The sequence below is a fragment of the Clostridium pacaense genome (assembly GCF_020709765.2).
Lineage (GTDB): Bacteria > Bacillota > Clostridia > Lachnospirales > Lachnospiraceae > Enterocloster > Enterocloster hominis.
In genome coordinates this window covers 114,028-158,045 of sequence record NZ_JAJFEB020000013.1, presented here as the reverse complement: position 1 = coordinate 158,045, position 44,018 = coordinate 114,028, and the positions used below count along the sequence as shown (strand labels likewise).

General features: G+C 50.3%; 41 protein-coding genes, 2 tRNA genes and 1 pseudogene. 6 read left to right on the top strand and 38 right to left on the bottom strand.

Annotated elements, in window-relative coordinates; genetic code table 11:
* Nucleotides 1-161 precede the first annotated feature (161 nt).
* From LK536_RS49495 to LK536_RS49450, 10 genes are all read right to left on the bottom strand, one after another.
* Nucleotides 162-250: transfer RNA gene (locus LK536_RS49495), tRNA-Ser, on the bottom strand.
* A gap of 93 nt (nt 251-343) precedes the next feature.
* Nucleotides 344-429 (bottom strand) — tRNA-Ser (locus LK536_RS49490).
* 156 nt (nt 430-585) lie between these two features.
* Nucleotides 586-1,329: a 2-C-methyl-D-erythritol 4-phosphate cytidylyltransferase gene (gene ispD / locus LK536_RS49485; RefSeq protein ID WP_008726520.1), complete on the bottom strand. Its 744-nt coding sequence runs from the start codon at nt 1,327-1,329 to the stop codon at nt 586-588.
* A 14-nt stretch (nt 1,330-1,343) separates the two neighbouring features.
* Complete coding sequence (gene tsaD, locus LK536_RS49480) at nt 1,344-2,378, bottom strand: tRNA (adenosine(37)-N6)-threonylcarbamoyltransferase complex transferase subunit TsaD (protein WP_227796530.1); 1,035 nt, start codon at nt 2,376-2,378, stop codon at nt 1,344-1,346.
* 13 nt (nt 2,379-2,391) lie between these two features.
* A complete protein-coding gene (locus LK536_RS49475) occupies nt 2,392-3,303 on the bottom strand; it encodes a ribonuclease Z (protein WP_008726516.1) in 912 nt (303 codons plus the stop codon).
* 246 nt (nt 3,304-3,549) lie between these two features.
* Nucleotides 3,550-3,792, bottom strand: coding sequence for a hypothetical protein (locus tag LK536_RS49470; protein WP_008726514.1), 243 nt, complete (start codon nt 3,790-3,792; stop codon nt 3,550-3,552).
* Between the two features lie 144 nt (nt 3,793-3,936).
* Entirely contained in the window at nt 3,937-4,386 is a 450-nt protein-coding gene (rimI, locus tag LK536_RS49465) for a ribosomal protein S18-alanine N-acetyltransferase (protein WP_227796529.1), read from the bottom strand.
* 27 nt (nt 4,387-4,413) lie between these two features.
* The gene (gene tsaB / locus LK536_RS49460) at nt 4,414-5,238 is read right to left on the bottom strand and encodes a tRNA (adenosine(37)-N6)-threonylcarbamoyltransferase complex dimerization subunit type 1 TsaB (RefSeq protein WP_227796528.1); all 825 of its coding nucleotides are present in this window, start codon (nt 5,236-5,238) and stop codon (nt 4,414-4,416) included.
* The gene (gene tsaE / locus LK536_RS49455) at nt 5,238-5,666 is read right to left on the bottom strand and encodes a tRNA (adenosine(37)-N6)-threonylcarbamoyltransferase complex ATPase subunit type 1 TsaE (RefSeq protein ID WP_025483835.1); all 429 of its coding nucleotides are present in this window, start codon (nt 5,664-5,666) and stop codon (nt 5,238-5,240) included. Before tsaE ends, tsaB begins: the two co-directional genes overlap by 1 nt.
* A 2-nt stretch (nt 5,667-5,668) precedes the next feature.
* Nucleotides 5,669-7,813, bottom strand: a complete 2,145-nt coding sequence (locus LK536_RS49450) for a Tex family protein (RefSeq protein WP_120057964.1) — start codon at nt 7,811-7,813, stop codon at nt 5,669-5,671.
* A 186-nt stretch (nt 7,814-7,999) separates the two neighbouring features.
* On the opposite strand from LK536_RS49450, the gene LK536_RS49445 reads away from it, so the two are divergent.
* Entirely contained in the window at nt 8,000-8,446 is a 447-nt protein-coding gene (locus LK536_RS49445) for a DUF4190 domain-containing protein (RefSeq protein WP_227796527.1), read from the top strand.
* An 8-nt stretch (nt 8,447-8,454) separates the two neighbouring features.
* Here the strand turns inward: LK536_RS49445 and LK536_RS49440 are convergent, their stop codons facing one another.
* The 6 genes from LK536_RS49440 to LK536_RS49415 form a co-directional block, all read right to left on the bottom strand.
* Nucleotides 8,455-8,805 carry a DUF2752 domain-containing protein gene (locus LK536_RS49440; RefSeq protein WP_227796526.1) on the bottom strand — a complete coding sequence of 117 codons (351 nt, stop codon included), beginning with the start codon at nt 8,803-8,805 and terminating at the stop codon, nt 8,455-8,457.
* 15 nt (nt 8,806-8,820) lie between these two features.
* Nucleotides 8,821-10,062, bottom strand: a complete 1,242-nt coding sequence (locus LK536_RS49435) for a homoserine dehydrogenase (RefSeq protein ID WP_025483840.1) — start codon at nt 10,060-10,062, stop codon at nt 8,821-8,823.
* Between the two features lie 70 nt (nt 10,063-10,132).
* Nucleotides 10,133-10,576: an ACT domain-containing protein gene (locus tag LK536_RS49430; RefSeq protein ID WP_008726505.1), complete on the bottom strand. Its 444-nt coding sequence runs from the start codon at nt 10,574-10,576 to the stop codon at nt 10,133-10,135.
* 208 nt (nt 10,577-10,784) lie between these two features.
* Nucleotides 10,785-11,922, bottom strand: a protein-coding gene (gene prfB / locus LK536_RS49425; protein WP_120058048.1) for a peptide chain release factor 2 whose coding sequence is annotated in 2 segments (ribosomal slippage) — nt 10,785-11,846 and nt 11,848-11,922 — 1,137 coding nt in all. Because the reading frame shifts where the segments join, the coding sequence is not laid out codon by codon here.
* A 67-nt stretch (nt 11,923-11,989) separates the two neighbouring features.
* On the bottom strand, nt 11,990-14,563 hold the full coding sequence (gene secA, locus LK536_RS49420) for a preprotein translocase subunit SecA (RefSeq protein WP_008726484.1): 2,574 nt from the start codon (nt 14,561-14,563) through the stop codon (nt 11,990-11,992).
* Nucleotides 14,564-15,026: 463 nt separating this feature from the next.
* Entirely contained in the window at nt 15,027-15,626 is a 600-nt protein-coding gene (locus LK536_RS49415) for a biotin transporter BioY (RefSeq protein ID WP_085952124.1), read from the bottom strand.
* A gap of 550 nt (nt 15,627-16,176) precedes the next feature.
* Between LK536_RS49415 and hpf the strand changes: the two genes are divergently transcribed.
* Entirely contained in the window at nt 16,177-16,707 is a 531-nt protein-coding gene (hpf, locus tag LK536_RS49410) for a ribosome hibernation-promoting factor, HPF/YfiA family (RefSeq protein WP_025483857.1), read from the top strand.
* 257 nt (nt 16,708-16,964) lie between these two features.
* On the opposite strand, the gene LK536_RS49405 is transcribed toward hpf, so the two are convergent.
* Entirely contained in the window at nt 16,965-18,458 is a 1,494-nt protein-coding gene (locus LK536_RS49405; RefSeq protein WP_008726478.1) for a C40 family peptidase, read from the bottom strand.
* Nucleotides 18,459-18,473: 15 nt separating this feature from the next.
* Nucleotides 18,474-19,391 (bottom strand): thioredoxin-disulfide reductase, encoded by a 918-nt coding sequence (gene trxB / locus LK536_RS49400; protein ID WP_227796525.1) that lies wholly within the window; start codon nt 19,389-19,391, stop codon nt 18,474-18,476.
* Between the two features lie 164 nt (nt 19,392-19,555).
* Here trxB and ymfI point away from each other — a divergent pair, with 164 nt between their 5' ends.
* Both ymfI and LK536_RS49390 read left to right on the top strand, forming a co-directional pair.
* Nucleotides 19,556-20,287: an elongation factor P 5-aminopentanone reductase gene (gene ymfI, locus LK536_RS49395; RefSeq protein ID WP_025483859.1), complete on the top strand. Its 732-nt coding sequence runs from the start codon at nt 19,556-19,558 to the stop codon at nt 20,285-20,287.
* Nucleotides 20,288-20,435: 148 nt separating this feature from the next.
* Nucleotides 20,436-20,891, top strand: a complete 456-nt coding sequence (locus tag LK536_RS49390) for a hypothetical protein (protein WP_008726473.1) — start codon at nt 20,436-20,438, stop codon at nt 20,889-20,891.
* A 67-nt stretch (nt 20,892-20,958) separates the two neighbouring features.
* Here the strand turns inward: LK536_RS49390 and LK536_RS49385 are convergent, their stop codons facing one another.
* The 8 genes and pseudogenes from LK536_RS49385 to LK536_RS49350 all read right to left on the bottom strand — a co-directional run.
* Nucleotides 20,959-21,972, bottom strand: coding sequence for a DUF7309 domain-containing protein (locus LK536_RS49385; RefSeq protein ID WP_227796524.1), 1,014 nt, complete (start codon nt 21,970-21,972; stop codon nt 20,959-20,961).
* A 66-nt stretch (nt 21,973-22,038) separates the two neighbouring features.
* Nucleotides 22,039-22,698, bottom strand: a complete 660-nt coding sequence (locus LK536_RS49380) for an HNH endonuclease family protein (RefSeq protein ID WP_227796523.1) — start codon at nt 22,696-22,698, stop codon at nt 22,039-22,041.
* Nucleotides 22,698-23,951, bottom strand: a complete 1,254-nt coding sequence (locus LK536_RS49375; protein ID WP_227796522.1) for an AAA family ATPase — start codon at nt 23,949-23,951, stop codon at nt 22,698-22,700. Before LK536_RS49375 ends, LK536_RS49380 begins: the two co-directional genes overlap by 1 nt.
* A gap of 159 nt (nt 23,952-24,110) precedes the next feature.
* Nucleotides 24,111-24,503 (bottom strand): 30S ribosomal protein S9, encoded by a 393-nt coding sequence (gene rpsI, locus LK536_RS49370; protein ID WP_008726468.1) that lies wholly within the window; start codon nt 24,501-24,503, stop codon nt 24,111-24,113.
* 24 nt (nt 24,504-24,527) lie between these two features.
* Complete coding sequence (gene rplM, locus LK536_RS49365; RefSeq protein WP_008726467.1) at nt 24,528-24,956, bottom strand: 50S ribosomal protein L13; 429 nt, start codon at nt 24,954-24,956, stop codon at nt 24,528-24,530.
* A 216-nt stretch (nt 24,957-25,172) separates the two neighbouring features.
* Nucleotides 25,173-25,916 (bottom strand): tRNA pseudouridine(38-40) synthase TruA, encoded by a 744-nt coding sequence (truA, locus tag LK536_RS49360; protein ID WP_227796521.1) that lies wholly within the window; start codon nt 25,914-25,916, stop codon nt 25,173-25,175.
* A gap of 35 nt (nt 25,917-25,951) precedes the next feature.
* Nucleotides 25,952-26,752, bottom strand: a complete 801-nt coding sequence (locus tag LK536_RS49355) for an energy-coupling factor transporter transmembrane component T family protein (RefSeq protein WP_120057974.1) — start codon at nt 26,750-26,752, stop codon at nt 25,952-25,954.
* Nucleotides 26,745-27,782: pseudogene (locus tag LK536_RS49350) on the bottom strand (energy-coupling factor transporter ATPase); the annotation flags it as partial. The gene LK536_RS49355 and the pseudogene LK536_RS49350, both read right to left, overlap by 8 nt.
* On the opposite strand from LK536_RS49350, the gene LK536_RS49345 reads away from it, so the two are divergent.
* Entirely contained in the window at nt 27,693-27,878 is a 186-nt protein-coding gene (locus LK536_RS49345) for a DUF6783 domain-containing protein (protein WP_329602254.1), read from the top strand. The pseudogene LK536_RS49350 and the gene LK536_RS49345 overlap by 90 nt on opposite strands.
* Here the strand turns inward: LK536_RS49345 and LK536_RS49340 are convergent.
* The 6 genes from LK536_RS49340 to LK536_RS49315 form a co-directional block, all read right to left on the bottom strand.
* Nucleotides 27,875-28,735, bottom strand: a complete 861-nt coding sequence (locus LK536_RS49340; protein ID WP_025483868.1) for an energy-coupling factor transporter ATPase — start codon at nt 28,733-28,735, stop codon at nt 27,875-27,877. The genes LK536_RS49345 and LK536_RS49340 overlap by 4 nt on opposite strands.
* A gap of 212 nt (nt 28,736-28,947) precedes the next feature.
* Entirely contained in the window at nt 28,948-30,291 is a 1,344-nt protein-coding gene (locus LK536_RS49335) for an enolase C-terminal domain-like protein (protein ID WP_227796519.1), read from the bottom strand.
* A gap of 30 nt (nt 30,292-30,321) precedes the next feature.
* Nucleotides 30,322-31,803, bottom strand: a complete 1,482-nt coding sequence (locus LK536_RS49330) for a tripartite tricarboxylate transporter permease (RefSeq protein ID WP_227796518.1) — start codon at nt 31,801-31,803, stop codon at nt 30,322-30,324.
* A 15-nt stretch (nt 31,804-31,818) separates the two neighbouring features.
* Entirely contained in the window at nt 31,819-32,217 is a 399-nt protein-coding gene (locus LK536_RS49325) for a tripartite tricarboxylate transporter TctB family protein (protein WP_008726460.1), read from the bottom strand.
* A 65-nt stretch (nt 32,218-32,282) separates the two neighbouring features.
* On the bottom strand, nt 32,283-33,290 hold the full coding sequence (locus LK536_RS49320) for a type 2 periplasmic-binding domain-containing protein (RefSeq protein ID WP_008726459.1): 1,008 nt from the start codon (nt 33,288-33,290) through the stop codon (nt 32,283-32,285).
* Nucleotides 33,291-33,331: 41 nt separating this feature from the next.
* A complete protein-coding gene (locus LK536_RS49315; RefSeq protein ID WP_227796517.1) occupies nt 33,332-34,660 on the bottom strand; it encodes an enolase C-terminal domain-like protein in 1,329 nt (442 codons plus the stop codon).
* 207 nt (nt 34,661-34,867) lie between these two features.
* Here LK536_RS49315 and LK536_RS49310 point away from each other — a divergent pair, with 207 nt between their 5' ends.
* Nucleotides 34,868-35,800 (top strand): LysR family transcriptional regulator, encoded by a 933-nt coding sequence (locus tag LK536_RS49310; protein WP_227796516.1) that lies wholly within the window; start codon nt 34,868-34,870, stop codon nt 35,798-35,800.
* 141 nt (nt 35,801-35,941) lie between these two features.
* Here LK536_RS49310 and LK536_RS49305 read toward each other — a convergent pair whose 3' ends face one another.
* From LK536_RS49305 to LK536_RS49280, 6 genes are all read right to left on the bottom strand, one after another.
* On the bottom strand, nt 35,942-37,891 hold the full coding sequence (locus tag LK536_RS49305; RefSeq protein WP_227796515.1) for a diguanylate cyclase domain-containing protein: 1,950 nt from the start codon (nt 37,889-37,891) through the stop codon (nt 35,942-35,944).
* Nucleotides 37,884-39,308 (bottom strand): extracellular solute-binding protein, encoded by a 1,425-nt coding sequence (locus LK536_RS49300; RefSeq protein ID WP_227796514.1) that lies wholly within the window; start codon nt 39,306-39,308, stop codon nt 37,884-37,886. Before LK536_RS49300 ends, LK536_RS49305 begins: the two co-directional genes overlap by 8 nt.
* Nucleotides 39,309-39,635: 327 nt before the next feature.
* The gene (locus LK536_RS49295; protein WP_227796513.1) at nt 39,636-40,631 is read right to left on the bottom strand and encodes a hypothetical protein; all 996 of its coding nucleotides are present in this window, start codon (nt 40,629-40,631) and stop codon (nt 39,636-39,638) included.
* 114 nt (nt 40,632-40,745) lie between these two features.
* Nucleotides 40,746-41,990, bottom strand: a complete 1,245-nt coding sequence (locus tag LK536_RS49290) for an N-acetylmuramoyl-L-alanine amidase family protein (RefSeq protein WP_008726452.1) — start codon at nt 41,988-41,990, stop codon at nt 40,746-40,748.
* A 228-nt stretch (nt 41,991-42,218) separates the two neighbouring features.
* A complete protein-coding gene (locus tag LK536_RS49285) occupies nt 42,219-42,755 on the bottom strand; it encodes a bL17 family ribosomal protein (RefSeq protein WP_008726450.1) in 537 nt (178 codons plus the stop codon).
* Nucleotides 42,756-42,910: 155 nt separating this feature from the next.
* Nucleotides 42,911-43,873 (bottom strand): DNA-directed RNA polymerase subunit alpha, encoded by a 963-nt coding sequence (locus LK536_RS49280; RefSeq protein ID WP_007869282.1) that lies wholly within the window; start codon nt 43,871-43,873, stop codon nt 42,911-42,913.
* Between the last annotated feature and the right edge of the window lie 145 nt (nt 43,874-44,018).

Genomic DNA, 44,018 nt, shown 5'->3' with positions numbered 1-44,018 from the left:
TTACTTGGTTTTGTTCTGAATTTTCTCAAATCCAAAGGCCCAAACCAGGCCTTCTGTTTTTAGAATTTTCAGGGTTTGTGTATTATTCAGTCTTCAATTGTAAAGGTACGGGGCATTTCCACAAAGAACAAGCTGTCTTGTCCAAAATGTCATATGCCGAACGCAGAAGGAGGGATTTGAACCCTCGCGCCGCTACTAACGACCTACTCCCTTTCCAGGGGAGCCCCTTCAGCCGCTTGGGTACTTCTGCTTGGCTGATGCTTTTTGCCTACTCCCAAAGACCGGAAGCATGGCAATCATTATTTATTTAATTCCGCAGGCAAATCATAAAATCCGTCTGCAGCGGAGAGAGTGGGATTCGAACCCACGCGCCCTTGCGGACAAACGGTTTTCAAGACCGCCTCGTTATGACCACTTCGATATCTCTCCAAACGTGCTTTTCTATTTTACAGAAGATTAGCAGTTTTGTCAAGTGTTTTTTTAAATCTTTTTGAAAAACTTTTTTCTGACTGTTTTTCTGTGTTGCCCTGTTCAGCGGCAACTTGGATAGTCTATCATGTATTTCGACATAAGTCAACACCTTTTTTAACTTTTTTTATTTAACATGGTTTCGGCTATCAAAAGGTCTTCAGGGGTGGTGATTTTTATGTTCTCATAGCTGCCCTGGGTCATGTGGATCCTGACTCCCATCTGGGCTTCCACCACCATTGCGTCGTCTGTCACATGACTGCAGTCTTCCTTCATCTGACGTGTAAATGCCTCTGCAATCAAAGGCACCGAAAACACCTGGGGAGTCTGGGCCTGCCATACAAGGCTGCGTCTGGGGCTGTCCACAATACAGCTGTCCTCATCAACCAGTTTAATGGTGTCCTTTACAGGCATCCCCACCACACAGGCCTTCCACTTCACCACATCCTCATATGCCCTGGCTATGATTTCAGGGGTCACAAAGGGACGGGCGCCGTCATGGATGAATACATACCCTTCCCGTCTTGCCCTGGAAAGCGCCTCATCCTCCCACTCTTCCTTGTCCATCATGGTACAGAGCGCCTTCCATACGCTCTCGTACCGCTCCCTGCCGCCTGCTCCCACCGTGGATACCTTGTCCAGATGATAGGCATCCACGATTTCCTTTTTACAGTATTCAAGATGGCCTGCATCTGTCATCAGGATTATCTCGTCAATCAGGGAAGATTCCTGAAATGCCAGAAGTGCATGGGCTACCACCGGCATGTCTCCGATTTCCAGATACTGCTTTGCTGTCCGGGTGCCCATCCTGGCGCCTTTGCCCGCTGCCAGCACAACAGCCGTACAATATTGCTTTTCCATGGTACCTGCCCTCCTTACCGTTCGCCAAGTTTAAGGTTGGGGACAGCGTTCAAATCCCAGCCTGAGACATTTCCCTTCAAATACTCATAATAGGCAGCTGCGCCAATCATGGCCGCATTGTCCGTACAGAATATGGGCGAGGGATGATAGAACTTTACCCCCTCCTTTTTGCAGGCTTCCTCCATGGCGCTTCTGAGGGCTGTATTGCTGGCAACCCCTCCTGCAATGGCCAGCTTCTTATACCCAAACTCCCGGGCAGCCAGTATGGCCCGGCTTACCAGGGATTCCACGACTGAATTCTGGAATGAGGCCGCCAGGTCAGGCACATTTATCTCCTCGCCGATCATGCGGGCATGGTTGATGTGGTTCAGGACCGCCGACTTGAGTCCGCTGAAGCTGAAATCATAGGGCGAGCCATCCACCTTGCCCCTGGGGAATTCCATGGCATGGGGATTGCCCTCCCTGGCCGCTTTGTCAACCTTGGGTCCGCCCGGATATCCCAGGCCCACGGCCCTGGCCACCTTATCAAACGCCTCTCCTGCCGCATCGTCCCTGGTACGTCCGATGATTTCGAATTCACCATAATCCTTCACAATCACCAGGTGGGTATGGCCGCCGGATACGATCAGGCATACGAAGGGCGGCTCAAGGTCCGGGTTCTCAATAAAGTTAGCGGACACATGGCCTTCTATATGATGCACTCCAACCAGCGGTTTTTTTGCAGCATAGGCCAGGGCCTTGGCTTCCGCCACTCCCACCAGCAAAGCGCCTACCAGCCCCGGACCGTAGGTCACGCCGATGGCAGTGATGTCCTCCAGGCTTACCTGGGCCTCTGCCAGCGCCCGCTCTATCACGTAATTCACGGCCTTGATATGCTCCCTGGAAGCAATCTCCGGAACCACGCCCCCATATACAGTATGGGTCGCAATCTGGGAAGTAATCACATTGGACAGCACGGTCCTTCCGTTTTTCACCACGGAAGCGGCTGTCTCGTCACAGGAACTTTCTATTGCCAATATTAAAATATCCTCTGAAGTATTTCCAATCATAATCCCATCTCCACTAATCCTCATCAAATTCCAGTTCCATGGTCCAGCCATCCCTGGCAGCCTTTGCCCGCGGGAAAATGCTCCGTACCTCATCCATATATTCCTCAGGCCTTGTCAGGGAAGGGCTGTAATGGGTCAGCCACATCTGCGCCGGCTGTGCTTCCCTGGCCAGATAAGCTGCTTCGTAAAAGGTCATATGTTTGTATTCCTTTGCTTTGGCAGCCTTGTCCTTTTCACCGTACATGCCTTCGCAGATAAAGAGGTCCGCACCGGCCGCATATTCTGCAATCACAGGCACCGGTCTGGTATCCGTACAGTATGTCACTTTCAGGCCCCGCCTGTCAGGTCCCAGCACCATCCCCGGGGTCAGCAGCCTTCCCTCGTGTTCCATCTCCTCGCCTTTCTGAAGCCGGCTCCAGAACTTCTGGGGAATCGCCTCCGCCTTTGCCCTCTCCACGTCAAAGCGCCCGGTGCGGGGAATGGAAATGGAGTACCCGTAACAGATTACATTGTGGTTTACCCTGTAGGCATCAATCACATACGGCCCCAACTCCATATGTTCCCTGTTCTCTGTCAGCTCCACGAACTTCAGCTCAAAGGGAAGCTCCGGCGCAATGGTGCGCAGGGCGGAGACCACCCGCTCCAGCCCCTTGGGACCAACCAGCGTGAGGGGTTCCACCCGCTCCGCATTGCCCATGGTCAGAAGCAGTCCCGGAAGGCCGCTGATATGGTCTGCATGGTAATGGGTAAAGCAGATGACATCAATGGGTTTGGGACTCCATCCCTTCTCCTTTAACGCCACCTGGGTGCCCTCGCCGCAGTCAATCAGCAGGTTGCTTCCCCTGCATCTTGCCATCATGGAGGTGAGCCATCTGTATGGAAGAGGCATCATGCCCCCGGTTCCTAATAAACATATATCTAACATATCAGTTCCTCATCTTTTCTTGTTAACTTTGGAAATCATAACACAGATTGTATTGAATAATCAAGAGGAGGCAGGAAAAGTTCTGTGTGATATGGAGGAAAATGACGGTGTGCCCGGCAGACCTCCTATATCCACGGGTCATGGACAGCAAAAAACCAGGATGACCGGACCGCCCTTACATGGGAATGGTCACGGATATCCTGGTTCGATGTTTCCCGGTTCAATGTTTCCTGGTTCAATATAAGCCTATAATAATTCTATCTGTTCTTCTGTTTCCACAGGAAGCCGGAAACCGGAAATCCATTCGTCGTAACAGTCTTCACACAAGTCAAAATGATGGACCTGTCCGTCTTTTTCGGAAAAATAATCCCATGCATGGTCAATTCCGATGGAACCTTCACGGATGATTCCATGCTCCACAACCAGCTTCTTTCCGCAGCAGTTGCAAAGGACTGCCTCCAGCTGCCCGTTTCTATTGTACCTCTTCATATGAACCCTCGCCTTTCTCTTTCATCATGTCCTCTCATCCATTCCCTTTATCCTTCGAAACATGCTCCATGCAAAAATGAAGAGGAATGTCCGATTCCTCTCCATTATATACACAAAATATACATATTTTAAGTGGAAATTGTTTCATATTCCCCTGTTCCACATGATGACCGCGTCCTCGGGCGGATTATGATAATACCCCCTGCGCAGGGCCTCCTGCCTGAAACCGTAGGATTCATAAAGCTTTCTGGCTCCGGCGTTACTTTCACGGACCTCCAGGGCAATGGAGCGCACGCCCCTTCCTCTGGAAAAAGTGACCATGGCGTCCATGAGTTTCCTTGCGATTCCCTGCCTGCGGTAACCGGGCAGGACAGCAATCCGCTGTATCTCACCTTCATCTGCCAGTATCCTTATAATACTGTATCCAAGAATCTGGCCGTGGTCCTCGTACACAAAGTACGTGTCCAGCCTGCTGTCCAGGCCGGAACGCAGCAGGCTCTCAGACCATTTTTCCGAAAAGCATACCTGCTCCAGGCCGGTTACGGCCTCGATATCCCGGGCAGTCATGGGGCGCACCCCTCTGATTAACTCCATACACCAATCCTCACTGCATATTTTACATCAATAATCGCCCGGCAGCTTCGCAGCTGCCCCCTTGGCGGAAAGTTCCGCCTCACGCTGGCGTTCTGCCTGGGGCTTCCTCAGATAATCCGGGGCAAAGTCAGCCGCGCTCACAAGACGGGCTCCATGGTAGTCCCCGGCTCCGGTTACGGCTCCAGCTCCAGTCCCGGCTCCAATTACTGCCCCGGCTCCAGTCCCGACACCGCTACCTGCACCCAAAAGCGCCGTCATTCCCAGGACCGCCACACAGGACGCCCTCTGCCGGTTCATCTGGGCCGGTGCAAATCCATAGCTTACCTGCATTTCCTCTTCAATGATGCTTCTGTACACGGGCACGCCGTCCCCCAGGAATATGACCCGCTCCCCTCTTTCATTCAGAAGACGGGCCAGCTCCCTCATATCCATGGGACACTGTTCCATCAGCACCTTAAGGCCGTCCTCCACATGATAAAGCCCGGTATATACCTGGCTTCTCTTGGCATCCATGATCGGGCACACAAGGCCTGACGTCCCCCACATATTATATGCCATGGCATCCACGGTAGGAACATGTACCAAAGGCTTTTTAAGGGCCAGGCCCAGTCCCTTGGCAGTGGCTGCGCCGATGCGCAGGCCGGTGAAGGAACCGGGGCCTCCTGCCACGGCAATGGCGTCAATGGTATCAAGGTCCAGTTCCAGCAGCTTTACGATCTCATCCAGCATAGGTAAGAGCGTCTGGGAATGGGTCTTCTTAAAATCCACCGTGTATTCGGCCGTCATTATATCATCCGTCACCAAGGCCACGCTGGCAACCAGGGATGAACTTTCAATTCCTAATACCCTCATCACGTTTCCTCCACTGTAATCCGCCTGTAATCAAACCCTTGCTCCAGGTTCTTTTCAATGACCACCTTCACCACATGTTCTGGAAGTATCTCTTCAATCAGCCCGGACCACTCAATCAGGCACACGCCGTCCCCGAAAAAGCAGTCCTCATAACCGATTTCGTCCATCTCACTGACATCCCCAATGCGGTATACATCAAAATGATACAGGGGCAGCCTCCCCTCCTCATACTGCTGGACAATGGTGAAGGTAGGGCTGTTCACCGGACCCTCAATCCCAAGGCCGGCTGCAAATCCCTGGGTGAACACGGTCTTGCCCACGCCCAGGTCGCCGTTCAGGCAGACAATCTGCCCCGGCGCGGCTTCCTCCCCCATCTTCCTGCCCAGCTCATATGTTTCCTCCGGTTTCCATGTTTCAAACACTGTCATGACTAAATTCCTTTCATGGTAAGGGCAATCCTTTTCTTTGCCAGATCCACGCTGATGATCTTGACGTCCACAACATCCCCCACGCTCACCGCCTCCAGCGGATGCTTGATATACCTGTCGGTCAGCTGTGAGATATGTACCAGGCCGTCCTGGTGCACTCCGATGTCCACAAAGGCGCCAAAATCAATTACATTGCGCACCGTCCCCTTAAGGACCATGCCCGGCTTCAGGTCCTTCATCTCCAGGATATCGCTTCTGAGGATTGGCTTTGGCATCTCATCCCTTGGGTCCCTGGCAGGCTTTTCCAGTTCCCCTGCAATATCGCGCAGGGTAATCTCGCCCACCTCCAGCTCGGACGCCATTTTCCTGTAATCCACAATCTTCTTGCCGATTCCTTTGATGCCTCCCTGGTTCAGCTCAGACAGGTCATATCCCAGACGGTCCAGAAGCTTCCTGGCCGCCTCATAGCTCTCAGGATGCACGCTGGTGCCGTCCAGGGGATTCTCCCCGCCTGTAATCCGCATAAAGCCTGCGCACTGTTCGAACGCCTTGGGACCAAGCTTGGCAACCTTTAACAGCTGTTTCCTGTTCTTAAACGCCCCGTTCTCCTCCCTGTAGGCCACAATGTTCTTAGCCAGGGCCTTATTGATGCCGGACACGTACTCAAGCAGGGAAGCGGATGCCGTATTAAGGTCCACGCCCACCTTGTTCACGCAGTCCTCCACCACTCCTTCCAGTGTTTCGCCCAGATGCTTCTGGTTCATGTCATGCTGGTACTGTCCCACGCCAATGGACTTGGGGTCAATCTTCACCAGTTCTGACAGCGGGTCCTGAAGGCGCCTTGCAATGGATACGGCGCTGCGCTGTCCCACGTCAAAATTAGGGAATTCCTCCGTGGCAAGCTTGCTGGCGGAATATACGGATGCGCCCGCCTCATTGACAATCACATACTGCACCGGCTCCTTGATTTCTTTTAAAAGCTCCACGATAATCTGCTCGGATTCCCTGGACGCCGTTCCATTTCCAACGGAAATCAGGGAAATGTCATATTTTTTAATAAAATCCTTTACTATCTTCTTGGATTCCGCCACCTTGTTCTGGGGCGCCGTGGGATAAATCACCACTGTATCCAGCACTTTTCCCGTGCTGTCCACAACAGCCAGCTTACAGCCCGTACGGAAGGCCGGGTCCCATCCAAGGACAACCCGCCCCACAATGGGAGGCTGCATCAGAAGCTGTTCCAGGTTCTTTCCAAATACCTTGATGGCGCCTTCCTCTGCCCGTTCCGTCAGCTCGCTGCGGATTTCACGTTCGATGGATGGGCCTATGAGCCTTTGATAGCTGTCGGCCGCAACCTCCTTTAAAACAGGCGTGGTATGGGGGTTGTCCCTTACAATGGTCTGCTTCTCAAGGTACATGAGGATCTGGTCTTCCGGGGCCAGGACCTTAACCGTGAGTATCTTCTCGTTCTCCCCGCGGTTCAGGGCCAGGACCCTGTGTCCGGCACACTTTTTAACCGGCTCCTCGTAATTATAGTACATCTCATACACGGACTGGACCTTCTCATCCTTGGCCGAGGACTGGACCACACCCTTGTTCATGGTTGCATTCCTGATATAGGTGCGGTACTCCGCATTATCCGAGATGCGCTCCGCCAGGATATCCTTGGCCCCCTGGATGGCATCCTCCGCGGTTTCCACGCCCTTTTCCTGGGAAATGTAGGCGGCGGCAGCCTGGATCAACGGCTCCTTCACCATCTGCATGCTGATTAAATCCGCCAGGGGCTCCAGGCCCTTTTCCTTTGCAATCATGGCCCGGGTCCTGCGCTTTGGCTTATAGGGCCTGTATAAATCCTCCACAGCCACCAGGGTCTGTGCCTCCCTGATACTGCGTTCCAGCTCAGGGGTCAGCTTCTCCTGTTCTGCAATGGATGCGATGACCTGGTTCTTGCGGTCTTCCAGGTTGCGCAGATATTTTAACCGTTCGTCCAGATTGCGCAGTACCTCGTCGTCCAGGGAGCCTGTGGCTTCCTTGCGGTATCTGGCAATAAAGGGAATGGTGTTGCCTTCATCAATCAGCTTTACGGCTGCCTCTGCCTGGTGGCGGCCAATCTTCAGTTCTTCCGCCAGTTTCTTAATAATGTCCATGGGTAATCCTCACCTATCTGTAATCTAACTAACTTATATATTATAGTTCATCCCTTCTTCTTATGCAAGTTCTGTTACAATGGAATTGTCTTCATCTGGACACGGCGTGTAATTCGTGATAAAATAAGCAGGATAACTACAGAAAAACTACCGTAAGGACTTACAGAAAGGTATCTGTTCAGAATTATGAATGAAACTTATAATAGCCAAAACCCTAACACCGGCAAACAGCCAAGGAACCCAAAGGAATCCACTTCCTCAGAGCGCCTGGCAACCTGCTCCATGATAGCAGGGATTACCGGCATGATTTGCAGCTTCTTTTATTTTCCGGTATCCCTTGTCAGCGGCAGCAACACGCCTACCGGGATGATCTGCGGCATCATCGGCATTGTCCTTGCCATCATGTCAAGGAATGCGGATGTCAGCGGCAAGAAAAGCTTTAATGCCCGTGCAATCACAGGCATTGTGCTCAGCGGCCTTGCCATTGCGCTGACCTTCTTCTTTTTCTATCTGCTGGGCTGCTACTATGAAATCCTCAGCGACCCGGAGATGGGACCTAAGTTTAATGAGTACATCAACCGCATCCAGCAGCAGATGCACCTGTCCGGCGGTTCCTCCTGGATCCACCTCTGATTGGGACCTTATCCCCATGGCGGCAGCAGGTCCACGCCGAAGAATACCAGCAGCACATTCTTGCATATCCAGTTAACCACGACAATACCTGCCGCTATATACACAAACAGCGTCTCATGCCCCAGATACAATCTGGGGTTTTTTGCTGTCTTTGAGATGGCAAGGCTGACCAGCTCCAGGGTCAGCACCGCCGCCGTATAGAGGACCAGGGGATGGTACTGGAAACTCAGCCCCAGGTTCCCTGCCATCATGGCACGCACCGCCCTTGTACCGCCGCAGCCAGGGCAGTACAGTCCTGTTAAAAGATGAAACAGGCAGGGAAATCCCTGCCTTGTCATCCGTTCAATGATTCCTGTCATATAATCCCGTACCTTCTACAGCATTGCCCGGATCATCTGCTTGATTCCATAATCAGACCTGGCCTGCTCTGCGCTGTCATATGCGGTTGCCGCTGCCTTGAATTCCCCCTCTGACATCTCGGATGTAAGCACCGCGAACTCATCCATACCGTAAAGCTCCACGACCTCCACCTTACCAAAGGCCCTCTTCACATCCTGCTCCTTGTTGCGGTAGGAACCGGCCACACGGACAAAATAGCGGAACCTTGCCTGATCCATGGATTCGATGGCCTGCTTTTCACCGGACCATCCAATGTTCAGATTGTGGTCCAGGTTCTGGGCCGCCTCAATGATGTCCGCCACCACCGCGCTGGCAGTGGGAAGCTTTCCTGCTCCGCTTCCGTAGAACATGGAAACCCCCAGCATGTTCCCCTTAACCATGATTCCGTTAAACACATCATTGACAGAATACAGGGGATTATTCTTCTGGATCATCACAGGAGCCACAAATGCGTTCACCTTGCCGTCCTTGATGCGGCTGGTGCCAAAAAGCTTGACCGAGGTCCCCATCTTCTCCGCATACTTAAAGTCAATATCCGTAATCCTGGTAATCCCCTCTGTGTAGATATCCTCGTAATCCACTTCCCTGCCCGTTGCCATGGCAGTAAGGATAGCTATCTTGCGGCAGGTGTCATGGCCTTCCACGTCGGCCTCCGGGTTGCGCTCCGCATACCCCAGGTTCTGTGCTTCCTTCAGCGCATTCTCAAACGACTCTCCCTCTTTATCCATCTTGGTCAGGATAAAGTTGGTGGTGCCGTTGAGGATTCCCGTAATCTCTTCAATCCTCTCCCCCATCAGGCACCGGTACATGGGCCTGATAATCGGGATACCGCCGCCCACGCTGGCTTCAAACAGGAAATTCACGCCCTTTTCCCTGGCAATGGCTAAAAGCTCGGTTCCATAGGCAGCCACCAGGGCCTTGTTGGATGTGGCCACATGCTTTCCGGCCAGAAGGCAGGCCTTGACAAATGGATAGGCCGGGTTCAGTCCGCCCATGGCCTCCACCACGATCTGCACCTCTTCGTCCTGCTCAATCACCTTGAAATCATGGACAATCTTATCCGCCACCGGGCTGTCCGGAAATTCCCTCAGGTCCAGCACGTATTTCAACTCCACTTCCTGGCCCGCCTGCTTCGCTATCACGTCCTTATTCTGTTCCAAAACCTCTGCCACGCCGGAACCGATTGTCCCGTATCCCATTATTGCCGTCTTAATCATAATCCTTCCGCTCCCTGTGTTTTATTTTCAATGCTGTGCCACCGGCACCATATCTGTCTGTCAAAGCCGCCTATTCCCTGGCAAGGATCTTAACGTAATGGATTCCCTCCAGCTCCTCCAGCTCATCAATCATGCTGGACACATTGCCTGTGTCATCCCTGACTTCCACGCTCAGGGTGAGGGTAGCCACGCCGTTGACCGGAATACTCTGATGGATGGTAAGGATATTCGCCCTGTACACCGCCACCACGTGAAGCAGATCACTGAGAAGCCCCTGTTCATCATCCATCTGTACCACCAGGGTAATGGTCTTGCCTTTGGTATTGTCATAAAACGGGAAAATGTCATCCTTATATTTATAAAAGGAACTGCGGCTGATTCCCACCTTATCCGTTGCCTCCTGCACCGTAATGGCCCGCTCTGTCTCCAGAAGCTTCTTGGCCTCCACCACCTTTAGGAGGACCTCCGGCACCGCCTTCTGCTTAACCACAAAGTATTTGCTTTTGTCTTCCATTCTTTAATCCTTTCATAGGTCCGCATTCATGTCCGCATTAGGAATACATCTGTGCTCATGAGGAAGATATTAGCACAATTTTATTGAAAATGCAACCACTTTTTATGCCATACTTCCGGCGGCATTCTTAGGCATGCCGGATAAGTACAAAAAAAACAGGCCCGGATTCTTCCATATTCCAGGCCTGTTCATGTTTATTCCTAATCCATTAATCCTCTGTCGCCGCATTCTTATCCGGGCATCCCAAACTCATCCACCGCAGATATGCACTGATGAATGAATCAATATTTCCGTCCAACACCGCATCCACATTGCCGCTCTCCTCGCCGGTCCGGTGGTCTTTGACCATGGTATACGGCTGGAGCACATAGGAGCGGATCTGGCTTCCCCATCCATTGTCCTTTACATCTCCCCGGATACCGGCAGCCTTGGCAGCCTGCTCCTCCTGCTTAAGCAGGAACAGCTTGGACTTAAGCATCTGCATGGCCTTATCCTTGTTCTGGAACTGGGACCGCTCATTCTGGCAGGTAACCACGGTTCCGCTGGGGAAATGGGTGATACGGATGGCGGATGAGGTTTTGTTGATATGCTGTCCGCCTGCACCGCTGGAACGGTAGGTGTCAATACGGATGTCATCCGGGTTAATCTCTATGTCAATGTCTTCCTGGATGTCCGGCATGATATCGCAGGACACAAAGGAGGTCTGGCGCTTTCCCGCAGCGTTAAAGGGCGATATGCGGACCAGACGGTGCACACCGTGTTCAGAGCGCAGGTAACCGTAGGCATTTTCCCCATTAATCTGCACTGTAACAGACTTGATACCGGCTTCATCCCCGTCCAGGAAATCCAGTACCTCTGTCTTGAATCCCTTTTTCTCTGCCCAGCGGCAGTACATGCGGTAAAGCATGCTGCACCAGTCACAGGACTCCGTGCCGCCTGCCCCCGCGTTCAGGCGCAGTATGGCATTGTTGCTGTCATATTCACCGGACAGAAGTAGCTTCATGCGCATCTTCTCAAGGGTATCGGAAAAATGGCCCAGCATCTCTTCAATCTCCGGAATCAGGGAGGCGTCATTTTCCTCATATCCCATCTGGATCATGACCTGGATATCCTCATATTCCTGTTCCAGTTCCCGGAACGTCTCCACTTCATCCTTCAGGTTCTTGGCTTCCCTGACCATCCTTGTGGACTTCTCAGGGTTATCCCAGAATCCCGGCTCTTCCATGGATTTATCTAATTCATCGATTCGTCTGACCTTGTTATCCAGGTCAAAGTGAATCCCTCACTTCCACTAATGGTTTGTCATACGTTGATAACGTATATTTAAAATTATCTAACTCTACCACAGCTTCACCCGCTTCCATTTTATATTTTCTCCCGGCCTTGTGCATGCCGGCCTTATATTGCAATTAATTATTTAATCCTTCCGTGGCACTGCTTATACTTCTTACCGGAACCACATGGGCATGGATCGTTCGGATAAACCTTCTGCTCCGCCCGCTTCTTCGGCGCGCTGGCAAGGGAGGTATCCTTGTTGGTGCCTGTTACCTTGGCAGCCGGCTCACGCTCCACCTTCTGCTCAACCCTGATGTGGAACAGGATACGCACGGTCTCCTCCTGCACGGCAGCCATCATGGCCTCGTACATCTCATAGCCCTGCATCTTATATTCCACGACCGGATCCCTCTGGCCATATGCCTGAAGGCCGATACCCTCACGCAGTGCATCCATATCATCCAGATGGGCCATCCACTTGTTGTCAATGACCTTAAGAAGTACAACGCGCTCAATCTCACGAATCTGCTCAGGCTCAGGGAATTCAGCTTCCTTTGTCTCGTAAAGCTTGATGGCCTCTTCCTTCAGGTTGTGCTTTAACTCGTTCTTCTTCATGGACTTCTTCTGGTCCTCGCTCAGGATGACCGGCTTTAAGGGAATAACAGGAAGAAGAAGGTTGTTCAGCTCCTTAAGGTCCCATTTATCCGGGGTCTGGTCATCGGAGACAGACATATCCACTGCGTTCTCAACAATATCCGTAATCATCTTAAGGATAAGGTCGCGCATGTTGTCGCCGTCCAGGACCTTACGGCGCTCCGCGTAGATGACCTCACGCTGTTCGTTGTTCACTTCGTCGAACTTAAGGAGCTGCTCACGGATACCGAAGTTGTTGCTCTCTATCTTCATCTGCGCCTTCTCAATTGCATTGGAAAGCATCTTGTGCTCTATCTGCTCACCCTCCGGCACACCCATTGCCTCAAACATGGCCATGAGACGGTCAGAACCAAAGAGCCTTAAAAGGTCATCCTCAAGGGACAGGTAGAACCTGGACTCACCCGGGTCTCCCTGACGTCCGGAACGTCCGCGCAGCTGGTTGTCAATACGGCGTGACTCATGACGCTCCGTACCGATGATCTTCAGTCCGCCCAGTTCCTTGGATTCCTCATCCAGCTTAATATCCGTACCACGGCCTGCCATGTTGGTGGCAATGGTTACGGAACCATGGATACCTGCATCTGCTACAATCTCAGCCTCCAGCTCATGGAACTTGGCATTCAGCACCTTATGGGGGATTCCGCGCTTATTCAGCATCTTGCTGAGCAGTTCGGAAGTCTCAATGGCAATGGTACCCACCAGGACAGGCTGCCCCTTTTCATGGGCCCTTGCGACCTCATCCACAACTGCCTTGTACTTTTCCTTCTTGGTCTTATATACGGCATCATCCAGATCCTTACGGACCATCGGCCTGTTGGTCGGTATGGCGATGACGTCCATTCCGTAAATGTTACGGAACTCCTTCTCCTCTGTAAGGGCTGTACCTGTCATACCTGACTTCTTGGTATACTTGTTAAAGAAGTTCTGGAAGGTAACGGTAGCCAGGGTACGGCTCTCACGGCGCACGTTCACATGCTCCTTGGCCTCGATTGCCTGATGGAGTCCGTCTGAATAGCGGCGTCCCGGCATGATACGTCCTGTAAATTCATCAACAATAAGAACTTCGTCATCCTTTACAACATAATCCTTATCACGGAACATCAGGTTGTTGGCGCGCAGGGCCAGGATGATATTATGCTGGATTTCCAGGTTCTCAGGGTCAGCCAGGTTCTCAATGCGGAAGAACTCCTCCACCTTCTTAACGCCCTGCTCGGTCAGGTTCACGACCTTATCCTTTTCATCTACAACAAAATCCCCGGTCTCCTCAATCTCCTCACCCATGATGGCGTCAATCTTGGAAAATTCCTTGGACACGGTCCCGCGCTCCAACTGGCGCGCCAGCACATCGCATACCTCATACAGCTTGGTGGACTTGCCGCTTTGGCCTGAAATAATAAGAGGCGTCCTGGCCTCATCAATCAGCACGGAGTCAACCTCATCGATGATGGCGTAATCCAGGTCGCGCAGAACCAGCTGTTCCTTATAGATAGCCATGTTGTCACGCAGATAGTCAAATCCCAGTTCATTGTTGGTAACATATGTGATATCACATGCATATGCTTCCTTACGCTGTTCACTGGTCATGTCATTCAGCACCACACCCACGCTCAGGCCCAGGAAACGGTGCACCTGGCCCATCCACTCAGCATCTCGCTTTGCCAGATAGTCATTGACCGTTACAATCTGCACACCCTTGCCGCTCAGTGCGTTCAGGTAAGCAGGACAGGTGGATACCAGCGTCTTACCTTCACCCGTACGCATCTCAGCAATACGGCCCTGGTGAAGCACGATGCCGCCGATGAGCTGTACAGGGAAATGCTCCATATTCAGGGTTCTTTTTGCCGCCTCACGGACAGTGGCAAATGCCTCCGGCAAAATGTCATCCAGTGTCTCGCCTCCAGCCAGTCTCTCCTTAAGGATCCTGGTCTGGTCGCGCAGTTCCTCATCTGACTTGGCCATCATATCCGTGCGCATGCTTTCAATCTTTGCCACTATCGGCCTTATCATCTTCAGTTCTCTTTCACTGTGAGTCCCGAACACCTTTTCAATTACGTTCATGGTATACTCTCCTAACTTCTTCCTTATATAATAGAAAATCATTTTCAACCAGCGTCTGTATCTGCATCACCTGTCAGGGCAGTTCCTTCAGGACCCGGCACTGCCTTGCAGTACTTATATTATCTGCCCGCTGATTCCAGTCTATTCCTTTACATTCCACGATACTCTCCTGTCGTGGACCTGCCGGACCTTCCCACAATGCTTTCCGATTGTGGATTTTCCGCATAAAATCCTGCAAATACTACGCCTATGATACAATCTTACTTATTGTAGCACTTGAAGAGGATTTATTCAACGGGTTAATGAAAAATTAACATTTTGGACATAAAATCAACGGTTTTACAGGGTTTTCCGGGTTATATACAGCCTGAAACGCCATACAGAAGGTCTGATTCCAGCCGCTCCTGCATATAAATAAGAACGGGTCCGGTCATTGTCATGATTCCCGGAACCCGTTCTTCCATTACCCCAGTATCTGCGCCACGACCGGCCGCAGCCTCCCCGCCACCATGATGGCAAGCACACACAGCACAACGTCCGGAAACATGGTGGGCAGACAGTAAACCGCAAATATGGCTCCCCACCCAACCGTGTTGGGCGTTACCACAATCCAGTGGGTTATAAAATAAAAATAAAGAATCCCCATTCCATAATAAATCACATACCCAACCGATGCCGCAAATATCCAGGTACCTGGTTTGGATGAGTGCAGCCATTCACAGATCTTGCCCATGGCATAGGCTGCCAGCGCAAACCCCAGTAAAAAGCCGAAGGTGGGGCGGAGCAGATACGCCGGTCCGCCTCCCCGTGCAAAAACAGGGATTCCCATAAGCCCGATCAACAGATAGGTGGACACACTTAAGAACGCCCTCTTTGACCCCAGAAGCAGTCCTGCCAGCAGCACAAAAAACCACTGAAGGGTGAAATTCATGCTGTCCGCGCCCACCGGTATCACAATTTTTATAAATGCGCCAACTGCTATCAATGCTGAAAACAGCCCGCATACCGTTAAATCCCTTGCCTTTCCCCGTCTCTGTACCATAACCCTGCTTTCATAATTCATCTGTCTTTCTCCTCCGTCTCAATGCCAGGCAATTGCTATCAACATTATTCTACTGCTTTTTTATCATTTAAACAACCATCTTTCATTATTAGCCCCATTTTTCCGGCCCTCTTATGGTCAACCAAGCACATTGCACAAAAAATGTGTTCGATTTTTTACCTGTCCACATTATCCCCAGAAGTTTATGCACATTACCCCCAAAGTTATCCACATCCCAGTTTGTCCATTTTAAGGCAAAAAATAGTTATACACTGACTTATCCACATTATCCACAAGTTTATAAGTTTTGGCCTCCAAACTTTACCCAGGCTTAACAGAAATTTTATTTTTGTACACTTCTGATAAACTTTCATATTTCGGAAGAAAATACAAGTTTTTCTCTTGACATTTTAGGGTGGTTCCTATTGATGATTCAATGGTCATTCCCCTGATACAAAGATTATTTTTATAAAAAATTAAGATAAATTGTTAGGCAATTCATCGGTTCTGATTGTAATTTTATACTAAATATGTTATAATGTCACTATCTCAAGAAAAGGAGTTGATGATTATGCGTTATACCATAACAGGACGAAATATTGAGGTAACTCCAGGTTTGAAGGCTGCCGTTGAAAAGAAGATAGGCAAGCTGGAACATTTCTTCACTCCGGACACCGAAGTAATCGTAGCGCTGAGCGCGCAGAAAGACAGGCAGAAGATTGAAGTAACAATCCCGGTCAAGGGCAATACCATCCGTGCAGAAGAATCCAGTACAGACATGTACGTATCCATCGATCTGGTGGAGGAGGTTATTGAACGCCAGATCCGGAGATATAGAAAGAAACTGATTGACAAGAAACAGGCGGCAATCTCTTTCTCTCAGGCATTCATAGAGGAAGAGGATGAAGTGCAGGACGATGAGATCCAGATTGTCAAGACCAAGAAGTTTGCCATTAAGCCAACCATTCCTGAGGAGGCATGCCTGCAGATGGAGATGCTGGGCCACAGCTTCTACGTATTCTTAAACGCGGATACGGACCAGGTCAATGTTGTTTACAAACGTAAGAACGGAACCTATGGTCTTATTGAACCGGAATTCTAGTCATATAAGATGATGGAAGGATGTTTCATCTAAATAAGGACAAGACTGCAGCCAGTGCAATGCTGGCTGCAGTTTTTATGTGTCCGCTGATGACACAATGGCCATCCTCCATTGCATGGAAGCATTTGGTCAAAAGCTGCCGGACCTAAAAAGGGACCATGCACCGTAAACCGTGCATGATCCCTTTTATCTGTGGGTAATCTGTCAATCAATACCATCTTTATGTACCAGCTCCATATCCCGGCCCCCGCACTTCCCTAATCCAGGAATGTAACAGCCTTGCATGGCGTCCTGTAATTGGAAGGCGCAATGCAGATACCGGTCGCAGGAGTACTGGAGTGGATGATCTGACCGCCTCCTATGTATATGGCCACATGGTTGATATAATCGCCGCTGGCGTAGAACAGCAGGTCGCCCGGCTTTACATCGCTCACAGGAATCACCTTTCCCCTGGCCGCCTGGTCCCTGGAACTCCTGCCCGTACTTATACCGAAATGGGCGAATACGCTCTGGGTAAATCCGGAACAGTCCGCGCCGCTTGTAAGGCTTGTCCCTCCGTACACATATGGATTGCCTAAGAACTGCTTGGCATACGCCACCACCGCATTCCTGGTGGCCGATACCACCTCTGAGGAAGGACTTCCGCCGCCTCCTGGTCCCTTGGACTGGCTTCCCTCTGTTTCCTTCTGGGTTGTGGGCGCTGCCACCGTGGCATCCTTTCCATTCTCCGGATTGGCTGCAATGGTCTGGATCACAGGATCCGTGGGCTTGCCCTCTTCCTTCTTAGGCGCTGCAGTGGTAGGCGCTTCCGTGGTCTTCTCAGCCTTTGTGGAAGCTGCAGTAGTCTTTTTCTCAGAGTCTTTCTTCTTAGCGTCTTCCAGGGCCTTCAGGGCCTTTTCAGCCTCCTCCTTGCGCTTGGCCTCCTCTGCTTCCTTAGCCTTCTCCTCTTCCACGGACACGGCCTTGTTAAACTCCACGCTGGTCTTCATATATTCCTTGAACACATATCCTTCCAGGTCCGAGTCCACGGAAACCTTCAGGAAGTCCCCTTCTTCTCCCGTAACCACATAATGGGCGCCCTCAGAGAGAAGGGTCAGGGTCTTGCCCTCCAGGTTAGGGGTATCCCGCAGACGCAGGCTGGGCGTACCCACAATCGTACCGTAGGTGGTCCCCACCTGTCTGGCCTTTGCCTCTGCCTGCTCACCTGTCACAAAATACTCTGCCTTTATGTAGCCGGTAACGGAACCGGACTGTATCTTATACCACTTGCCGCCCTCTCCATCCACGGTACCCAGGATGGTTGCCGCTGAATCGTTGTATATCTTACCCGCAACACCGCTGCTGGTATTGGCATCGGTTCTGATGTTCACGGATCCATTGACCTTGGAGACAGCTATGTTATCATATGGAGATGACTTGGGTTTTGCCGCCTTGGTTTCCTTGGGTGCTGCCTGTGTCTGTGCGGCCGCCTGGGTTCCTGAACCTGAAGAAGCCGAACCATTACCAGAAGACGCACCTTTATTACTGCCAGAACCGCTCCCCTGATTCTTCGCAGTCCTGGTTTCCATATCAGAATAGATGGACGCCAACTGCTTTTCAGGCTCCGTGTTGCCTGCATAGAAATTATTCAGCGCCACGGAGATACCTGCAAGGGAAGAACCGGTCTCCAGATTGGTGGATGCCAGGGCAGGCGCTGCAAATGCGCAGCTGCACAGACCGCTGACAGCCAGTATTCTCTTCCACTTCTTCATCTGCTCTGCAACCCCCTAGTTCTCTATCAGGTACCGTTCCACACTGGTAACTGCATTGGCGCCGTCCGCCGCCGCTGTAATGATCTGACGCAGGGGTTTGGTCCTCACATCCCCGGCCGCAAAGATACCGGGAACAGATGTCACTCCGTCTTCTCCGGCCTTGATATATCCGTGGTCCATGTCCACAATCCCCTCAAAGGCCTTGCTCTCCGGGGAAATGCCCACCGCGATGAACACGCCCTGGACATCCAGGTCCGTCTTCTCCCCGGTCTTCACATTGGTTACGGACAGGCTCTTTACCATGCCCTCGCCGTTGATGCAATCCGCAACCGTATCCCAAACCACTTCCACGTTCTCAAGGCCAAGGATTGTCTCCTGAAGGCTCTTGGCGGCCCTCAGCTCATGCCTTCTGTGAATCAGGTACACCTTACTGCACATGCGGGCCAGGAAGATTGCATCCTCCACAGCCACGTCCCCGCCGCCAATGACAGCAGTTACCTTGTTGCGGAAAAATGCCCCGTCGCAGGTTGCACAGTAGGACACACCCGCCCCTGCCAGTTCCTCCTCGCCAGGTATGCCAAGCTTCCTGTGGACAGCTCCTGTGGCAAGTATGAGGGTCCTGGCTTCATAGGTCTCATGTCCGCATACCACCCGCTTAATTTTCCCCTGGTCCTCAATCCTTACCACATCATCCTCTGCAAAGGCGGCTCCCAGCTGGTCCGCATGCTCCCGGAACTTAAGTCCCAGGTCGTATCCGCCGATACCGGGCAGACCGGGATAATTGTCCACCTCGTAGGTGGTGAGCACCTGGCCTCCGCTGACCATGGCCTTCTCAATCACAAGTGTATCAAGCCTTGCCCTCTGGGCATAGACTGCTGCGGCAAGTCCCGCCGGACCCGAGCCGATGATTACCAAATCATAAATATGTTCCATGTCTCTACCTTTTCCTTATCTAAGTTTCATTATTTTAGTATTTTGACCGATTTGTAATTATTATATCACAGATATTTAACATATTACAATTCAATTTCTTACAATTGTAGGAAGGATGTGATAAAATATAGATACAGTGTATGACAGAAAGGATGTGTGTCTATATGCCACGTAAAACAGTACTTGTCACCGGGGCATCCCGGGGCATCGGAAAGGCCATTGCGGTCAAATTTGCCAAAAAGGGCTACAACGTAGCCATCAGCTGCGTCCACAGGGAAGACAGGCTCTTACAGACCCAGAAGGAGATTGAAGGATTCCAGGTCCCCTGCCTTGCTTATAAGGGCGATATGGGTAACATGCAGTGCTGCGAGGAGCTGTTCGGGAAAATCAGGACCCAGTTCGGGGGCATCGACGTGCTGGTGAATAATGCCGGCATTTCCTATATAGGACTATTACAGGACATGTCTTCCCAGGACTGGGAACGGATGCTCTGCACCAACCTGACCTCTGTATTCAACTGCTGCAAGCTGGCCATTCCCTATATGCTCCAGCAGAAGCAGGGCAAGATCATCAACATCTCCTCTGTATGGGGTGTGGTGGGAGCGTCCTGTGAGACGGCTTATTCAGCCACCAAAGGCGGCATTAACGCGCTTACCAGGGCATTGGCCAAGGAGCTGGCCCCCAGCAACATACAGGTAAACGCAGTGGCCTGCGGGGCCATTGACACGGAGATGAACCAGTGGATGGAGGAGGACGAACTCATCTCCCTGGTGGAGGAGATTCCCTCAGGAAGGCTTGGGAAGGCAGAGGAGGTGGCCGACCTGGTATACCATCTCGGCTATAAGGAATCCTACCTTACAGGCCAGGTCATAGGGCTGGACGGCGGTTGGATCTAGCTGTTTTACAGGCTTTTACAAAGTTACGTTAAATTTCCATTTTCCTTACAAATACATTAACTGTATTGACCTTGGAGCAACTCCAGGGTGTAGAATTCAGCTATCGAAAACAAATACATTTAATAGGTTTTGCAAGGAGGGAATTTTCATGAGAAAGAAATATTTAGCAACAGCTGCCCTGACCCTGGCCCTGGCAGCAGGAAGCGCTATGACATCATTTGCAGCTGGTTTCGTAAGCACATCACAGGGTATGAAATATCAGTGGGGCTCCGGTGACTACTGCACCAACAACTGGGTCAACTATAAGAACCACTGGTTCTTCTTTGGCGCTGACCAGATCATGAGGACCGGATGGATCCAGAAAGACGGGACATGGTATTATGCGGCTGATACCGGCGAACTTCAGGGCGGCCTGATGAAAATCAATGGCAATGTCTACTATTTTGACAACAACAGCCTGAAGCTTCAGACCGGCAACCGCACCTTAAACGGCAGCTCCCACGAATTTACTGAGAACGGAACCACCGATGGCGGCCCATACGTCTACACGGAATGGAACAGTAACGGCACAATCAGACGCGGTACCAAATTCGGGGTACGTTAATAGATTGCATCATCACACAACCAAAAATACCCCTGTGGCCTGTCAGTGCCCAGGGGTATTTTTATTTTTACATGAACCGGGCCATCCCTTCCCTGAGACCATCCAGCCCGGCCAGGTGTTTCACCCTTCTCAGCCTGATTCCGGCTGCTTCACAGAGATGTTCAAGCACTGCCTCCATTATCACATTGGTGACCCGTATTTCCTTTGGGGCTCCGTGTTCCATGATAAAACCGATTAAATTCTCTGCCAGCGCCACATTGGGGTCCTCCTCCGGATCCAGCATATCCGCTTTTAGGATCATCTCCGACGCAGCCTCCACAATCAGACACAAAGGCGGATTGGCAGGGCGCTCATACATTTTATCACTGACCTGGGTGCCTAAATATGATATATCAGCCTCCAGGATATATTGGTTCCTGGGCGCCCGGGAAAGCTCTTCCATCAGCTTATCATCCGTGATAATCAGGTTATTGAACCGGTACATGGTAAATGGAAGTCCCTGTATCTGTCCACCCCATTGCCCCATCTTCCTGTCATAAGAGTATAAATACATATTGGCATTTTCAAAATCCCCATCCATATCATGGGCCTGGTAATATTCCAGCGCATCTGCCAGCCGTCCAAGATACCTGGTCATTCTTTGTACCTCGTCCTGATCATAATTGTATGGATAGTATCCTGCACAGTAAGACATGAAATAAAGCCACTGGTTCTTTCCCCGGTATTTATAGCCTAGCTCCTTTATGATTTCCCTCTGTTTCCCTGACAGTTCATCCCTGTTCCCCCAGTAGCAGGTAAGGTTGTGCTGGCTGAACATGGCGTATTCCATGGAAAGATTCATTGATTCGGACATGGTCAGCATCAGGAAGTCATTGAGCCCCTCATATCCTTCATAGGCAACAAGGCCGTAGCAGCCTCCCCCTCTGCCAAGAACGCTGAAAAATACGGTATCCTCCTCATTTCCTTCCTGAATCCCAATCAGATCCATGTCCCAGAAATGTTCCCATGGTTTAAGTTCCTTAATTTTAGTGGCAGCCTGGTATAAATCCTTCCACTCCTGTATGGACGCTTCTTTTCGCATTGTATTTCCTCCGGATCCGCCTATACTTATGCACTTATTGATAAATCAATATTAATACATCTGATACTATACGACATACTCAGATAACTCCGGAAAAACATCCAGCCTCTCCCTGACATAATGCCGTTTAAACCCGGCAAATGGCATTTCCTTTTTCAGCAGTACCTGTAATGTCCGCATAATCTGTTTGGATTCAGGTTTCTCTGCGTGAGCATTCAATTTTGTATACAAAACATTCATTTCTTCCTGTAATGCCCTTAACCGCATTTCACTTTTGTATATACGCATCCCTGTATTTCTCATATTAAATACTTCTTCCACAAGCCGGGCAGTCAACCCGGCTTCAGGGTCTTCCTGATTTTTGGGAATGACTGAGACATTATCCTCTTTCAGACCAAAGATAATGGCTTCCTCCGGATTCCTTTTACAGCAGTCTAATATACCGTCATCATACTTACTTTGGTTTTTTACACCATTACAATGTCCACATGCCCAGAAGAGATTTTCCCAATCGAATTTTCTTTCCTTATATCTGCCATCCTTATGGGGAAGCAGATGCTCTATCTGTGGGTCCTGTAACTCCTTCATTTCACAAATATAGCATTTGTTATGAAAATCACGTTTCAGCCTTTCTACCACATCGGGTTTGGCATAACTTCCATTAATCTTCGCAGCCTCCTTTAACAATGATTCCGGCGCGGGATAACTGCGTTCTATCTTTACCATTACAATAAATCCTCCCGGCTTTCGAAGTCTAATTTTAAACCTTTATACTCTGTTGATATATTTAAGGCCAGATAATCCGGTATTTCATCTAAGAATATTTCCAATTTAGCAATCTCAGCAATATCTTCATCGGAAAGATTTTTCTTTCTCACCAGCATTTTATATCTTTCATACTTTTCCCTTAACATAGCGGACATCTTATCCACATTAAAATATCCCTCAACAATTCCATCATAGGGCACATCTGTTAAGCCATCTTCCACCAGCAGATGGTTTTCCAAATCATAAATCACCACATTCTCCAGACTATTTAAAATAAATGGAGAATGGGTCGAAACAATAAACTGTATATTGGGAAATATGGTTGTCAATAAATCCAGAATCCTCTTCTGCAATTCCAGATGAAGGTGGGTCTCAATTTCATCAATGAGGACAATTCCCGGCATTTCGAATTTAAAGCTTCTGCCGGTCCGCTTTTCCATACGGATGATAATATCAACAATGATATCCAAAACCGCTGCATATCCACTGGAAAGGCTGTTAAAATCAAAGGGTTCCTTACCTGTTTCACAAATCGTAAATTGAAAGGTATCTTCATCAAAGTTCAGCTTTAAGGAGCCATCTTCAAAAATCCTGCCTAACAAATCCTCAAATTTATTAAACCAGGTCTTGATTACATCGGCCTTTTCCGTCTTACCTCCCGTTGCCGCCAGAGCCTGGGTCATCTTTAAATCCAGCAGATATTTAACAAAATCCTGGCGTGGCGTATCTGAAATTGAATAGTATTCCTTCAATTCCACCTTTTCTACATGTCTTGGAATCTCAGTGCGGAATATACGGTCTGCCCTATAATAGGCAGTGATATATCCACCAGCTTCATACATACTGCGCATCTTATTCAATGGATAATTCAATTGCATATTGATTCCTTGCTTTGCCTGTTCTATCCTTAGCTTATAATGCTCTATGCGTTTCCTTATATCTGCAATTTCATTATCGGATTTTCCATTTTTAATGCAGAATTCCAGATTATCTATACCTTTATTTAAATACTCTTGCGCTTCCATAGGGTCATTGGTTGTAGATACCGCATTCAAAAATCCTGCCATGGCATCCAAAACACTGGTTTTACCGCTCCCATTCCTTCCGGTAAATATCAGATGCTTCATTCTGTCTTTAGACAATGGAATGCGGATATCCTCCAAATGCCGGACCTTCTCTATTGTCAAAGCTGAAATAAATAGTTGATTCACTGTTCCCTCCTTAAAATATCAGTGCACTCCCGGAATCTCCTGGTAATCAGGTTTTCGAGATGATTTTTGTCCGCCTTTTCATCCATCATACCACAAAAAAACCTCCCAGGGAATCCCCCTGGAAGGTTTTGTCCTGCCATATTCTGTCCCAAAACGAGATTAACGCTTGGAGAACTGTGGAGCACGACGTGCAGCCTTTAAGCCGTACTTCTTTCTTTCTTTCATTCTTGGGTCTCTTGTTAAGAAACCGGCTTTCTTCAGAACCGGCCTGAAGTCAGCGTCTGCCTGAAGAAGGGCCCTGGAGATGCCGTGACGGATTGCACCGGCCTGTCCTGTTGTGCCGCCGCCGCGGACGTTAACCTGTACGTCGAATTTGTCAGTGGTCTCAGTTGCAACTAAAGGCTGACGTACAATTACTTTTAAAGTCTCAAGACCAAGATACTCATCGATATCTCTCTTGTTGATTGTAACCTTGCCTGTACCCGGTACTAAATATACTCTGGCGATGGATTTTTTCCTTCTGCCTGTTCCATAAAATTTTGCGTTAGCCATGATACTTTCTTCCTCCAATCCTCATTAAAATGTTAAAACTTCTGGTTTCTGTGCTGCCTGCTCATGGTCTGGGCCTGCATATACGTGAAGCTTTTTAAACATGCTTCTTCCCAGAGGTCCCTTTGGAAGCATACCCTTTACTGCTAACTCTATTACCCTTTCAGGCTTCTTAGCCATCATCTCACGCAGGGTGGTTTCTCTCATACCGCCTACGTAATCAGAATGGTTGTAATAAATCTTCTGATCCAGCTTCTTGCCGGTAACCTTGATCTGGTCTGCGTTTACAACGATTACATAATCGCCGCAGTCCATGTGTGGTGTGAAAATCGGCTTATTCTTACCTCTTAAAACCTTTGCTATCTCGGAAGATAAGCGTCCTAATGTATATCCTGTAGCATCAACTACGTACCATTTTCTTTCAATTGTCGCTGGACTAGCCATAAAACTCTTCATTGGTTAACCTCCTGTTAATCTCAATCTTGTTATACACCTGACATCCAACGGATGCCCGCTTTTTGCATGATAAATATGGGAAGTATTTATCTACAAATACTCACTCCGGGGCTTTGGATGAGTATTCTCTGCTAATAATGTCACAGTTTTATATTATATAATATACTTTCGCGGATGTCAACCACTTAATCGGGAAAAATGACGTAAAAACGTACTTTATCCATCGTATTCCATCCGGATCAGCGTCAGACCCCTGGCCGGCGCCGTAGGCCCTGCCGCCCTTCTGTCCCTGGCCTCCAATATGGCCCCCATCTCCTCCGGTGCAATCTGTCCCATGCCCACCGCCATCAGGGTGCCTGCGATGATGCGCACCATGTTGTACAGGAAACCGTTGCCTGTAACGCGGATACCGATCATGTCCTCCTCATCCCGCTTTACCTCAATGCTGTAAATGGTCCGCACCGTATCCGTCACCTGGGTCCTGACACTGCAGAAGCTTTTAAAATCATGCTCCCCTACCAGCAGTCCTGCGGCCTTTTGCATCTTCTCCAGGTCCAGGTTAAAATAGCAGAAATGGGAGTAAAAGCGCTGCATGGGCATCTCAATCCTGCGGTTTAATATCCTGTATTCATATGTCTTGACACATCTGCATTTTCTTGGATGCCAGTCAGGGTCCACTTCCTCTGACGACTGCACCCTTATATCCTCGGGCAGACGCTGGTTCAGCGCCATGCATATCCGGTCCGCAGGCATGCGGTGGCTGGTGTCGAATACAGCCACATTGCCCCTGGCGTGGACGCCGGAATCCGTACGGCTGGCCCCGATGACCTGTACCGGCTCCCCCAGAAGGCTGGTGAGGGTCTCATTTAACCTGGACTCTATGGTTACTTTTCCCGGCTGTATCTGCCATCCGTGATAATGGGTTCCATCATAGGCAACCACAAGGCGTACTCGCTTCATGGGTTCTTCTTCCTTCCGTCTTCGATTCCTGCGGCTTACAGGTAAACCCTGGCCGCAATCATTACCACCAGATACAGGGCAAATATCATATAAGCATCATGGTCCGCCTGCCTGTACTGCAGCGGTTTCATCTTGGTCCGCCCTTCCCCGCCCCTGTAACAGCGCGCCTCCATGGCCATGGCAAGGTCCGTTGCCCTGCGGAAGGCCGATATGAATAAAGGAACCAGGAGCGGCACCATTGCCTTGGCCTTCTGAATCAGGTTGCCCGTGTCAAAATCAGCTCCCCTGGCCATCTGTGCCTTCATGATCTTATCCGTCTCCTCCACCAGGATAGGGATGAACCGGAGGGCAATGGACATCATCATTGAAACCTCGTGCACGGGAACATTTACCCGGTTCAGAAAACCCAGCCCCTTTTCCAGTCCGTCCGTCAGCTGGTTGGGCGTGGTGGTCAGGGTCATGAGGGAGGAACCGATTACAAGGTAGACAAGCCTTACCCCCATGAAGAAGGCAAGGCGCAGTCCCTCTGCCGTTATCTTAAATATCCATAACCTGGCAAGGACATGGCCGTCTGTCAGGAACAGATTGAAGCTGACGCTGATTACCAGAAGGATCATGATTGCCTTCAGGCCCCTGACAATAAAGCGGAAAGGCACCTTTGTAATCTTAATGGCAGCTGCCAGTACAACGGTGGCAATCACATATCCCCAGATATTATCCGCAATGAACAGGGATGCAATAAATACCATGGTGCCAAAAAGCTTGGTCCTGGGGTCCAGCCTGTGGACCACGGAATCGACCGGGTAATATTGTCCCAATGTAATCTCTCTAAACATCTTTATCCCTGCTGCTTTCTGTTAATTTACTTCCCACGGCGCCTGCTGTTTTACGCCACTGTGCCAGGATTGCTTCCCTGGCCTCTTCCACCGTGGTAATGTCCCCGTCAATCCCCACTCCCTTGTCCCTCAGGTCATGGACCAGGTAGGTAATCTGGGGCGCCGCCAGGCCGATTGCCTCCAGCTCCCTGTAATGGCGGAACACTTCCTTTGGCGTACCGTCATATACCTTCTGTCCGTGGTTCATCACAATCAGCCGGTCCGCATATCTGGCCACGTCCTCCATGCTGTGGGACACCAGGATGATGGTCATGCCCCGCTCCCTGTGAAGATGGTCTATCTGGTCCAGGATTTCATCCCGGCCCCTTGGATCCAGCCCGGCCGTGGGTTCGTCAAGGATCAGCACCTCCGGCTCCATGGCCAGCACACCTGCAATGGCCACACGGCGCTTCTGTCCTCCGGAAAGTTCAAAGGGGGACTGTTTATAATAGGAAGGATCCAGTCCCACCAGATCAAGCGCCTTTCTGGCCCGGGCCTCCGCCTCTTCCTTGCCAAGTCCCTGGTTCTTAGGCCCGAAACACACATCGGTCATGACATCCACCTCAAACAGCTGGTGCTCAGGATACTGGAACACCAGCCCCACCTTGCTCCGCAGTTTCTTCATATCGTAACCGCTGTCATAGATATTCTCCCCGTTATAATAGAGCTGTCCTGCGCTGGCCTTGATAAGTCCGTTCAAATGCTGGATCAGCGTGGACTTACCAGACCCCGTATGTCCGATCAGTCCCACAAATTCCCCGTCCTGTATCTCCAGATTCACATCAAACAGGGCATGCTGCTCAAACGCCGTGCCGCCGCCATATACAAAATTCAAATCAACTGCTTTAATTGACATCTGTTCTCTCCTTAACAACGCAGTAATGGCTGCAGTGTCCCTAGGGTGTGTTTGAAAATTCATTCCCGCCATCTGCACGCCCCACTTCGCGGCATATTTGGTCCCAATTCGGTCAACGTAGCCCGCTACGCCTCCCTCATCGGGACCAAATCTCCCACGAAGTGGGACGCACAGCTGACGGAAAGCAATTTTCAAACACACCCTAGTCCGCCTTGTGCAAAGTGGTACTAATCCATCTTTAAAAGCGGCATAAGTTCCTTTACCAGCTGTTCCCTGGTGAGGATCCCATCGGGCAGCGGCATGCCTGCCTCCTTCAGCTCATAGGCCAGTTCCGTTACCTGGGGCACGTCCAGTCCATAGGCTTTCAGTTCCTTTACCCTGGAAAATATCTCCGCAGGTTTCCCGTCCATCACGATCCTGCCCCCGTCCATCACGATGATCCGGTCCGCGTCAATTGCCTCTTCCATATAATGGGTAATCAGCAGGACCGTGATTCCCTCGGCCCGGTTCAGTTCATGGACCGTCTTAATGACCTCCCTGCGGCCATTGGGGTCCAGCATGGCGGTGGGTTCATCCAGGATGATGCACTCCGGCTTCATGGCCATGACGCCTGCTATGGCCACCCTCTGCTTCTGTCCGCCTGACAGCTTATTGGGGGACTGGAGGCGGTATGCGGTCATCCCCACCGCCTTCAGGCTTTCCTCCACCCGCTTCCATATCTCCTCTGTGGGCACGCCGATGTTTTCCGGGCCAAAGCCCACATCCTCCTCCACAATATTGCCGATGATCTGGTTGTCCGGATTCTGGAACACCATTCCTGCTGTCTTGCGCACATCCCAGATGTGTTCCTCATCCTTTGTATCCATGTCCCCCACCCACACCGTTCCATCGGTGGGCATGAGGAGTCCGTTTATATGCTTTGCAAAGGTGGACTTGCCGGAACCATTATGTCCCAGGACAGCCACAAAGCCGCCCTTTTCTATATCCACATCCAAACCGTCAATGGCCCGGTTCACTTCTTCTATATTCTCTTCCTCGTCGCGCCTGATATACTCATAGACCAGTCTGGCTGCTTTTATGATTCCCATATGTTTTCCCTTGCTTCCATGTATTGTTTACGTTTTTCAATTGTAGATGAAAATACTATAGAAGTCAAGTATGGCACATAAATATAGAAGGTATTGCATTCCCGGCGCTAAAACCAGCGGGGGAACGCAATACCTTCCGTATCCTTAATCCGTATGTTTCACATCTGCATCCTTTGCCTGCATTTTACATCCTGGTATGACACGAATGCTCCCTACCTCACCATGCAAGGCTTCTTATGGTCAAACTTCCAGCCCGGGATCAGATACTGCATCGCCGCCGCGTCATTGCGGTCCCCGTAAGGGAGGGTGCGGTAAAGCTCATTTGCCTTCATCACCGCGTCCATGTCAATCTCAATGCCCAGTCCTGGTTCCTTGCGGATTTCAATCACGCCGTTGCGGATTTCCATGGGGTTCTTTGTCAGGTACTGTCCGTCCTGATATACATAGTGGGTATCCAGCGCAGTGATGCCGCCCGGTGCAGCCGCGGCACTGTGTGCAAAAATGGCCAGGGAAATATCAAAGTGGTTATTGGAATGGGAACCCCAGGTCAGGCCCCAGTCATTTAACACCTGGCCCATGCGCACGGAGCCGCTCATGGTCCAGAAATGCGGGTCTGCCAGTACAATGTCCACTGCTGTCTGGCTGGCCGCATGGTAGAACTGGCGCCAGTCCGTTGCAATCATGTTGGTTGCCACCTGGATGCCGGTTGCATTTTTAAACTCCCTCATGATTTCGCGGCCGGAGAAGCCTCTTTCCTCACCGCAGGGATCCTCAATATAGGTAAGGATTCCCTTCATTCCCCTGCAGTATTCAATTGCCTGCTCCAGGGTCCAGGAGCCATTGGGGTCAATATTAATCCTGGCATCCGGGAAGTTCTTCTTAAGCTCCCGGACCGTCTCCATCTCTTCCCAGCCGTTCAGGACGCCGCCCTTCAGCTTGAAGTCCTTGAATCCATACCGTTCCTTCATGGCATATGCATTTTCTACGATACGGTCCGTGGTCATGGCGGTCTTCCTTCTGAGGCGGAACCATCTGTCATCGGAACCGCTCTCATCCAGGTATGCCATGTCTGTCTTCGTGTAATCCTGGCAGTAGAACAGATATCCCAGGATTACTACCTCATCCCTCTGCTGCCCATCCCCCAGAAGTTCGCACACAGGCAGTCCCAGGAACTTGCCCATCAAATCCAGCAGGGCGCATTCCACTGCCGTCTCTGCATGCACCACGAATTTCAGGTTGCTCAGGTCCAGCTTCTGCAGCCCTTGGCCGTCATTGCCGCCCGGGACATATCCGTTATTCCTGATACTGCTAATGATGCTCTTATATTCACCGATTGTCTTTCCTACCACAAGTGGGATGTAGCTCTCAAGGATTTTTGTTATATCGTCCCCGCCATGGACCTCGCCGATTCCCGTGCTGCCGGAATTATCCGTGATGATTACGATGTTCCTGGTAAACAGGGGGCTGTGGGCCCCGCTCAGGGATAAAAGCATGCTGTCATATCCTGCGCAGGGAATGACCTTCATATCAGTTATTACAGGTGTCTTGCTCAACATTGGTTACCTCCGTCCTTATAGCCCTGCAGCTTAAGCCTTGCCCTGTGCCTCTAATTTCTTTGCCCTCCTGTTGTCAAAATACGCATAGGCCAGTGAAATCAAAATCAGGACCCAGATTATATTTCCGATTGGGCGGTTGAAAAATGCCGCAAAACTGCCTTCGGAAGATTTAAGTACGTCAATGAAATATTTCTCAAAATCATCCCCCAGTATAAAGCCGATCAGGAAGGGCGCTGCCGGGATACCTGTCTTGCTGAAGACAAAGCCCACGACTCCGAACAGCAGGAGGGTCCATACATCAAACATGTTGCCGTTGCGGATTGCATAGGAGCCGACCACGCACATAAGGATGACCACTGGGTAAAGACGGTTTTTCGGAATGTTGATGATCTTGGCTATATACTTGATGGGATAGAACATCACGATGAACATGATGATGTTGCATACCACAAGGCCAAGAAGGATATCCCTCCACAAGTCCGGGTTCTGGGTGATGAACAGGGGACCTACCTGGATGCCCTGCAAAAGGAATGCGCCTACTAGGACTGCCGTTGTGCTGTCACCGGGAATACCCAGGGACAGAAGCGGTATCAGTGCGCCGCCGGTCAGCGCGTTGTTGGCTGCCTCAGATGCAACCAGTCCATCCACACAGCCTTTGCCGAACTCGTCCGGATGTTTGGAGAAGTTCTTGGCCTGCGAATAGGACAGCAGGGATGCGGCAGAACCGCCCACGCCTGGGAGGATTCCCATAAATGTCCCGATTGCCGAGGAACGGATTGTATTAATTCCCTGCCCCTTTAAATCAGAGAAGGAAAACTTCCGGCCGCCGCCCTTAATGCCGCCTTCCATCTTGGGATTCCGTTTCATGCCCGCCTCTGCTTCCTCAAGGATCTGGGAAAGGGCAAACAGTCCGATAAGCACCGGAAGCAGCTGGAAACCACTTCCCAGTTCCACGGTCAGGAACGAGGGAACCATACGAAGCTGCTGGTTGTCAAAAAACCTTCCAATCAGCGTGACCAGGACTCCTAAGAATCCGGCAAACACGCCCTTTGTCATGGAACCCTTTGAAAGGGCCGCAATCACCGTCATGGCAAATACAATGATTAAGAACTTCTCAACCGCAGAGAACTTAATGGCCAGCTTGGCCAGAGGCGGTGTGAAGAAGAACAGGGCCAGCAGGGAAATAAGCCCGCCGATCAGGGACACCGTGATACCAATCTTAAGCGCCCTCTCCCCTTCTCCCCTGGCAGCCATGGGATGGCCGTCAAAACCGGTGGTGATGGAGGATGGGGTACCGGGGATATTAATCAGGATGGCCGATACAAGGCCGCCGCTGATACCGCCTACGTAAAGTCCCAGAAGAAGGCAGAGCGCCTGCCCCAGATCCAGTGAATAGGTGAGCGGCAGGAATACCGCGATTGCCATGGTTGCTGTCATGCCCGGAAGCGCTCCGAAGATAATACCGATTACCACTCCGAGGAACGACATTAAAATATTCATGATGCCAAACATAATCGAAACCTCCTTTTATGGTAATGTGATGCGGAACAATACTCCGAATACAAGCCAGATAAAAACCGAGAAACCAACCGATATGACGCCGGATGTAATCATGCTCTTCTTTGTCCTCTCATTGTCAAAGATGACATTGAATAGGAAGATGCTGATGATACTTGCCGGAAGGAATGTGAGGAATTCCATCAGATAGATGTAGGCGATGAAGATCAATATGCCGCCAAGAAACTTTACCTTATCCCAGCCGGGTTTAAAGAAGTGGTAATTCTTTAAATGAATGAACGGTGTCCCTGTCTTCTTACAATGAATCAGCCTCTGAATCCCTATGATAACCAGAAGAACCACCAGAATCCCCATCACAATCCTGGGCATGACCCAGTGCGATGTTGAATTTATAATCTTAAGCTTCACAAGCTTTCCCTCCTTAATTGAAACCGGGCTGTGTCCAGCCCGGCCTTACTTGCTTTGCGGATCTATTACTGGGTCAGGTAGTCGAAATCAGGACACGCTTCAATCAGCTGTGTCATCTCTGTCCTCTTGTTGTAGATAAAGTCTTTTGCAGCTGCGGAATCCAGGTATGCGCCCCTGTAATTCAGCTTAGCCATATCAGACTTGAAACTCTCGTTTTCACATACTTTAGCAGCTGCCGTATCCACTGCCTTTGCAAAATCAGCGTCAATATCCTTTGGGTAATATACAAGGAAATCCTTGGACAGTGCAAATGGTTCGCCATTAAATGTAATTCCCTGTTCCGCATAGGTAGGAGCATTTTCAGCGCCCTCAATCTCATCCAGAAGGCCCACGCACTTCATGGCCAGCTGCTTGTCATCCACGCCCACATACTGCTGGATGCCATAGTAATCATCAAAGATGATATCCACATTGCCGTCCCATAACATCTGGCGTTTCTCAGAGGTAACGCCTGCAGCAATTACACGGAGCTGGTCGGCAACTTCCTGTCCGTAGTTGTCCAGCACCCAGTTATAGTATGCCAGGTAGCACAGGGTTGATACGGAACCATTCTCACAGGCCACGCGGATTTCAGCGTCCGGATTCGCCTTTAAATATTCAGCAGCCTCTACCAGCGTGTTGTATGGGGCATCTGCCTTTGCAGCAAAGCAGCAGCCAGGGTTCTGGGCCACCCTTGGTCCCACCGTCATATTCTCAAGGGCGTATTCCTCACCATATGTACCGAAAACAACACCCAGATATGTCATATCATGGAAGATAGCGATGGTATCGCCCTTACCCTTATCCGTACGGAGGATTTCAAACATTTCTGCTGCGCCCACCGGGTCAACCTTTGCATCCCAGCCCATCTCTTCTGCCAGATAACGTGTCACTGTATCAGCTATCAGATAACTGTCCCCGCTGGTGGATGAGGAACCGATGACCACACGTACGGATTTCTTTCTGTTACATCCTGCCAGGCAGGTAACCGCCATTGCCAACACCAATAACATACACAATACTCTTCTCTTCATTACTCATTCTCCTTTTTTATATATTCTTCAGGTCCCTTCCGTTATCTTACCAGACAGGGGCGCTTTGGATCAAACTTCCATCCCGGGATCAGGTACTGCATGCCCATGGCATCGTTTCTGGCCCCCAGGCAGTTCTCAAGGTATATCTGGTTTGCTTTCTTAACCTGGTCTATGTCAACCTCTATCCCAAGTCCCGGCTTCTTAGGAACAGCCACACAGCCATCCACGATCTGAAGCGGTTCCTTGGTCAGGCGCTCAAGGCCTTCCTGCCAGATCCAGTGGGTATCCAGTGCATTGTACTCACCCGGTACGGCTGCACCCACCTGTGTGAACATGGCCAAGGAGATGTCAAAGTGGTTGTTGGAATGTGAACCCCAGGTATAACCGAAGTCATGACACAGCTGTCCAACCCTTACGGAACCGGCCATGGTCCAGAAGTGGGGATCTGCCAGGATGATGTCCACTGCCTGTGACTCCAGGGAATGTCCAACCTCCCTCCAGTCCGTTGCAATCATGTTGGTAGCTGTGGGGAAACCGGTACGGCGGCGGAACTCGCTCATGATTTCACGCCCCGAGTACACGCCCTCTGCCCCGCATGGGTCCTCGCAGTAAGTAAGGATGCCCTGCATTCCCTTTACGTATTCCACTGCCTGCTCAAGGAGCCAGCCTCCGTTGGGATCCAGGTCAATCCTGGCATTGGGGAATTCCTCTTTCAGTGCCCGGATTACATCCATCTCCTCATTGCCGGCAAGGACACCGCCTTTTAATTTAAAATCCTCAAATCCGTACTTTTCCTTTGTGGCCTTTGCAAATGCAACAATCTTATCAGCCGTAAGGGCTTCCTCATGGCGGATTCTGTACCACTCGCAGTCCGCATCCGGTTCAGACACATAGGGAAGGTCTGTTTTATTCCTGTCCCCCACAAAGAAGAGATAGCCCAGCATACGCACCTTATCCCTCTGCTGTCCTTCCCCTAAAAGCTCGCACACGGGAACGCCCAGGTGCTTGCCCAGAAGATCCAGGCTTGGAGCCTCAATCGCAGTCAGTACATGGACTCCGGTACGCAGGTCAAAGGTCTGGTTTCCCCTCACATCCTCTTCCCCTCTTGCATCCAGGTGCTTCTTCACTTTCAGCAGCGTGCTCTTATACTCTGCTACCTTGGTGCCCACCACAAGGGGGATACACTCTTCCAGTGCCTTTGTGATTTTCTGTCCTCCCGGGACCTCACCCACACCTGTCTCACCGTTATCCGCATACAGGATAACCACGTTCCTGGTAAAATACGGCGCATGGGCCCCGCTGAGGTTCAGCTCCATACAATCCTGACCAGCTACCGGCCACACTTCCATTTTAGTAATTGTTGGTGACATTCTCTTTACCTCCCAGCAAAAAATATATGTGTTATTTTAAAATACGTTTGGTGCTTAACAAGAACTTAACCGTCATTTTGTAATTTGTCCTTGTGTTTTTTACATCTTTATTGTATAAAATATATAGGACTAAGTCAAATTACTAGTTTCGATTTTAACACTAAGTAAAACTTAGTCATGTGCGATTAGAGGAATCATGGAGGGCATATGGACTTAAAACAATTGGAATACATCGTGAAGATAGCAGACGAGAACAGTATAACACGGGCAGCGGAACGCCTTTACATCTCCCAGTCCGGCCTGAACCAGCAGCTGCTAAAGCTGGAAAGCGAACTGGGCATCCAGCTGTTCCACCGCAGCAAGAATGACCTGAGGCTTACGGAGGCAGGGAAGGTCTATGTGAAGTATGCGCGCCAGATCCTTATGCTGAAGCAGGAAGCCTACGACATACTGAATGACATGGCGGACAACAAGGTGGGGCGCCTGTCCGTGGGCCTGACGCCTGAGCGCGGCATCAGCATGCTTATGAGCATTTACCCGAAGTTTTACCAGCAGTTCCCCCACATCACCATAGAGCCTCAGGAAATCGGCGTCAAGACACAGCAGTCCATGATTTCCAAGGGATATCTGGACCTGGGCTTTGTCACGCTCAGCGAGAAGGACAAGACCAATGATGAATACGTCCATATCTACTATGAGAATATCCTTCTGGCCGTGCCCCGCTCCCATCCCCTGGCAAAGCATGCCAATCCGCCGGGCCAGCCCTTTTCCACCGCGGACCTGAGGGATTTTAAGGACCAGCAGTTCGTGCTCATGTTTAAAAATTCCACCCTGCGCACCGTCATCGACCCCCTCTTTGAGGAAGCCGGATTCATGCCCCGCATCCTTTTCGAGACGTCCAGCAACCTGACCCTGTGCAACATGGTTAAGAACCGGATGGCCTGCTCCCTGATTACCCACAACTATGCCAAGGAGCAGCAGGACGTGGCCTATTTCTACCTTCCCTCCCGGCCCTTCTGGGAGCTGTGCGCAACCTATAAGAAAGGCCATTACCTTACAAAGGCCGGCAAAGCCTTCATCGAACTGGCCATTGAACATTACCACGCAGCGGCATTGCAGAACAACCAGAGCGTGGTGTGAAGCGGACAGCAGGTGTATGGACCGGGTGCGGGGCAGGAAACCTTACAGTAGCGCACTCCCCCGCCCCATAAGCAACATTGTATAAAAATAAAGGCGGGAACAGGGAAAATACCATCTTCCTTATTCCCGCCTTTTATCTTATCACCGCTTCATCTTCCTTTTATTGGCATACATATCGGCATCCGCCCTGGACAATGTATTATCCAGTCCAGCATCCATATCCGGATCATAAAATGCAATCCCCACCGCAACGGACGCATCAAAGCAGCAGCCGTCACTGTACGCCTCCATCCCCTCCTCCAGGACCTTTATTCCTTCCCTGGCCTTATCCGGCCATACATCGGTCAGCATAACGGCAAATTCATCCCCGCCAATACGGAATACATGCCCATCGGGAAATGCCTTCCTGATGCATTCTGCGGCTGCGCAGATATACTCATCCCCCTTGTCATGACCGAATGCGTCATTGACTCCTTTCAGGTCATTGAGGTCGCACATGATGAGCGCAACCGACTGGTACTCCTCCCGATGTGCTCCCATCCGCTCCATGGTCTCGCCAAAAGCCATCCTGTTCTTAACACCGGTAAGCCCATCCCAGTCACGTTCCTTCCTCAGGGCCTTTGTCTGGAGGACTTCATCCGTCACATCCTCAACCACGCACCGGATTGGGCTGCCTGATGTTTTCTGGGCAATTTTAATCCAGCGGACCTCCCCCATGTCATACATCCTGTAGACGCCCTCCTCACCGGACTCAGAAGCTTCAAGTTCCTTTAAGAACGCGCACATCAGGTCCTTATCCCTGCTGAACCTTCTTTCCTGTTCCCTGGTAAGGTTTAAAAGCCGCGGAACCTGGCTGGTCATGTAGACCCGTTTGGAATGGGCCCGCATCTCAAAAGCCCCCACCGGAAGTCCTGCCAGTTCAATCAGTTTGGCATGGCGCGTAAACCACTGGCTGGTTATGATGGCTGTGATGAATCCGATTATCAGTGATGACAGAAATGAATAGCTGAGGATCCTTCCTATCTTCTCAGGGAACTGGTGAAGGTCCGGACCTTCCATTAACCCTATGAGGAACCACTCCTCCCCCTCAAAGGGAGTGTTGTGGTAGTACATGCCCATGGGATTCAGGCAGGCATATACATCCTCGCTGCTTTTATGGTTCAAAAGCCTGTAAATGGAATTCCCCTGATCTACCTCCACCAGGTCCAGGGGCATCCCTTCCTGAAGCATCCGCCTCTGCATGGCGCCATGGGTGACAGCTGCCCTTATCTCTCCTGACCCATCCCTGATTCCTATGATATATCCGTAAGAATCCGATGTCTGCAGGTCGGAAACCGGAAGGAAGCGGTACAGGTAATTCACGGATATCTCCACCCCGAATATGGCCTTCACCCTTCCGTCCGCCCCAAACAGCGGTGTGGAGTAGGTAATCACATCCTCATCCTGTGGATTCACCTGGAAGGGGCTGCTCCAATACCCAAGCCACCGTGATTTTCCATGATCCAGGGCAGCCTCATAGGGCTTATACACAAAATCCCGGTTGGACCCATTCATATTCAGGCGGAAACTCCAGTTGGCGGTGGTGGCAATCTCCATCTTTTCCGCCACATTCCAAGGCCCCACCAGCATGTAGAGATTGGAATTCTCCCTGCTGTTCCGGTCCGGATTATTATTGCGGAAATATAATGCAGGCAGAGCGCCGTCCCCTTCCGTCCCCTGACCAGGCATCACCAGGAATGCCCCTGTTGTCTTTGCCCGGAATAAGGTGTCCATAACCAGGGGGGCCAGCTCTTCCAGTATCGCATCCGCATTTTCAGGAGAACCGTCCTGTTCCATTGTTTCAAAATACCGGCTGATCTGCTCCATATCATAATCCAGATTCGTCCAGATATTCTTCATCTGATTTTCCAGGTTATCACTGCGTCCATTGACCTTTTCGGAAAAAATACTGTATTGGTTCGCCTTGGCCTGCTTTAGGACACCTCCCGATACCATCAGGGACGCCAGGAGGATACTCTGGAAAACCGCAAAGAAAATAAACACCACAGCCAGTTTAAATGCAATTGAACCGCTTACATTTTTTTTACCCATCCGTTCTACCAGCCATTTCTCTCATGAGGCTTCCATACCACGCTTTAAAGTTCTCCTCTCCCAAAAGCCCTGCCTCCACTTTTTCACGGCTCCCGCCTTCTTCCACCCGGCGGTTCAGTTCATGGAGGTCCAGGGCAGTCTTATTCTCCAGGGATGAGGTGAATATCTGGTTCATATCATAGGAACCCTCAAAGGGCTTCTTGATGTAGAATTCCTGTTCCCTCATGGCTTTCAGCTCTGTTTCTATACTGTGTTCCACCATTTCTGCATTTTCAGCATCACCCGTCTGTTTTAAAAGCCCGTCTACTGATTCCAGGGCAGCCGTCTTTACGGGAAGATACCCTGTGGATACCGCAAACCGGATATTCTGCTCGGGCTGTGTAAACCACTTAAGGAACTGGGCCGAGGCATATTCGTGCACATGGTCTGATTCAAATACAGCCATATTGGCGCCCCGCTGGGTCATATAGGAAGTTTCGCCCCGGAATGTGGGGTAGGGAAAACTTGCACATTCAATGGGATATGATTTATCCTCATCCTCTATCACTTCCCTGGGAAAGAACCCGGCGCCTGCCGAGGAACCGATGTAGGCCATCAGCCTGCCGCTTTTAATCCCATCCTGATTATATACCCTGCTCTCAAACCATCCGAGTATATGCGGGACATAATAGGCATCCCAGGCCTTTCTGGCAATCTCCTCAGGATAGCAGAACTCCATGTTTCCATCCACTTCCCGGTATACCTGCGTGCCCATCTGGGCAGCTGTCAGGATGGCATAATCATTATATGAATTCATCCCCAGGAAGGGGTTCCCTCCCGACCACTCATAATACATACCCGCAGCCTCTATCAGGCCTTCCCAGGTGTAAAGCAGATCATCCGATGCCCCTGTCTCCCTGGAAAACTTTTCCCAATCCGTCTTATTCAGATATAAGAGTTCCGTGGACTTTGATACAGGTATCATTTTACAGGACGCGTCATCCCATATCCCCTCCTCCAGGAATTCCGGCCGGTAATCCTTCAGTTCATCCTCTGTAAAATAATCATCCATGTTGACCAAAGGGGCGATTTTGTCCAGCCGGTACGCATTATCCGGATAAGAAGCAAATATATCCGGCAATGGTTCCGAACCGATTACCTGGTTGGCAGAAGCATAAAGCACGTCCTCCAGCTCTTCACTGGAACCATACCCCACCGCATCCACAACAATCCCCTGCTCCATTCCAACCGTCTCATTAAACTCCATGACCAGTTCATCAAACTGTGCCTTTGCCACTGCATTATATGCATGCCATACCGTGACGACCGCAGGTGACTTGGGATCCAGTCCGCCATTCTCCCTGTCCCCACAGCCAGACAAGCCAAATACTGCGGCCAATAAAATGAATGCCGCAGCCAAATATCCCCTTTTTTTCATTTCATCCCCCTGCTCCCATACAAGACTGTCAGAAACATAGTGCCGGGCGGCACTAACTACATTTACTCTCAGTATACACGATTGATATCCGGGTGTCTATTTGATTTTCTTATATGTAGTATAGATAAAATATGTAATGAAGACGGACAAATCAATATGTCCGGATACTTTTTCAGAAAGAAAACATGAAAAAATGAGTTCCTAAAAAACAACTGTTCTCCAGGGACTCATTTTTATTTTACTGTCCTTCAATTCCATTCATACGGCCTGGCCGGCAATTGGCATATCTTAATCCCAATCCATCGCAGATGAATACTTCCCTGCCCCTTACTCAGTCCAGACCCCGTCGCTTCCAACCGCGAACCCATCCGGCGTAGCCGTACCTGCCGCCATTGAGCCGTCCTCATACATATAGTACCATTTGCCGTCAATCTCATTCCAGCCGGTCACCGCATACCCATCCGTATTAAAATAATACCATTTGCTCATGATGCGTTCCCATTTGCCGGCAGCCACTGTTCCGTCCTTATAGGTGAAACGCCGTCCCTGCTGGTAATCCCCCCAGGTGCCATCCGTGATGCCCGGGTCCGCGGCCTGGGAGCTTAAGGAACTTACCGGCGCGCCGTCTTCCAGATAATCCCGCTGGTTCCCATTACGGGCAATTGCGGTTACCTCGAAGTAGTACTGTACCCCGGTCTTAGTCATGAACGGTGAGAAGTCATAGGAGGTGGCCCCTTCCACAATCTGGCTGACCACCGAACCCTGGTCATCATAGAGCACCACCCGGTAGGTATTGGCAGACTTCACACTGTTCCAGGATGCAACCGACGGATTGGCGCTGTCCCAGCCAGCCCACGTGGTGCTCCCAAGCATGGCTGCCACCTGGTAGGTGAATCTGACTGTATAGACATAATCCTGGTCTGTCTCATACTTACTGCCCGTATACTTCTTCACAGAGGTGATTTCCGCATCGTTGCGGCCGTCAGCCACCTTAATCCCCAGGCTGCCCTTGTTAAGTCCGGTACTGCTTCCAAGATATACGGTGCCTGTTACCTCACTGCCCGCTGTCCAGTCCTCAGGGCTTTTGGACCAGGTTACTGCGGACAGCATCTCAATGGTATCCGAGGAAGCATCCTCCACATACACATCCGGTTCCAGGGGATGCACCTTATTCCTGTCATTATCATCCCTGCTGGTCCCTTCGCTGTCATATTGATTGGCTATCTCCAGCATATATGTGGATTTAGCCTGGGCTGTCATACCCAGGCTAATTGCCATCCATAATGCTGCAGCAGCAGTCACTAAATACCTGCTTTTTTTCATAGTATCTCCTTTCAGCCATCCTTCTTGATATCTTCTATGAAAAATGCCGCCACCCAACTTTTCCTCACATCGTTCCCACAAACTTCATATATCCAATCATTCATATATATCCCATCAGTGCTGCCATACTCCGTTGGCATCCAGATGGAAACCGTCAATGGATGTGGACACGGCCTTGGAACCGTCTCCCGGATAGAAATAATAGTAGTTGTTCTCTACCTTATACCATCCTTCTACCATTGCGCCGCTTTCATTCAGGAAATAGGTCTTGCCGTTAATGGTAAGCCAGCTGCTCTTGACCATGGCGCCTTCCGGTCCGCCGTCATTGGGATTCAGGTAATACCAGATGTTGCCGCTCTTTATCCAGCCCTTCTTCATGTCCCCGCTTTCGCCCAGGTAATACCACTGTCCGCCGGTCTGCTGCCAGCCGGTCAGCATCCTGCCTGTGCTGTCAAACAGATACCACTTGTCATTCCACTTCAGCCAGCCGTTCTTCTGCATGTTGCCGTCCGGATACCGGAAGTACCAGGAATCGCCTTCCTTGCGCCATCCGACATCCGTATTGCCGCCGCTGGGGGTACTGCCTCCATTATCCTGGCCGCTGCCGTCCGAAACCTCGTCATCGGCAATATATAAATCCCCGGCCTCTGTCCATTCGCTCTTCTTGCCGTACTTTTTCTCCTCATCCGTATGGGGAACCGTCCTTACCTTAAAAGAATAATCGCCTTCCTTGGTCATATATGGGTAGAAATTATAGGAGGTACCCTTGTAGTCTTCCAGTTTCTTCACCACGGAAGACCCTCTGTACAGATACACATCATAGTATCCGGATGTGTTCTCTGCTTCTTCCCATCTGGCCCTGCCCCTGCTGCTGCCCCACTCGGCATCCTCAGGCGGGTCATAGGTTCCTTTGATACCGGTTGCCTTAAGGACCACCTTCAGCTGGTCCCCTGACCTGGATGCTGATACGAAAATACCTCCGCTTACGCTTACGCTGCTGGCGCTGTAACTGCTGCGGAACCGGTACTCATAAGCGCTGCTGCTGGATGTGTTGGGATCCAGGTAAACAGTTATCTTGGGCGTATCCCCAATACCGACCTCCCTGTCATTGGACCATTCGGCCGACTCTACCTCATACTTACTGGAAGATGTATAAACCTTGCTCCCGCTGTCGCTTGAACTGGTACCAAGACTGTCCCCGCTGTTAATCTCATCCCCGGAATCCAAATCAATACTCACCTTCAAAGAAATGTTGGTGATATATTTATAGTCGCTGGCAGCCAAAGACTGCATGGGCATTGCTGTCATCAGTGTACCGGCAGCCAATGCCATACATAATAACCGTTTCATGTTTTTCATGAAATCTCAACCTCCTCAAAAACAGGTATCCCCCTGAATATTCTTTTTCTGGTTCCATTATAGCCCAGAAGGCAGTTTTACGTCAACTTACGATTATCTTGCGATATTTTCTCTATTCTATCGAAGTTCTGTCAATTTTATGGCCGGGGGATGTTTTTGACACAAAATCATGGAACGAAAAAACTGCAGACACACCTATGCGTATCTGCAGTCATCTGAATCACATCATTATACTAATTCAATCAGAACTTCCATTGCGGCATCACCCTTACGAGGGCCAACCTTAATGATTCTGGTGTAACCACCGTTGCGTCCTGTATACTTAGGGGCAACTTCGTCAAAAAGCTTTGCTACCAGGTCAACGGACTTGGTGTTCTTCTTTTTGCCGGCTGGTGTGGAAGGAACCTCGGTCACTCCGTAGAGAACCTTTAACATCTGTCTTCTTGCATGCAGCCTGGAAGGCAGATCCTTCTTGATTTCCTTCTCAACTTCGTCATATACGGTAACTTTCTTGCCGTCAACAACTTCCTTTACCCTCTTGCCGTCTTTGTCCTTGCGGGCAACCTTGGCAGTAACCTTAACGGTCTCAAAGTTGTCTTTTTCCTTCACAGCCATTGCAATCAGGCCTTCTGCAACCTTGCGGATTTCTTTAGCCCTGGTCTCAGTTGTCCTGATATGTCCATGATATAACAGTGCGGTTACCTGGCTTCTGATTAAAGCCTTTCTCTGGTCGGAAGTTCTTCCTAATTTTCTATATCCTGCCATTGTAATTTTCCTCCATCAGTGGAACACCTTCACCATGCTTCATTGGACTTACTGGTTCAGGCATTTAAGCCCACTTAACATTTATTGGTTACTCAGCCACGCATCTTTGGTCTTACTGGCCGGGTGTTAACATGTAACTATCACTTTATTGGTGCTTAGTTATCATCACTTGGATTCAACTGTAAGCCTAACTCTTTCAGCTTAGCCAGCACTTCCTCTAAGGACTTGCGGCCCAGGTTACGGACTTTCATCATATCCTCGGAAGTCCTGTTGCACAGTTCCTCCACGGTGTTGATTCCGGCCCTCTTCAGGCAGTTATATGAACGGACGGAAAGCTCCAGTTCGTCAATATTCATCTCAAGCACTTTTTCCTTCTCATTGTCTTCCTTCTCTACCATAATCTCTGCGGTCTTGGCATTCTCGGAAAGGTCAATGAACAGGTTCAGATGCTCGCTGAGTACCTTGGCTGCCAGGCTGACTGCCTCATCGGGAGCCAGGGTGCCATTGGTATATATCTCAAGTGTAAGTTTATCAAAGTCAGTCTGCTGTCCCACACGGGTGTTGGTAACAGCCATATTGACACGCTCCACCGGTGTATAGATGGAATCCACTGCAATGACGCCGATTGGTAAATCGTCGTTCTTATTCTTGTCAGCGCTGATATATCCACGGCCCTTTGTAATGGTAAGCTCCATGTAGAACTTGCTGTCCGTGCCGCCGCTTAAGGTTGCGATGACCTGGTCAGGGTTCATGATTTCAATATCAGCATCTGCCTGGATATCTGCTGCAGTAATTACACCTTCGCCCTCAAATTCAATGTATGCAACTTTTGGTTCATCGGTATCGCTGTTGTTCTTGATCGCTAAGCTTTTGATGTTCATAATAATCTCAGTTACGTCTTCCTTTACTCCAGGAATGGAACTGAACTCATGCAAAACGCCATCGATTTTTACCTGACTCACTGCGGCTCCGGGTAAAGAAGAAAGCATGATTCTTCTTAAGGAATTGCCCAGCGTAGTGCCGTAACCTCTCTCAAGTGGTTCAACTACAAACTTGCCGTATCTCTTGTCTTCTGAAATCTCTGCGATTTCAATGTTTGGTTTTTCAAAATCGAACACTAATAGCCCCTCCTTTTTGGGTTTCTATCAAATCTCGAGGGATATAAAACCTGCACACAGCAGAACATACCCAAACCAAAGAAAGTCCGGGGTCCATGTCCTGCAAAGCACGCCTGTCCGGCGAGGAACAGGCATGCCTTGTACA

Coding starts and splice junctions, on each gene's coding strand:
- LK536_RS49340 (WP_025483868.1), bottom strand. CDS start 28,735: ATGGGAATCATAAAAGCAGCCAGACTGGTCTATGAGTATATCAGGCGC.
- LK536_RS49440 (WP_227796526.1), bottom strand. CDS start 8,805: ATGACAGGAATCATTGAACGGATGACAAGGCAGGGATTTCCCTGCCTG.
- tsaE (WP_025483835.1), bottom strand. CDS start 5,666: ATGACAGTGTTTGAAACATGGAAACCGGAGGAAACATATGAGCTGGGC.
- rpsI (WP_008726468.1), bottom strand. CDS start 24,503: ATGGCTAACGCAAAATTTTATGGAACAGGCAGAAGGAAAAAATCCATC.
- LK536_RS49415 (WP_085952124.1), bottom strand. CDS start 15,626: ATGAATTATGAAAGCAGGGTTATGGTACAGAGACGGGGAAAGGCAAGG.
- LK536_RS49390 (WP_008726473.1), top strand. CDS start 20,436: ATGAGAAAGAAATATTTAGCAACAGCTGCCCTGACCCTGGCCCTGGCA.
- LK536_RS49285 (WP_008726450.1), bottom strand. CDS start 42,755: ATGGCAGGATATAGAAAATTAGGAAGAACTTCCGACCAGAGAAAGGCT.
- LK536_RS49430 (WP_008726505.1), bottom strand. CDS start 10,576: ATGGAAGACAAAAGCAAATACTTTGTGGTTAAGCAGAAGGCGGTGCCG.
- LK536_RS49315 (WP_227796517.1), bottom strand. CDS start 34,660: ATGTCACCAACAATTACTAAAATGGAAGTGTGGCCGGTAGCTGGTCAG.
- LK536_RS49475 (WP_008726516.1), bottom strand. CDS start 3,303: ATGTTAGATATATGTTTATTAGGAACCGGGGGCATGATGCCTCTTCCA.
- tsaD (WP_227796530.1), bottom strand. CDS start 2,378: ATGATTGGAAATACTTCAGAGGATATTTTAATATTGGCAATAGAAAGT.
- LK536_RS49335 (WP_227796519.1), bottom strand. CDS start 30,291: ATGTTGAGCAAGACACCTGTAATAACTGATATGAAGGTCATTCCCTGC.
- LK536_RS49435 (WP_025483840.1), bottom strand. CDS start 10,062: ATGATTAAGACGGCAATAATGGGATACGGGACAATCGGTTCCGGCGTG.
- LK536_RS49385 (WP_227796524.1), bottom strand. CDS start 21,972: ATGCGAAAAGAAGCGTCCATACAGGAGTGGAAGGATTTATACCAGGCT.
- rplM (WP_008726467.1), bottom strand. CDS start 24,956: ATGAAGAGTTTTATGGCTAGTCCAGCGACAATTGAAAGAAAATGGTAC.
- LK536_RS49310 (WP_227796516.1), top strand. CDS start 34,868: ATGGACTTAAAACAATTGGAATACATCGTGAAGATAGCAGACGAGAAC.
- LK536_RS49290 (WP_008726452.1), bottom strand. CDS start 41,990: ATGAAAAACATGAAACGGTTATTATGTATGGCATTGGCTGCCGGTACA.
- LK536_RS49445 (WP_227796527.1), top strand. CDS start 8,000: ATGAATGAAACTTATAATAGCCAAAACCCTAACACCGGCAAACAGCCA.
- LK536_RS49470 (WP_008726514.1), bottom strand. CDS start 3,792: ATGAAGAGGTACAATAGAAACGGGCAGCTGGAGGCAGTCCTTTGCAAC.
- hpf (WP_025483857.1), top strand. CDS start 16,177: ATGCGTTATACCATAACAGGACGAAATATTGAGGTAACTCCAGGTTTG.
- LK536_RS49330 (WP_227796518.1), bottom strand. CDS start 31,803: ATGTTTGGCATCATGAATATTTTAATGTCGTTCCTCGGAGTGGTAATC.
- LK536_RS49450 (WP_120057964.1), bottom strand. CDS start 7,813: ATGGACATTATTAAGAAACTGGCGGAAGAACTGAAGATTGGCCGCCAC.
- LK536_RS49380 (WP_227796523.1), bottom strand. CDS start 22,698: ATGGTAAAGATAGAACGCAGTTATCCCGCGCCGGAATCATTGTTAAAG.
- LK536_RS49305 (WP_227796515.1), bottom strand. CDS start 37,891: ATGGGTAAAAAAAATGTAAGCGGTTCAATTGCATTTAAACTGGCTGTG.
- trxB (WP_227796525.1), bottom strand. CDS start 19,391: ATGGAACATATTTATGATTTGGTAATCATCGGCTCGGGTCCGGCGGGA.
- LK536_RS49355 (WP_120057974.1), bottom strand. CDS start 26,752: ATGTTTAGAGAGATTACATTGGGACAATATTACCCGGTCGATTCCGTG.
- rimI (WP_227796529.1), bottom strand. CDS start 4,386: ATGGAGTTAATCAGAGGGGTGCGCCCCATGACTGCCCGGGATATCGAG.
- LK536_RS49295 (WP_227796513.1), bottom strand. CDS start 40,631: ATGAAAAAAAGCAGGTATTTAGTGACTGCTGCTGCAGCATTATGGATG.
- truA (WP_227796521.1), bottom strand. CDS start 25,916: ATGAAGCGAGTACGCCTTGTGGTTGCCTATGATGGAACCCATTATCAC.
- LK536_RS49320 (WP_008726459.1), bottom strand. CDS start 33,290: ATGAAGAGAAGAGTATTGTGTATGTTATTGGTGTTGGCAATGGCGGTT.
- secA (WP_008726484.1), bottom strand. CDS start 14,563: ATGAACGTAATTGAAAAGGTGTTCGGGACTCACAGTGAAAGAGAACTG.
- tsaB (WP_227796528.1), bottom strand. CDS start 5,238: ATGAGGGTATTAGGAATTGAAAGTTCATCCCTGGTTGCCAGCGTGGCC.
- LK536_RS49300 (WP_227796514.1), bottom strand. CDS start 39,308: ATGAAAAAAAGGGGATATTTGGCTGCGGCATTCATTTTATTGGCCGCA.
- LK536_RS49405 (WP_008726478.1), bottom strand. CDS start 18,458: ATGAAGAAGTGGAAGAGAATACTGGCTGTCAGCGGTCTGTGCAGCTGC.
- ispD (WP_008726520.1), bottom strand. CDS start 1,329: ATGGAAAAGCAATATTGTACGGCTGTTGTGCTGGCAGCGGGCAAAGGC.
- ymfI (WP_025483859.1), top strand. CDS start 19,556: ATGCCACGTAAAACAGTACTTGTCACCGGGGCATCCCGGGGCATCGGA.